This is a genomic window from Solwaraspora sp. WMMD406 (assembly GCF_029626025.1).
Taxonomy (GTDB): Bacteria; Actinomycetota; Actinomycetes; order Mycobacteriales; family Micromonosporaceae; genus Micromonospora_E.
Genome location: NZ_JARUBF010000001.1, coordinates 917,772 through 975,005 on the forward strand (window position 1 = coordinate 917,772; position 57,234 = coordinate 975,005).

General features: G+C 69.0%; 55 protein-coding genes and 3 pseudogenes (2 of these 58 running past the window's edge). 25 read left to right on the top strand and 33 right to left on the bottom strand.

From position 1 onward, the window contains the following. The 3 genes in view from O7632_RS04110 to O7632_RS04120 are tightly spaced (at most 34 nt apart) and all read left to right on the top strand, a layout consistent with a single transcriptional unit that may run on beyond the window. On the top strand, positions 1–331 hold the 3' portion of the coding sequence (locus O7632_RS04110) for an ABC transporter substrate-binding protein (RefSeq protein ID WP_278119806.1). 632 nt of this gene lie to the left of the window's left edge; only the last 331 of its 963 coding nucleotides appear in the window; the start codon falls outside the window, past its left edge; its stop codon occupies positions 329–331. A 34-nt stretch (positions 332–365) separates the two neighbouring features. Beyond that, positions 366–1,424 (top strand): iron ABC transporter permease, encoded by a 1,059-nt coding sequence (locus tag O7632_RS04115; RefSeq protein WP_278119807.1) that lies wholly within the window; start codon positions 366–368, stop codon positions 1,422–1,424. A 29-nt stretch (positions 1,425–1,453) separates the two neighbouring features. Further along, positions 1,454–2,260 (top strand): ABC transporter ATP-binding protein, encoded by an 807-nt coding sequence (locus O7632_RS04120; protein WP_278119808.1) that lies wholly within the window; start codon positions 1,454–1,456, stop codon positions 2,258–2,260. A 19-nt stretch (positions 2,261–2,279) separates the two neighbouring features. Here O7632_RS04120 and O7632_RS04125 read toward each other — a convergent pair whose 3' ends face one another. After that, a complete protein-coding gene (locus tag O7632_RS04125) occupies positions 2,280–3,047 on the bottom strand; it encodes a VOC family protein (RefSeq protein WP_278111564.1) in 768 nt (255 codons plus the stop codon). A gap of 209 nt (positions 3,048–3,256) precedes the next feature. Between O7632_RS04125 and O7632_RS04130 the strand changes: the two genes are divergently transcribed. After that, positions 3,257–4,867: an alpha/beta hydrolase gene (locus O7632_RS04130; protein WP_278111565.1), complete on the top strand. Its 1,611-nt coding sequence runs from the start codon at positions 3,257–3,259 to the stop codon at positions 4,865–4,867. A gap of 139 nt (positions 4,868–5,006) precedes the next feature. On the opposite strand, the gene O7632_RS04135 is transcribed toward O7632_RS04130, so the two are convergent. Both O7632_RS04135 and O7632_RS04140 read right to left on the bottom strand, forming a co-directional pair. Then, on the bottom strand, positions 5,007–6,071 hold the full coding sequence (locus O7632_RS04135) for a hypothetical protein (protein WP_278111567.1): 1,065 nt from the start codon (positions 6,069–6,071) through the stop codon (positions 5,007–5,009). Between the two features lie 14 nt (positions 6,072–6,085). Then, positions 6,086–7,573: pseudogene (locus tag O7632_RS04140) on the bottom strand (AAA family ATPase); the annotation flags it as partial. Between the two features lie 99 nt (positions 7,574–7,672). Here O7632_RS04140 and O7632_RS04145 point away from each other — a divergent pair. Further along, complete coding sequence (locus O7632_RS04145; RefSeq protein ID WP_278111569.1) at positions 7,673–9,202, top strand: recombinase family protein; 1,530 nt, start codon at positions 7,673–7,675, stop codon at positions 9,200–9,202. 29 nt (positions 9,203–9,231) lie between these two features. Here the strand turns inward: O7632_RS04145 and O7632_RS04150 are convergent, their stop codons facing one another. The 11 genes from O7632_RS04150 to O7632_RS04200 all read right to left on the bottom strand — a co-directional run bounded on the left by O7632_RS04150 (position 9,232) and on the right by O7632_RS04200 (position 21,563). Next, positions 9,232–9,813: a hypothetical protein gene (locus O7632_RS04150; protein WP_278111570.1), complete on the bottom strand. Its 582-nt coding sequence runs from the start codon at positions 9,811–9,813 to the stop codon at positions 9,232–9,234. A gap of 35 nt (positions 9,814–9,848) precedes the next feature. Then, positions 9,849–11,105 carry a hypothetical protein gene (locus O7632_RS04155; protein WP_278111572.1) on the bottom strand — a complete coding sequence of 419 codons (1,257 nt, stop codon included), beginning with the start codon at positions 11,103–11,105 and terminating at the stop codon, positions 9,849–9,851. Continuing rightward, the gene (locus tag O7632_RS04160; RefSeq protein WP_278111574.1) at positions 11,102–11,860 is read right to left on the bottom strand and encodes an ATP-binding cassette domain-containing protein; all 759 of its coding nucleotides are present in this window, start codon (positions 11,858–11,860) and stop codon (positions 11,102–11,104) included. Before O7632_RS04160 ends, O7632_RS04155 begins: the two co-directional genes overlap by 4 nt. Before the next feature lie 24 nt (positions 11,861–11,884). Then, positions 11,885–12,268 carry a hypothetical protein gene (locus tag O7632_RS04165; RefSeq protein ID WP_278111576.1) on the bottom strand — a complete coding sequence of 128 codons (384 nt, stop codon included), beginning with the start codon at positions 12,266–12,268 and terminating at the stop codon, positions 11,885–11,887. Between the two features lie 427 nt (positions 12,269–12,695). Further along, complete coding sequence (locus tag O7632_RS04170; protein ID WP_278111578.1) at positions 12,696–12,917, bottom strand: hypothetical protein; 222 nt, start codon at positions 12,915–12,917, stop codon at positions 12,696–12,698. Between the two features lie 875 nt (positions 12,918–13,792). Beyond that, the gene (fxsT, locus tag O7632_RS04175; protein WP_278111580.1) at positions 13,793–16,141 is read right to left on the bottom strand and encodes an FxSxx-COOH system tetratricopeptide repeat protein; all 2,349 of its coding nucleotides are present in this window, start codon (positions 16,139–16,141) and stop codon (positions 13,793–13,795) included. Between the two features lie 16 nt (positions 16,142–16,157). Then, on the bottom strand, positions 16,158–16,535 hold the full coding sequence (locus O7632_RS04180; RefSeq protein ID WP_278111581.1) for a hypothetical protein: 378 nt from the start codon (positions 16,533–16,535) through the stop codon (positions 16,158–16,160). A gap of 308 nt (positions 16,536–16,843) precedes the next feature. Beyond that, on the bottom strand, positions 16,844–18,109 hold the full coding sequence (locus O7632_RS04185) for a hypothetical protein (protein WP_278111583.1): 1,266 nt from the start codon (positions 18,107–18,109) through the stop codon (positions 16,844–16,846). Continuing rightward, the gene (locus tag O7632_RS04190; protein ID WP_278111584.1) at positions 18,106–18,441 is read right to left on the bottom strand and encodes a helix-turn-helix transcriptional regulator; all 336 of its coding nucleotides are present in this window, start codon (positions 18,439–18,441) and stop codon (positions 18,106–18,108) included. The genes O7632_RS04185 and O7632_RS04190 overlap by 4 nt, the downstream gene beginning before the upstream one ends. Further along, positions 18,438–19,574: a site-specific integrase gene (locus O7632_RS04195; protein ID WP_278111586.1), complete on the bottom strand. Its 1,137-nt coding sequence runs from the start codon at positions 19,572–19,574 to the stop codon at positions 18,438–18,440. The genes O7632_RS04190 and O7632_RS04195 overlap by 4 nt, the downstream gene beginning before the upstream one ends. 303 nt (positions 19,575–19,877) lie before the next feature. Further along, positions 19,878–21,563 carry a replication-relaxation family protein gene (locus O7632_RS04200; RefSeq protein ID WP_278111588.1) on the bottom strand — a complete coding sequence of 562 codons (1,686 nt, stop codon included), beginning with the start codon at positions 21,561–21,563 and terminating at the stop codon, positions 19,878–19,880. Positions 21,564–22,347: 784 nt separating this feature from the next. Here O7632_RS04200 and O7632_RS04205 point away from each other — a divergent pair. Further along, complete coding sequence (locus tag O7632_RS04205; protein ID WP_278111589.1) at positions 22,348–23,220, top strand: hypothetical protein; 873 nt, start codon at positions 22,348–22,350, stop codon at positions 23,218–23,220. A gap of 19 nt (positions 23,221–23,239) precedes the next feature. Here O7632_RS04205 and O7632_RS04210 read toward each other — a convergent pair whose 3' ends face one another. Then, positions 23,240–23,743, bottom strand: a complete 504-nt coding sequence (locus O7632_RS04210; protein ID WP_278111590.1) for a hypothetical protein — start codon at positions 23,741–23,743, stop codon at positions 23,240–23,242. A gap of 164 nt (positions 23,744–23,907) precedes the next feature. Here O7632_RS04210 and O7632_RS04215 point away from each other — a divergent pair, with 164 nt between their 5' ends. Both O7632_RS04215 and O7632_RS04220 read left to right on the top strand, forming a co-directional pair. Further along, positions 23,908–24,111 (top strand): hypothetical protein, encoded by a 204-nt coding sequence (locus tag O7632_RS04215; protein ID WP_278111591.1) that lies wholly within the window; start codon positions 23,908–23,910, stop codon positions 24,109–24,111. Positions 24,112–24,194: 83 nt separating this feature from the next. After that, positions 24,195–24,635 carry an NUDIX hydrolase gene (locus O7632_RS04220; protein ID WP_278111592.1) on the top strand — a complete coding sequence of 147 codons (441 nt, stop codon included), beginning with the start codon at positions 24,195–24,197 and terminating at the stop codon, positions 24,633–24,635. 212 nt (positions 24,636–24,847) lie between these two features. Here O7632_RS04220 and O7632_RS04225 read toward each other — a convergent pair whose 3' ends face one another. The 8 genes from O7632_RS04225 to O7632_RS04260 are packed head-to-tail and all read right to left on the bottom strand — an operon-like array spanning position 24,848 to position 33,592. After that, positions 24,848–27,544, bottom strand: a complete 2,697-nt coding sequence (locus O7632_RS04225; RefSeq protein ID WP_278111593.1) for an NAD(P)-dependent oxidoreductase — start codon at positions 27,542–27,544, stop codon at positions 24,848–24,850. A gap of 27 nt (positions 27,545–27,571) precedes the next feature. Beyond that, complete coding sequence (locus tag O7632_RS04230) at positions 27,572–28,624, bottom strand: phosphotransferase (RefSeq protein WP_278111595.1); 1,053 nt, start codon at positions 28,622–28,624, stop codon at positions 27,572–27,574. After that, positions 28,621–29,784 (bottom strand): glycosyltransferase, encoded by a 1,164-nt coding sequence (locus tag O7632_RS04235; RefSeq protein WP_278111597.1) that lies wholly within the window; start codon positions 29,782–29,784, stop codon positions 28,621–28,623. The genes O7632_RS04230 and O7632_RS04235 overlap by 4 nt, the downstream gene beginning before the upstream one ends. After that, on the bottom strand, positions 29,781–30,587 hold the full coding sequence (locus tag O7632_RS04240; protein WP_278111599.1) for a hypothetical protein: 807 nt from the start codon (positions 30,585–30,587) through the stop codon (positions 29,781–29,783). The genes O7632_RS04235 and O7632_RS04240 overlap by 4 nt, the downstream gene beginning before the upstream one ends. Next, positions 30,584–31,474, bottom strand: a complete 891-nt coding sequence (locus O7632_RS04245; RefSeq protein ID WP_278111601.1) for a hypothetical protein — start codon at positions 31,472–31,474, stop codon at positions 30,584–30,586. Before O7632_RS04245 ends, O7632_RS04240 begins: the two co-directional genes overlap by 4 nt. Beyond that, complete coding sequence (locus O7632_RS04250; protein ID WP_278111602.1) at positions 31,471–32,172, bottom strand: HAD family hydrolase; 702 nt, start codon at positions 32,170–32,172, stop codon at positions 31,471–31,473. The genes O7632_RS04245 and O7632_RS04250 overlap by 4 nt, the downstream gene beginning before the upstream one ends. Next, complete coding sequence (locus O7632_RS04255) at positions 32,160–33,017, bottom strand: hypothetical protein (protein WP_278111603.1); 858 nt, start codon at positions 33,015–33,017, stop codon at positions 32,160–32,162. The genes O7632_RS04250 and O7632_RS04255 overlap by 13 nt, the downstream gene beginning before the upstream one ends. Continuing rightward, positions 33,014–33,592 carry a hypothetical protein gene (locus O7632_RS04260; protein WP_278111604.1) on the bottom strand — a complete coding sequence of 193 codons (579 nt, stop codon included), beginning with the start codon at positions 33,590–33,592 and terminating at the stop codon, positions 33,014–33,016. Before O7632_RS04260 ends, O7632_RS04255 begins: the two co-directional genes overlap by 4 nt. 54 nt (positions 33,593–33,646) lie before the next feature. On the opposite strand from O7632_RS04260, the gene O7632_RS04265 reads away from it, so the two are divergent. After that, positions 33,647–34,162 (top strand): hypothetical protein, encoded by a 516-nt coding sequence (locus O7632_RS04265; protein WP_278111607.1) that lies wholly within the window; start codon positions 33,647–33,649, stop codon positions 34,160–34,162. 237 nt (positions 34,163–34,399) lie between these two features. Here O7632_RS04265 and O7632_RS04270 read toward each other — a convergent pair whose 3' ends face one another. The 4 genes from O7632_RS04270 to O7632_RS04290 all read right to left on the bottom strand — a co-directional run bounded on the left by O7632_RS04270 (position 34,400) and on the right by O7632_RS04290 (position 36,941). Then, the gene (locus O7632_RS04270) at positions 34,400–34,591 is read right to left on the bottom strand and encodes a hypothetical protein (RefSeq protein ID WP_278111609.1); all 192 of its coding nucleotides are present in this window, start codon (positions 34,589–34,591) and stop codon (positions 34,400–34,402) included. 649 nt (positions 34,592–35,240) lie between these two features. Next, a complete protein-coding gene (locus O7632_RS04280; RefSeq protein ID WP_278111611.1) occupies positions 35,241–36,041 on the bottom strand; it encodes a helix-turn-helix transcriptional regulator in 801 nt (266 codons plus the stop codon). 523 nt (positions 36,042–36,564) lie between these two features. Continuing rightward, the gene (locus O7632_RS04285; protein ID WP_278111613.1) at positions 36,565–36,810 is read right to left on the bottom strand and encodes a hypothetical protein; all 246 of its coding nucleotides are present in this window, start codon (positions 36,808–36,810) and stop codon (positions 36,565–36,567) included. Then, positions 36,810–36,941, bottom strand: coding sequence for a hypothetical protein (locus O7632_RS04290; RefSeq protein ID WP_278111614.1), 132 nt, complete (start codon positions 36,939–36,941; stop codon positions 36,810–36,812). The genes O7632_RS04285 and O7632_RS04290 overlap by 1 nt, the downstream gene beginning before the upstream one ends. Before the next feature lie 265 nt (positions 36,942–37,206). Between O7632_RS04290 and O7632_RS04295 the strand changes: the two genes are divergently transcribed. Together O7632_RS04295 and O7632_RS04300 are read left to right on the top strand one after the other, a co-directional pair. Further along, complete coding sequence (locus O7632_RS04295; RefSeq protein WP_278111615.1) at positions 37,207–38,061, top strand: helix-turn-helix transcriptional regulator; 855 nt, start codon at positions 37,207–37,209, stop codon at positions 38,059–38,061. After that, the gene (locus tag O7632_RS04300) at positions 38,058–38,303 is read left to right on the top strand and encodes a DUF397 domain-containing protein (protein WP_278111617.1); all 246 of its coding nucleotides are present in this window, start codon (positions 38,058–38,060) and stop codon (positions 38,301–38,303) included. Before O7632_RS04295 ends, O7632_RS04300 begins: the two co-directional genes overlap by 4 nt. Positions 38,304–38,471: 168 nt before the next feature. Here the strand turns inward: O7632_RS04300 and O7632_RS04305 are convergent, their stop codons facing one another. The 3 genes and pseudogenes from O7632_RS04305 to O7632_RS04315 form a co-directional block, all read right to left on the bottom strand. Then, complete coding sequence (locus O7632_RS04305; protein ID WP_278119812.1) at positions 38,472–39,314, bottom strand: DUF2637 domain-containing protein; 843 nt, start codon at positions 39,312–39,314, stop codon at positions 38,472–38,474. Positions 39,315–39,343: 29 nt separating this feature from the next. Next, the gene (locus tag O7632_RS04310; RefSeq protein WP_278111619.1) at positions 39,344–39,688 is read right to left on the bottom strand and encodes a hypothetical protein; all 345 of its coding nucleotides are present in this window, start codon (positions 39,686–39,688) and stop codon (positions 39,344–39,346) included. A 207-nt stretch (positions 39,689–39,895) separates the two neighbouring features. After that, a pseudogene (locus O7632_RS04315) lies at positions 39,896–40,525 on the bottom strand (AAA family ATPase); the annotation flags it as partial. 212 nt (positions 40,526–40,737) lie between these two features. Here O7632_RS04315 and O7632_RS04320 point away from each other — a divergent pair. Then, entirely contained in the window at positions 40,738–41,610 is an 873-nt protein-coding gene (locus O7632_RS04320) for a menaquinone biosynthesis protein (protein WP_278111620.1), read from the top strand. Here the strand turns inward: O7632_RS04320 and O7632_RS04325 are convergent. Both O7632_RS04325 and O7632_RS04330 read right to left on the bottom strand, forming a co-directional pair. Continuing rightward, complete coding sequence (locus O7632_RS04325) at positions 41,607–42,608, bottom strand: hypothetical protein (protein WP_278111622.1); 1,002 nt, start codon at positions 42,606–42,608, stop codon at positions 41,607–41,609. The genes O7632_RS04320 and O7632_RS04325 overlap by 4 nt on opposite strands. 178 nt (positions 42,609–42,786) lie before the next feature. After that, positions 42,787–43,881: a hypothetical protein gene (locus tag O7632_RS04330; RefSeq protein WP_278111624.1), complete on the bottom strand. Its 1,095-nt coding sequence runs from the start codon at positions 43,879–43,881 to the stop codon at positions 42,787–42,789. Positions 43,882–44,266: 385 nt separating this feature from the next. On the opposite strand from O7632_RS04330, the pseudogene paaA reads away from it, so the two are divergent. The 5 genes and pseudogenes from paaA to O7632_RS04355 all read left to right on the top strand — a co-directional run. Then, a pseudogene (gene paaA / locus O7632_RS04335) lies at positions 44,267–45,286 on the top strand (1,2-phenylacetyl-CoA epoxidase subunit PaaA); the annotation flags it as partial. Positions 45,287–45,396: 110 nt separating this feature from the next. Next, complete coding sequence (paaB, locus tag O7632_RS04340; RefSeq protein ID WP_278111625.1) at positions 45,397–45,696, top strand: 1,2-phenylacetyl-CoA epoxidase subunit PaaB; 300 nt, start codon at positions 45,397–45,399, stop codon at positions 45,694–45,696. Beyond that, complete coding sequence (gene paaC, locus O7632_RS04345; RefSeq protein WP_278111627.1) at positions 45,693–46,457, top strand: 1,2-phenylacetyl-CoA epoxidase subunit PaaC; 765 nt, start codon at positions 45,693–45,695, stop codon at positions 46,455–46,457. Before paaB ends, paaC begins: the two co-directional genes overlap by 4 nt. A 14-nt stretch (positions 46,458–46,471) precedes the next feature. After that, positions 46,472–46,981: a 1,2-phenylacetyl-CoA epoxidase subunit PaaD gene (gene paaD, locus O7632_RS04350; protein ID WP_278119814.1), complete on the top strand. Its 510-nt coding sequence runs from the start codon at positions 46,472–46,474 to the stop codon at positions 46,979–46,981. Between the two features lie 25 nt (positions 46,982–47,006). Then, a complete protein-coding gene (locus O7632_RS04355; protein ID WP_278111628.1) occupies positions 47,007–48,275 on the top strand; it encodes a 2Fe-2S iron-sulfur cluster-binding protein in 1,269 nt (422 codons plus the stop codon). On the opposite strand, the gene O7632_RS04360 is transcribed toward O7632_RS04355, so the two are convergent. Beyond that, complete coding sequence (locus tag O7632_RS04360; protein WP_278111630.1) at positions 48,263–49,756, bottom strand: hypothetical protein; 1,494 nt, start codon at positions 49,754–49,756, stop codon at positions 48,263–48,265. The two genes, O7632_RS04355 and O7632_RS04360, sit on opposite strands and share 13 nt — an antisense overlap. A gap of 44 nt (positions 49,757–49,800) precedes the next feature. Here O7632_RS04360 and mqnC point away from each other — a divergent pair, with 44 nt between their 5' ends. The 8 genes from mqnC to nuoE all read left to right on the top strand — a co-directional run. Further along, positions 49,801–50,991, top strand: coding sequence for a cyclic dehypoxanthinyl futalosine synthase (gene mqnC, locus O7632_RS04365; RefSeq protein ID WP_278111632.1), 1,191 nt, complete (start codon positions 49,801–49,803; stop codon positions 50,989–50,991). A gap of 470 nt (positions 50,992–51,461) precedes the next feature. Next, entirely contained in the window at positions 51,462–52,181 is a 720-nt protein-coding gene (locus O7632_RS04370) for a demethylmenaquinone methyltransferase (protein ID WP_278111634.1), read from the top strand. Between the two features lie 148 nt (positions 52,182–52,329). Continuing rightward, entirely contained in the window at positions 52,330–53,637 is a 1,308-nt protein-coding gene (locus O7632_RS04375; RefSeq protein ID WP_278119816.1) for a geranylgeranyl reductase family protein, read from the top strand. 140 nt (positions 53,638–53,777) lie between these two features. Then, on the top strand, positions 53,778–54,143 hold the full coding sequence (locus O7632_RS04380; RefSeq protein ID WP_278111635.1) for an NADH-quinone oxidoreductase subunit A: 366 nt from the start codon (positions 53,778–53,780) through the stop codon (positions 54,141–54,143). A 10-nt stretch (positions 54,144–54,153) separates the two neighbouring features. Further along, complete coding sequence (locus O7632_RS04385; RefSeq protein WP_278111637.1) at positions 54,154–54,831, top strand: NADH-quinone oxidoreductase subunit B; 678 nt, start codon at positions 54,154–54,156, stop codon at positions 54,829–54,831. Positions 54,832–54,862: 31 nt separating this feature from the next. Beyond that, the gene (locus O7632_RS04390) at positions 54,863–55,609 is read left to right on the top strand and encodes an NADH-quinone oxidoreductase subunit C (RefSeq protein WP_278111639.1); all 747 of its coding nucleotides are present in this window, start codon (positions 54,863–54,865) and stop codon (positions 55,607–55,609) included. Next, positions 55,606–56,928, top strand: a complete 1,323-nt coding sequence (locus tag O7632_RS04395) for an NADH-quinone oxidoreductase subunit D (RefSeq protein WP_278111641.1) — start codon at positions 55,606–55,608, stop codon at positions 56,926–56,928. The genes O7632_RS04390 and O7632_RS04395 overlap by 4 nt, the downstream gene beginning before the upstream one ends. Beyond that, on the top strand, positions 56,925–57,234 hold the 5' portion of the coding sequence (nuoE, locus tag O7632_RS04400) for an NADH-quinone oxidoreductase subunit NuoE (RefSeq protein ID WP_278119818.1). It continues 689 nt past the right edge of the window; only the first 310 of its 999 coding nucleotides appear in the window; it begins with the start codon at positions 56,925–56,927; the stop codon falls past the right edge of the window. Before O7632_RS04395 ends, nuoE begins: the two co-directional genes overlap by 4 nt.

The window sequence follows — 57,234 nt, forward strand, 5'->3', positions numbered from 1 at the left end:
CAGTGAGACCTTCATCGGTGCGCTGTTCGACATGGTCGGGCTGGTCAACATCGCCGACCCGGCGGACGCCGACGGGGCGGCCGGCGGCTACCCCCAACTGTCGGCCGAAGCGGTGATCGACGCCGACCCGGATCTGATCTTCCTCGCCGACACCAAGTGCTGCCAGCAGACCGCCGAGACGGTCGCCGACCGGGCCGGCTGGTCGACGATCACGGCCGTCCGCGACGGACAGGTCGTCGAACTCGACGACGACATCGCCTCGCGGTGGGGTCCACGCGTGGTCGACCTGGTACGCGCGATCGTCGACGCCGTCGACGCGGCCGCCTCCTGAGGTGACGTCCGCCGGAACCGGCCAGGCCGGGGCGATGGTGCCGCGTCGTCACCGCCCCGGCCTGACGGCGGGCTGGTTCGCCGGCGCGCTGCTCGCCGTCGTGCTGGCCGTGGTCGCCGGGCTGGCCTTCGGGCCGGCCAGCCTGCCGCCGGTGCGGGTCGCCGCCGAACTGCTCAACCTCCTGCCCGGTGCGCAGGTCGACAGCGGACTGAGCGAGCGGCAGATCGCCATCGTCACCCAGCTGCGACTGCCCCGGGTCGTGCTGGCATTGCTTGTCGGCGGCATGCTGGCGTTGGCCGGCGGCTGCTACCAGGGGGTGTTCCGCAACCCGCTGGCCGACCCGCACCTGCTCGGCGTGGCAGCCGGTGCCGGCCTGGCGGTCACCGCCGTGATCGCGCTGCGACCCGGCAGCGGGGTGCTGACCGGGCTGCCGGTGACGGTGCCACTGGCCGCCTTCGTCGGCGCGATCGGCGCCGTCGCCCTGACCTACCTGCTCGGCGCGGCCGGCGGCCGAGACCGGTCCACCGCGACGCTGATCCTCGCCGGGGTCGCCGTGTCGGCGTTCCTCGCCGCCGGGCAGACCTACCTGCTGCAACGCAACGTGGACACCATCCGCGAGGTCTACTCCTGGCTGCTCGGTCGGCTCGCCACCGACGGCTGGCACGAGGTCCGGCTGATTCTGCCGTACGCGGTGCTCGCCGGCCTGGTGGTGCTGGTCCACGGCCGGGAGCTCGACGTGCTGTCGGTCGGCGACGACGAGGCGGCCAGCCTCGGCCTGCACCCCCAACGGTCCCGCTACCTGCTGCTCACCGCCGCGTCACTGGGCACCGCCGCCGCGGTGTCGGTGTCCGGGCTGATCGGCTTCATCGGGCTGATCGTGCCGCATCTGGTCCGGCTGGTCGCCGGCAGCAGCTACCGGATCATCCTGCCGCTGTCGATGCTGCTCGGCGGGGCGTTCCTCACCGTGACCGACGTGGTGGCCCGGACCGTCGCCGCCCCGGCGGAAATCCCGATCGGGGTGGTCACCGCCTTCTTCGGTGCCCCGTTCTTCGTGCTGGTGCTGCGGACCGCCCGCCGGGCGGTGGTGATGTGACCGTCCGGCGGCCGGTCGCCGGCCCTCCGGTGGTCGCCGGCACCCCGCCGGTCGAGGCGCGCGACCTGCGGATCCGGCTCGGCGGGACGCCGGTACTGAGCGGTATCGACCTGCGGGTGGCCGCCGGCGAATGGGTGGCGGTGATCGGCCCGAACGGCGCCGGCAAGTCGACGCTGTTGCGGGCCGTCGGCGGACTGCTACCGGCCGGCGGCGACCTCGACCTGTTCGGTACGCCGATCACCCGACTCAGCCGCCGGGAACGGGCTCGGCTGGTGGCCACCGTCGTGCAGACGCCGTCGATCCCGGCCGGGATGCCGGTCGCCGACTACGTGCTGCTCGGCCGGACGCCGTACATCCCCACGTTGGGCCGGGAATCCGCCGCCGACCTGGCGGCGGTGGGCGAGGTGCTCGACCGGCTCGACCTGACCGGGTTCGCCGACCGACGCCTGAGCACGCTCTCCGGTGGTGAACGCCAGCGGGTGCTGCTGGCCCGGGCACTGGCCCAGGGCGCCCCGCTGCTGCTGCTCGACGAGCCGACCAGCGCGCTGGACATCGGTCATCAGCAGGAGGTGCTGGAGTTGGTCGACGAGCTACGGCGCGACCGGGGGCTGAGCGTCGTGGCGACCATGCACGACCTGTCGGTGGCCGGCGAGTACGCCGACCGGCTGGTGCTGCTCGCACAGGGCCGGGTGGCCGCCGACGGACCGCCGGCCGAGGTGCTCACCGAGGAGAACCTGGCCCGCCACTACCGCGCCCGGGTACGGGTGATCGCCGGTGAACGGGGCCCGCTGGTGGTCCCGATCCGAGCCGCCGGCAGGACTGCCGGCCGCCGGTAGGACCTCCGCCCGGCCGGGATCACTGGCCGGCGAGCCGGATCACCGAGAAGAACGCACCCTGGGGATCGTTGAGCACAGCGAACCGGCCGTGCGGCAGATCGGTCGGCTCGACCGACACCGTGCCGCCGAGCGCGGTGGTGTGCGCGACCGTCGCGTCGCAGTCGTTGACCGCGAAGTAGACCATCCAGTGCGCGGGTAGGTCGGCCGGCCAGTCGTCACCGACCATCGGCATCATCCCGGCGACCGGATCCTCGTCGACCAGCCACTCGGTGTACATGATCGGTGGGAACGGGGTGTCCCGGGTCTCCCAGTCGAAGACGGTGCCGTAGAACTCCTTGGCGCCGTCCGGGTCCCGGGTGGTCAGCTCGTTCCAGCACAGCGCCCCCGGCACGTTGACCAGTTCCGCCCCGGACATCGCGAGCGGCTGCCACACGGCGAAGGTCGCGCCCGCCGGGTCGGTGAAGACCGCCGCCCGCCCCTGGTCCAGTACGTCGAACGGAGGCATCAGCATGGTTCCGCCGGCCGACTCGACCAGTTTGGCGGTGGCCGCCGCGTCCAACGTACCGATGTAGGTGGTCCAGGTGGGCGGCTGCCCGCCGGTCGAGACGCGGCCGGCACCGGCCACCGCCTTGTCGTCCTTGGTGAACATGACGTAGCCCTCGGCGTCCGCTCCGCCGGTGACCCGCGCGGACCAGCCGAACAACTCACCGTAGAACCGGATCGCCGCCGGCAGGTCAGGAGTGCCGAGGTCGACCCAGGCGGGCAACCCGGCCATCGCGACGGGCATGCTGACCGCTCCTCCCCGGGGTACGCGTTCGCCCACCCCCGCTGCCCGGATTCTGACACGGTTTCGCGGCGGGTGTCCGACATTCGCCTGTACGGGTGGGTGGGGTCGGTGCTGCTTCGGCGCCGGGCGATCGACAGGGCGCGCGACGGGTAATCCGGGCACAGCGGGTAACCCACGGTGGTAGCGATCCGACGGATCCGGGGGGACCGATGGTACGGCCGTACGATTCGCTGCCCGGCGACATCGACCGGGCGATCAGTGACGATCACCTCCTGCTGGACCGCTTGTTCGTGCATCTCGAGGCCCATCGGGGCGACCGGCGGATCCTCGCCGACCAGGTCGTCTACCGGATCTCGCTGCACCTGAGCGCGGAGGAGCAGACGCTGGACCCGGTGTTCGACGAACCGGCCGTCGTCGAACGGTTCGGGGAAGCGCAGATGGAACTGGTGCGTCGGGGCCGGCAGATCCGGCAACGGATCAAGGAAGCCGCTTCCGAGATAGACAGGTCGAAACCCGGCAACCCGGACTTCGAGGAGGCGCTGCGTCATCTCGTCGCGGACGTCCGGCGGCAATCGGCCGACCAGGAGACACTGCTGCTGCCGGCCCTGCGCGCGGTGATCGGCCCGCAACGGATGGCCGAGCTCGGAGCGGAGTTCAGCGCGGCCAAGCACCGTGCCCCGACCCACCCACACCCGCAGGCACCGAACACCGCTCGGAGCAGCCGGTTTCTCGGCGGCCCGACCGCGCTGCTGGACCGGCTCCGCGACCGGACCTCGGGCCGGCGCGGCTGGATCGCCACCGACGCCTCCGGGCTGCTGGAACCCCAGTCCCAGACGCTGCTCGACACCTTCGCCGCACTCGGCCCCCGACCCACCGAGACCCTCGACCCGGCGCAGGCGCGGCGACAGCCGACACTGACCGACGCGGTGGCGAAGATCCGGGCCGACCGAGGCGACCTCGACGAACGGGAACCGGTCGACTCCGTGTTCGACTACGTCATCGACGGCCCGGGTGGCGGACTGACCCTGCGGGTCTACCGGCCGACCTCCGCCTCACCGTCCGGCGGGCTACCGGTGCTCATCTATCTGTACGCCGGTGGCTGGGTGGTCGGCAGCCTGGACACCTACGACGCGACACCCAGAGCCCTGTGCAACAAGGAACGCTGCCTGGTGGTCGCGGTCGACTACCGCCACGCCCCGGAACACCCGTTTCCGGCCGCCCACGACGACGTGCTCGCCGCCACCCGCTGGTTGGCGGCCAACGCCGGCGAGATCGGTGGGGACGCCAGTCGGATCGCGATCGCGGGCGAGGCGGTCGGCGGCACCATGGCGGCGGCCACCTGTCTGCAGCTGCGCGACGCCGGCGAGCCGACGCCGATGCTCCAGGTCCTGATCCACCCGGTGACCACCATGGCCACCGACTCGGCGTCGACCGTGGACGCGGCTGAGGCCGCACCGCTGAACCGGCCGATGCTGAGCTGGTTCGCCCGGCACGCGTTCCCCCGACCGGAGCTGCTGACCGATCCCCGGGTCGCACTGCTCGACCTGCCGATCGAGCGACTGACCGGGCTGCCATCGGCGGTGGTGATCACCGTCGAACGGGACCCGCTGCGCAGCCAGGGCCAGGCCTTCGCCAACCGGCTCCGGGCGGCGAACGTGCCGGTGGAGCACATCCACTACGACGGCGTACCGCACGAATTCTTCGGGATGGGCGCGGTGCTGGACGTGGCGAACGAGGCGCAGGACCGCGTCGCCGCCGCTCTGCACGCCGCCTTCAACCCGTCCGGGCAGTCGGCCAGCGGCTGGCCGACCGGAATCTGAACCGGCGTCGCGCGCTGCGGTGTCCGGTGTCGCGGTGTCCGGTGTCGCGGTGTCGCGGTGTCCGGTGTCGCGGTGTCCGGTGTCGCGGTGTCCGTGTCGCGGTGTCCGGTGTCGCGCGTCGCGGGTGTGGCTCGGTCGCTCAGCCGGACGAGTCCCGGCCTGGTCGCCGGTCGTCCAACTCGGCGATCGTGTTGACCAGACCGGCGACGGTCTGTGGGTCGCGGGTGGTCGTCACGAAATAGCGGCGTCCGGTGAGCTCGACCCGGACCCCCGCGCCGCTGCGCAGGATCAGCCCTCGGCCACGGAGGTCAGCGTTGTGCCGGTAGCCCCAACCGCCCCAATCGGACACCCGTACGGTGGTGTGCCGCGCGCCGACGATCTCGTGCACCGGCACGGTGATCCGGGGCCAGCCGTACGGTCCGAATCCGATGTGGATGCCCCGGCGGTCGATGACGAGCCGGTTGATCGAGGTGGCCACGACCAGCGCCGCTGCCAGCAGCAGCACTGTCGCGATCCAGACGTTGAGCCAGATTCCCATGACGACGGCCAGCACGACCAGCGCCGCCGGCGCCAGCCAACCGGCACGCGAGACGGTGCCGGTCTCCACCCAGCCCGGCAGGTCCGGCGGCAGGTCCGACGGCAGCGGCGACCGGGGGAGCTCGTCGGACGGAGCACCGGTCGCCGCCGGCCGCGGCGGCGCGGCGCCGCATGCGAGATACGCCAGCGCGGTCCAGCCGGCCACGCCGACCAGCAGGGCGAGGAGGTGCCAGGTCGGAGCCGGCGCCCGATATGGATCGACCACATCGACGGCGAGCGACACGGTGATCAGCCAGATACCGGCGATGAAGCCGGCCACCGCCGCTCCGACGGTGATCAGCGCACGTCGCAGCCGCCAGCGCAGGCCCAACGGTAGGACACCCACGGCGGCGATCACCGCCCCGGCCGCCGCCCCGATCGTGAAACCGGTCACGCTGTTGGTGAGCGAACTGGTCGCGTCGACGGCATCGGCCGCGTTCCAGTGCGTCGGCAGCCGGGTCGGCAGTCGGTGCCGCCACACCTCGGCGACGAGTACGACGACGGCGACCGGCAGCACGGCGATCAGGAATCCGAGCATGCGCCGTCCGCCACCAGCCCCGCCACCAGCCCCGCCGCCCGGCCCGTCGCCGTCGGCCCGGGGCGGCGGGGCATCGTCCGCCTGTTCCATTGCCCGATTGTTTCTCAATCGGCGCCGTCACTGCCGGCTGGGGGCGGCGACTCGGCGGTCAGCGCCGCCGGTAGCGGCTCGGCATGCACCACCACCAACCGGGACACCGCCCGGGTCAGCACGACGTACAACCGGTGTGCCCCGCGTGGCTCGGCGGCGACGATCCGGGCCGGTTCCACTACCACGACGTGGTCGTACTCCAGGCCTTTCACCTGGCTCGCGCCGACCACCGCGACCGGCGTGCGCGGATCGGTGGACTCGGCGGCGGCCAGCGCGACGCCGGCCGTTTCGAGGGCCTGCCGCAACTCGGCCACGGCGGCGTCGGCGACGATCACCCCCACCGACCCTTCGTGGTGCAGCGCCGACCGGACCTCGGCCACCGTCGTGGCGGTCACGTCGTCGGTCGTACGCAGGTCGAGCGTGCCGTCGCGGCGGAGCGATACCGCAGGGGGTACGTCGACGCCGAGTTCCGGCAACAGCCGGTTGGCCAGCGCCACCACCACCGCCGGTACCCGGAACCCGACCGTGAGCGGCACCACCGCCGTGTCCGGTTTGCCGAGGTGGGCGAGCGTGTCACGCCAGCTGGTCGCCGCCCACGGGGCGGTGCCCTGCGCGAGGTCACCGAGCAGGGTGATCGACCCGTGCTCACTGCGCCGGGCGATCGCCCGGCATTGCATCGGCGACAGGTCCTGTGCCTCGTCGATGATGACGTGCCCGAATCCCTCGGGCCGGTCGAGCAGCCCGGCCACTTCGTCGAGGAGCACCAGATCCGCCTCGGACCATCGGGCGGAGGCGGGGCGGGTCGTCCCGCGCCGACCGCTCCCGGGCCGACCGCTCCCGGGCCGGTGGTGCCACAGCAGGAGTTCCTGTTCGGCCGGATCGAGCAGACCCGCTGCCGCCGCCGCCAGCCGGTCGGCGTCGGTGAACAGGTGGAACAGTACGTCCTGCGGCGTCAACTCCGGCCAGACCTGGGACATGACGTCTCGTACCGGGGCGACCCGCGCCATCCGCCGCAGCCAAGCCTCACTCGGCGATTCCGCCCGCCGGGTCTCGGCCTGTCGCTGCAGTAGCCCGACCACCCGGGCCAGCACCCGGTCCCGACCGATGCGGTACGGCGGATCCTCCGCGCGTACCTTCTCCACCACACGCCGCAGCGCCTCGACGCCGATCCGCCACCGGTACGAGCCGTCCGGCACGACGATCGGGGTGGTCGGCTCCCCGATGTACGCGGTGACCGCGCGCCGCAGCACCTCGGCCATCCGGGGATCGTGTTTGAGCGCGGCGGCCGGCAGGGTGTCCTCGGCCCGGACCGGAACCAGCCCGATCAGGTCGGCGACGGTGCGCTGCGCCACCTCGACCTCGCCGAGTGTGGGCAGGACGTCCGCGATGTAGCTGAGGAACGCCCGGTTCGGCCCGAGGATCAGCACCCCGGCGCGGCGTAGCCGCTCCCGGTGGGCGTACAGCAGGTACGCCGCCCGGTGCAGCCCGACCGCGGTCTTGCCCGGTCCCCGGTTCTAGCACATAGTTGGTGCATGGACATTGATACTCCTCCAACGGTTGTGGATCTTTACCTTCGCTTGTCTGACCTGCGGGTCGAGGACTTGAACAGCGATGGCGAGAGCAAGGGGCTCGTGGAACACGAGCGGTTGTTGCGGGACCGTGCGGGTCAGCTCGGGTGGACGGTCGGTGAGGTCATTGTCGAGAACGACATGGCTAACGGCAAGCCTAAACCGGCGTCGGCGTTCAAGCGGCGCAAGATTCGGCTGCCGGACGGGTCGACGGTGTTGCGGGTGATCCGGCCGGGGTTCACCCGGTTGTTGGACCGGGTGCGGGGCCGTCGGTCGCAGGCGGTGTTGGCGGTGGACCTGGACCGGGCGGTGCGTGATCCTCGGGATCTGGAGGACATGATCGATGCTGTTCAGGAGACGGGTGCGAACGCGCAGTCGTTGTCGGGGTCGTTGCGGTTCACCGACGGTGGTACGGACTCGGAGATCACGCTGGCGCGGGTGATGGTGACGATGGCGAACAAGTCCAGCCGGGACACGGGGCGGCGGGTCCGTGGGGAGCGGTTGCGGCAGGCGATGCACGGTCAGTGGGGTGGGGGTCGGCGGCCGTTCGGGTTCTGTGGCGGTCCGCCGCCGGTCGGGACTGGTGACCCCGGCCAGTACGTGTGCTCGTGGCACGGTGGCCGGGACTGCCAGAGCGGTGTCACGCGTGTCGAGGTGGAGGCGGCGGTGATCGAGGACTGTTCGCAGCGGCTGCTGCAGGGGGCGTCGCTGCGGTCGTTGGCTGCGGAGTTGCGGGCGGGGTCGGTGTCGACGGTGAGTGGTGCGGCGTGGTCCGCCGAGGGGTTGCGGGACATTCTGCTGCGTCCGCGTAACGCGGGGTTCATGGTGTACGGCGGGCAGATCCTGGAGGAGGTGGTCGCGCCGTGGAAGCCGATCGTCGATCCGGCGGTGTTCTTCGCCGTGCGGGATCTGTTGACGGATCCGTCCCGGCGGTCCGGGCCGGGGGCGGCGGCCCGGTGGGTGGGGTCGGGGATCTACCGGTGCGGGGTGTGTAACCCGCCGGGTGTGGAGGCGGAGCGTCCGGTGACGGTTCATGTCACCGTCGCGGGGCGTGCGCCTCGGTACACGTGTAAGGCGCGTAACCATCTGGCCCGTAATCAGGCGCATGTGGACGCGACGGTGTTCGCGCATGTGGTGTACGCGGTGACGCATCCGCGTGCGTTTGAGTTGCTGGCGGAGCCTGCCCCGCAGGTCGATGTGGAGGGGTTGCGGGCGCAGCGGGCTGCGATCCAGCAGCGTGTGAAACGGATTTTGGCGGATGAGTTGCGGGGGTTGGAGACTCGCGAGTACGCGCGGGAGGCCCGCCGTGAGGCCGCCGCGATGGTCGCCGAGATCGACGCCCAGCTGCACGCGAACGTGGGTAGTGATCCGTTGTCGCCGTTGGTGAACGCGCCGGACCCGGTGACGGCGTGGCGGGACGCCCCGCTCGCTGACAAGCGGGTGGTGATCGACCGGTTGATGACCGTGACGATTCTGCCGTCCGGGCGGAAGGGACGTGGGTTCGACCCGACCACGGTGCGCATCGAGCCGAAACATGACCTCGGTACCTTGGCCGCCGTGTAGCCGCTGTGCCCTTTCTGGGCGTGCGCCTGCTATTGAGGTGGGGTGTGGGCTGCGTGTCGTGCGTGGACGCGTCGGCGGGTGGGGTTGGCGTAGGTGGCGACACCTGCGACGAGGATCGTGATGGCGGCGGCCCAGGATCTGGGGTCGGTGTCGTGGCGGGCTGGCCAGTCCAGCGGGGGCAGATCGATGCCGGCACCGGCGGTGACCAGGCCGGTGGTGAGCAGGGTGGTGGGGATGGTCCAGCCCATGGTGGTGTGGAAGAACGTTGTTCCGATCAGGGTGTATCCGAGTAGTCCGAGGTAGTTGCGGATGGCGCCGGGTGCGGTGATGGCGCCGGTGACTGGTTGGGCGGCCCAGGCGACGAGCCCGACGCCGACGGCGGCTGCGGCGGTGAGGTAGAACAGGTCGTATCGGTCGACGCGGCGAACGGCGAGGTGTTCCTGCAGTGGCAGGGTGGACCAGATGGCGATGGTCGTGAGGTAGGCGGTGATCGCGGGAAGGACTGCGGCCCATGGCAGTGGGATCGGTGTGGTGGTGCCGATGATCAGGTGCTGGCCGGCGAGTTCCCGGGAGACGGCCGCGACGATGACGAGGGTGAGCAACAGGGGCACCGCTCGTCGCGATTTGGTCAGGAGCCGGTGACCGGTCATGTGAACGCGCCGGGGGTCACGGAACACTGACGGACGGCGTCGGCGTGGACGGTCAGCCACTGCTGCTGGGCGGTGAGTGGCAGGCGAAGGAAGCGGTTTTTGGCGTGCTGCTGCGCGGTGTCTCGTGGGATGAACAGGCTCTCGTTGCCCGCTGCCCATGCGACGAGTAGTTGGGCCATCGCGTGACCGCTGGTCTCGCGTCCCACGGCGCAGGAGTCAGCGCCGAGAGCTGCGATGGCGATGTCGATGCCTGCGCGGTCGTAATGGTCGGCGCTGGGGGCGTCGAGGGCGAAGGCGATCGCGCCGGGTGTGGGCTGACCGCCGACGCCTCGGGGGCGGTGCTCGACCCGGGTGATGGCGAACGGTGTGGATTCCAGTCGCTGGCCGATGGCCCGTGCTCGTTGTCTGATCGCCGAGATGCTGCTGGTAAAGGCGGGGTGGACGCAGACCTCGGGTGAGGAGCCAACGCAGGACCAGGTGATGTGGCGGTTCAGGGTGGTGAATCGGCCGTTCTCGCCGATCACGGTTGCGGCGCCGGCGACGACAAGTGCTGCCGACAGGGCAGCCGCTGGGATCACCGACCGAGCCTGGGAGCGGACCTTGATGGCGACCAGGGTGAGGGCCAGCAGACCGAGGCCAGTGAACCACAGGATCTGGCCTCGCATCGTCGGCGTGTGTGGCGTGTTGAACGGCAGGACGATCTCGACGGTGATCGGGAACAGCGCGTACGTGGTCCCGCTTTGCCCGAGGTTCAAGATGGTCGACAGGTAGGTGACCAGAGCCGCCACGAACGGGGTGAACCGGCCCGGCAGTAGGACACCAACGGCGTAGGCGACCGCGATCACGGCGGTGAACCCCATGCCGGCGGACGCCAGCCACCACCAGAATGGTCCACCCCACGTCGCTGAAGTTGCTGTAGGTAGCAGCGTTGCCGCCGTGACCAGGCCGTAGGCGGTGACGGCGCACGCCACCAGCACGCCGGCCTCGACCAGCGGAGCCTGCGCCGGATCCCGGCCTGCGAGAAGCCAGGCGTAGCGCGTGCCGCGACGCTGCGATCGTCCTCCCGCCCAGGCGGCGATGCCCGCACCCAGCGGAGCCATCAGTACCGGGGCGCTTGCCGCCGCGCCCGTGGCATACGACCAGACGGTGTCCGTGCTCAGCTGGGCGCGGGCCATGAACACGCCGACGGCCACCAGGACCGGAAGGGTCCACAAACCTGGTCCTCGGCGTAACTCGATACGGATCAGAGTCACACAGACACCACCCGCGAGCGACGCAGCGTGGCGAGGTAGCCGCGCTCCAGATCGCTGTCCCCGTCCCCTTCCGAACTGGCCAGGCTCTCCAGCCCTCCGACTGTTCCCGTGAACGCCACCGCACCACCGTGAAGAACCACGACGGTGTCCGCGACATGCCGGGCATCCTCCACCACGTGCGTACTGACCAGCACTGCCGCATCGCCGGCTAGCGTACGTAGAACGCGGCGCAATTCGATCCGTTGCTGTGGATCGAGACCAGCCGCCGGCTCGTCGAGGATGAGCAGCGCCGGCTCATGGACGATGGCGTGCGCGATACCCGCCCGGCGCAGCATGCCGCCCGACAGGATTCCCATGCGGGAGCTGGCCTGATCGGTCAGGCCCATCAGCCCGACTGCCCGATCCACCTTCGCGTCGAGATCCCGTCCCGAGACGCCCTTGAGCCATGCGGCGTAGGCGACGAATTCCCGGACGGTGTAGCCGGGATAGTGGGATACGACCTGCGGCAGGAACCCGACACGCGCCGCGACGGCCCGGAGACCGCCTCGACGCAGAACATCGCGACCGAGGACGTGAAGAGTTCCCGACTCTGGGCGTTTGAGGCCCACGATGGTGCTCAGCAGTGTCGTTTTTCCAGCGCCATTTGGCCCGAGGAGGACCGTCACCCCGGCCGGAACGATGAGGTCAAGATCGTGAAATACTTTTCGTTTCCCGTATCGCTGCGTCAGCCCACGCCCCACGACTGGGTCATCCATCACGATCCCCCCGATCGGTTGAGTTCAGCAGGTGTTCACCAGCAGGTTCCCGGTGTCCATGTAGGTCGGGTGAGAGGTGAAGAACGAACGGCCGTAGTAGTTGGCGCTCCGTCCGCCATCACAGCTACTGGTGCTGGCGATATAGAGGGTACCGGTATAGTAGTCGTCGTAGCTGGACACCACGGGGTCGGGCAACAGTGTCACGTGCCTCTTGATCTCGACGCGGAAGGTGCGAGTCGCCGACGAGGAGCACGACGCGTTGTTCCACGCCGTCATATAGCCACCGCTCTGGCTAAGGGCGATGTTGCCCTGGGAGCAGCCCGGCGGGTTTGCCCATGCCGGACTGGCGACCGCCAGGACGGACAACCCAAGAGCTCCCGCCAACACGGCTCCGATCAATCGCCTCATGCGATTCTCCAGATCTTCGTTCCAGGATGACCAACGAACGTCTCGACAGTGACTGGCTAAATTCACTACACCACTCGCCAGCGCCCAGGGTCAATGCGCGACCCCGTCACAGACAGTCATTCGGAGAACTCTCAACTCATCCACATTCCGAATACACTCACAGAAATCAGCAGCAACTCTCCAAATCAGACAAATTGCTTCGGCGGCATGTTCGGCGTCCGAAGGAATGATCTTCAGAGTCGGGACGAATTCTTGACTGATTCACCAGGGCGCAAGCTCCACGCCCGCCCCGGCCGCCACAGCTGTCGCGTTTCACGGGCAACAACGATTCCCGATGCACACAACGTGCACTGGTCGGTCCCGACGGCGGCTCCGCTGCCGGGCGGGGCACTCCCGAAGGAGCGCCCCGCCACGCGCGCGTTTGTCTCTATCCGTCGCTGCGTCTCGTCTGTCGTCGACGTCGGCCGAGTAACGCGGCGACGGTGGCGCGCTGCGCGTCCGTGAGCGGCGGCCACTGGTCGACGTTGGCGGTCACGTGGGCCATCAGCGCCTGGTCGCGGAGGATGGCCCGGAGTGCCGCCAGTTCGGGGTCGTCGGTGTCGCGGGGCGCGGCCATCGCGGCGAGGCGCTCCCGCATGATCGCCTGCACCTCCGAAGGGTCGCTCTCCCGCTTGTGGTCGTGCTTGGGTGGGGCTGGCGGGTCCGGTCGGCTGATGCGGGCTGTTGTCCGGGTGCGGGGTGGGTGGGTGGCCAGCGGTAACGTCCCCCTGGCGTTGGGCTGGCCGCGTGGGTGGTCGGCGGGGGTGGAGTCGCTCTCGGGCGTCGTTGGCTGGTGGAGCGTTCCCCTGTCGCCTGGTGGGCGACGGCGTGGGTCAGGTGTCGTCTGGCTTGTGGCCATCGTCCTCCACTGTTGGTTCCGCTGGTTTCCGGTTCGCTGCGGTCATCGCTTTTCGCCTTTCCTTCAGTTGAGAATGACGCGGGGGCGTTACCACCCGCGCTACCCGTAGCCCTCGGAAACAGCCGTTTCCGGCACGAGGCGACACGGAAGAACAAAGCCCGACACCGGCCGGGACAATATGGTGTGATTAAGTGCACAGATTTGTATCCGGGTATCAATGTCGAGGCGTTACCAGGTGCGCGTAGGCGTTACCGCCCCCGGCTGGCGCTATGGGGTTACCGGTAGCGCCCAGACCGTCGGGGCAACGGGTGTTACCAGTACGACGGCACCGGTCAGTGCCTTGTGCGGACGGCCGGCGGCACCCCTGCGACACGCTCGTAGTGCTGTACGCCGCTCGTGCCGTGCTGTACCGTCCCGTATTGATTGGTCCTTGCCCCGTAGACGGTTACGGTGACAGCTCCCGTAGAGGCCGGGCTGGGGAGCAAGTTGTAGTAGCGGTTACCATATCTCACGTACGCGCCGTCCGGCCGCGACTGGTAGGAGCGCGTATTCGTCTGCAGCGAGTTCGCGGCCCGTCGAGCATTTGACGGTTACGGATGGTTGCCATCCTCGTCAGAGCGATTGCGCTAGTAGGCGAGGAAGCGGCGCATGGTCAGGGTGTGGGGGTGGTCGGGGCCGAGGACCCGTAGCTGGTCGGTGAGCAGTTGTTCGCTGGCGGTGGCGGCGCCGGCCGCGTCCCCGGCCTCGCCGCGCCAGTAGGCGAGGCTGCCACGGCAGGCAAGGGTGCGAGGGTGGTCGGGGCCGAGGACCCGTAGCTGGTCGGTGAGCAGTTGTTCGAAGGAGGTGGCGGCGCCGGCCGCGTCCCCGGCCTCGCCGCGCCAGTAGGCGAGGAAGTGGCGCATGGTCAGGGTGTGGGGGTGGTCGGGGCCGAGGACCCGTAGCTGGTCGGTGAGCAGTTGTTCGTAGGCGGTGGCGGCGCCGGCCGCGTCCCCGGCCTCGCCGCGCCAGGAAGCAAGGTTGCCGCGGGTGGTCAGGGTGTGGGGGTGGTCGGGGCCGAGGACCCGTAGCTGGTCGGTGAGCAGTTGTTCGCTGGCGGTGGCGGCGCCGGCCGCGTCCCCGGCCTCGCCGCGCCAGGAAGCAAGGTTGCCGCGGGTGGTCAGGGTGTGGGGGTGGTCGGGGCCGAGGACCCGTAGCTGGTCGGTGAGCAGTTGTTCGCTGGCGGTGGCGGCGCCGGCCGCGTCCCCGGCCTCGCCGCGCCAGTAGGCGAGGTTGCCACGGGTGGCCAGGGTGTGGGGGTCGTCGGGGCCGAAGACCCGCAGATAGTCAGTGAGGAGTTGCTCGTACGCGGTGGCGGCGCCGGCCGCCTCTCCCGCCTCCCCGCGCCAGTAGGCGAGGTTGCTGCGGGTGGCCAGGGTGTCGGGGTGGTCCGGGCCGAGGTTCCGCAGGCAGTCGGTGAGGAGTTGTTCGGAGGCCGTGGCGGCGCCGGCCGCGTCCCCGGCCTCGCCGCGCCAGGAAGCAAGGTTGCCGCGGGCGGCCAGGGTGTCGGGGTGGTCCGGGCCGAGGTGCTGGCTGGCGGCGGTGTGCAGGTTGTGGAAGTAGTCTGCGGCGGCGGTGACGAGGCCGGTGCCGCCGAGGCTGTTTCCGGCTTGGAACAGGACGTAGTGGACGCGGTCGTCCCGGTTCCACAGCAGGGTGCCGGTGGTGGTGTGCAGGTGGATGGTGTTGGCGCACAGGTGTAGGGCGTGGGTGGCGTCGTGTTCGGTGTGCGGCCACAGTTCGAGCAGGGCATCGGCGGCGGTGACGGCGAGAGGGCGCCGGTGCTCGTCGGGGGTGGCTTCCCGGGTCGCGCGCTGGACCAGGGCGTGGACGCGTAGTGCGGCGGATGTGGCGGCGTCCCGGGCGGTGCTGGCCAGGCTGAGCCGGTGCAGGGCGCGGACCGCGTCGTGGGTGTCGTCGGCGTCGACCGGCACCCCGAGACGCCACTGGCAGTAGGCGGTGACCGCTCGGGTGACGAACAGGTCGAGCGGGATGCCGTTGGGGTCGAGCAGGGCGGCGATCTGCAGCAGGACCTGGGCGAGGCCGTCGGTGGCTTGGTCGGCCAGGTCGACCGACAGCGCCCACGTGTCGGCCACCGGTGTCGCCTGGTCGTCGGGGAGCAGGTGCGGGGAGAGTGCGGCGAGCCGGCGGCGGGCCAGTCGTTTCCGGTATGCGACGCAGGTCAGATTCCGGTCCAGGATGTAGGTGGCGGCCTGCGCTAACGCCAGCGGCAGATACCCCAGATCAGCGGCCAACCGGTCGGCCTCGTCCAGCCTGGCGGTGTCACCGTCGAGTTTCCCGGCCAGGTAAGCCGTTGCCTCGTCCGGGGTGAACAGGCTCACCGCGATCAGCGTGCGTCCCTGTAGGAGTGCGGCGTCCCGACGTCGAGTGGTGACCACCGTGCGGCCGGTGGCCGTGGCCGGTGGCCACAGGCCGCGCAGGTCGGCCGGGTCGGCGAGGTCGTCCAGGACGATCAGCCACCGCTTGTCGGTGCCGGCCAGCCAGGCCAACAGTCGCCCAGCACCCTGGTCGGGGTCGCTGTCCTCGACACCGGTGACATCGCCGGCCGCTTGGGCGTAGCTGGTCAACACGCTGGAGCGAGAGGTCGCGGTGACCCACACCAGCAGATCGACCTGCCGATCGCGCCACAGTTGTTCGGCGAGGTTCGCCGCGAGCTGGGTCTTGCCGACCCCGCCGAGCCCGGCCAGGACCTGGCACACCACCACCGTCCCACCAGAGCCTGCCGCCGCGAGCGCCTCGTCGGCCGGGCGGTGCTGGCGACGGTCCGCCAGCACCGGCACCACCCCGACCCGGTGCGGCCAGGACACCTGACGGCCGTAGAAATGGTTGTGCTGGGTATTGCCGTCGCCGACCTGTAGCCCTCGGGCGTGCGAGGCGTCGACCTGGTCACCTGCCCGACCGTCACCGTCGGCGCTCACCGGCACGTCCCAGGCCTCAGTTGAAGGTGTTGGTCTGCGTGTTGTGGTCACCGACCTGAACACCCCTGGCCTGACTCGCGTCGACCTCGTACCTACCGGCCCCTGCCCCGATCGGGTCCGCCAGTTCCAGCAGCCGCCGCGCCGCGGCGAGGATCCGCTCGTCGGTGTCCGCGCCGCACTCGGCCAGATTCTCGGCCAGCACCGCCTGCCAGCGGCCCGGCTCGACCTCCCGCGCCTCCAGAGCCTCCTGCGCCTGTGGACGCCCGGCAAGACGACCCCGCAACAGGTTCTTCAACCCGCCGTAGGTATCGGTGACCACCGTCCTGGCCACATCCGTCGAACCCGCCGCAGCACCCGCCACGAGCGCCGCGATGATCGCCTCGACACCAGTCACCATGATCACCTTTCGTGAGGGAGACGACCAATTCTGTCACCAGTGGAAAACCCGCCGACGCCCTGCCCGCTGCAGCGGCAGGCGATGGCGTAGTACTCGTCGGTCACAACCGTTGTCTACCAGCAATGACCTGGCGACGAAACCACCACGGAGGCCTGACTCGAACACGTGTTTTCATGATTGCGCCGGTGACACGGCGGTTCAAGTCGCTTTATGTCGCCAGACGGGTTAATCCGCTGGTCAGAGGCAGTGTCTGGCGCTGTCAGATCCACCTGTTCGCATCGATGCTTGTCAGGATCCCGGCGTTGTTATGCGCGAGTTCGTGCGTGTGGTCTCCGTGGTGGTAGTGGTGTGTGGTTCCCGCTGGCGTAGTGGCTCCAGGTGGTGCCGGCGTTGGCGGCTTGTCTGGTGGCGGTCGTGTGGTGGATGCCGAGGGCGTCGGCGATGACGGGGGCGGGGACCTGGGCGACGAGTTGGCGGAGCGCGGAGACGCGGGCCTGGTTGAGGGGGAAGCCGAGCTTGCGCAGGTTGCGGTGCAGGGTTTGGTAGGTGATGGGCTGGCCGGGGCGGCGTCCGGGGAACAGCCAGCCTTCGGCTGGTGCGGCTGCGGCGAGGTCGCGGAGCAGGCCGGCGATCGGTTCGGGGATTGGTGTGGGTGGGTCGCCGAACCGGATCGTCGGGCCGTTGCCGGATAGTTCGAGGTCGTCGTGGTGGAGTCGGTGGATGCGGCTGATCGGTTGGCCGTAGAGCAGCATGAGGCAGGCGGTGGCCCGTTCGCGTAGGGGCTGGGCCTGGTTGGTGAGGTAGTGCCGGAGCAGGGTGAGTCGTTGTTGTTGGGTGATGGCGGTGCCGATGGTGAACTTGACTGGGGTGAGTACCAGGTGGCGTGGCATGGCCGAGGTGTGGGTGGCCCAGGTGAAGAAGCCGCGGATGGTGTGGCGGTGGCCGGCGCCGGTCGTGACGGCCCAGGTGTCGAGGTCGGTTTGGCTGACGGCGTCTGGTGCGATGCCGTGTGTGTGGAGCCAGTCGAGGAAGGCGTGGGCGGTGTTGAACTGGTTGACCGCGTAGTTGGTGGCGGTGGCGCGTAGTGGCCGGGTGGTGGCGTCGGCGCGGAGTCGTGGGAGCTGGTGCCAGAGGGCGAAGCGGCGGAGGAGCCGTTCGTGGGGGTGGTCGGTGAGCCGGTCGAGGCGGCGGTGGAGCCATGCCTCGAACTTGAGTAGGTGCCCGTCGGCTGGGGGTAGGAGGCCGCAGGCGACGAGGTGGTGTTGGAGGTGGCGGGCGGGGATCGGGCGTGGCCAGGTGTGGAGGGCGTCGTGGGTGAGGTCGAGGTGTCGGTTGGCCAGGGCGGTCAGTAGTTCGGCGGGGCCGGATCGGGAAAGCCAGTGCAGCACCTTCTCCGGGTCGGGGTCGGCGCGTAGATGATCCGTCAGCGCGGCCAGGTGCGCAGCGGGGGTTCCGGTGCTGTCGTGGAGAAGTCGGGCCAGTCGGCGGTTGAGCTTGCATCCCCGGCAGACCGGGCGCCGGCCGCGACGTCCTTTGGGGATGGTGCCGCAGTCGATGCAGTCGCTGGTCATGGCGCCGGCCGTAGGGTTGCCCGTCGTGGCCGGATCGCGTCCGGGTGGCCGGGGCTGGTGCTGCTGTCGCCGGCGGCGAGTCGGCGCGGTGCGAGGTTCTGAGCGCTGGTCACGATGAGGTCGGCGGGGGTGGTGTCGAAGATGTCGCAGAGCGCGGCCAGCACGGGCAGGGACAGCCGTTCGGGTGTGCCGGACACCAGTCGGTGCACCTGGGATGCGGACAGGGTGATGCCGCGTTCGGCGAGCAGCGGCACCAGTTCGGTGGTGTTGAAGATGTTGTGGTCGGCCATCACGTTGCGCAGCCGCCACGTGTAGCTGACCTGGCGTTTCATGAGATCTCTCCGGTGGGTCGCAGGGCGTGGTGCAGCGTCTGGTCCAGGGCTCGGCGCAGGGTGCGGGTGCGGAAGTCGGAGGAGACGCAGGTGTAGATGGCGGTGGTGGAGGAGTGTTCGTGGCCGACCTGCTGCTGCACGAACAGCGGGTCCCAGCCGTCTTCGATCAGGTGGGTTACGTAGGAGCGGCGCAGCGAGTGGAAGTCCAGGCCCGGTCCCAGCCCGAGCGCGTCCCGGTAGGTCGACAGCCGGCTGTTGATCTGCTGCAAGCCGATGCGGTCGGCGCGTTCGGACGGCCACAGCGCCGGGCTGCTGTCGATGGCGAGTAACGGGCGGACCTCAGCTGTCCACTGGTCCAGCATCTCGGCGGTCCACGGCCAGACCGTCAGCACGCTGCGCCGCTTCGGTGGTGACCCTTTCCTCGCCTTGCCGTGGCGTACGTGGCAGACGCCGAACTCGCCGAACTCTGCCGCGTACGGGTTGGTGCCGAAGTCGGCCACGTCCAGCATCCGGGTCTCGGTACGACGCAGCCCGTAGCCGTAGGCGACCTTCAGCAGCGTCGCGTCCCGAAACGCCGGCAACCAGCCCTTACGGCCCGCGCCACGGATGCGGGTGACCTGCTCGTCGGCGTAGTCGAACAACGCCTGCAACTCGGCGACCGTGAACGCCCGCTTCGCCGGGTCAGCCTCGCCCTCCTGCACATGGACGGCGGTGTTCCACTCGTGGCAGACCTGCACCGGGTGCGAGCCGAACCGCTGCTGGCACTCGGCCGCCCAGTCGTAGGCCGGATCGGTCAGGTAGTCGCAAAACAGCCGGACGGCCTCCTGGTAACCCCGCAGCGTCGACCGGCGCAGCCCGCGCACCGACCGCAGATCCATGCTCCACTCGTCGACCATCTGCGGCAGCCACTGCCACGGGTAGCCGCCGGCATGATCGGCGAACGCCCGGATCACCCGCAGCCGCGCCGCGATCGTCAACATCGACAGGTTCCGGGCGACCTGCTGATCGCGCCACCCGTCGAGCATCGCCGCGAACACGCTCTCCTCGGGCCGCAGCAAGGCCACCCCGGAGACCAGGTGGAGGCTCGCGGCACCCTTGACCGTCACGCTGAGTGCAACGCGCGAACCTCGCATCAGATGCGCGATTCCCGCATCCAATGCCGTCGCACCGCAAACCCGCAGTTCAAGGCATTGTCGGACTGAAGATCACCGATCGATTGCTTCGGTGCCGGCACGTCACCCGATCGCCCACGCGACCGTTACCGTTTCAACGAACCGTCCATCCAGCGCGTGCAAACCAGCACGTAATCGCATCTGATCGAACAGGCGGCGGTCGTAGCAAGATATGGCAATTGACCGCCAATCTCGCGCAGCGAGATATGGCCTCTGCTTATCAATCTCGACCGGGCGCGGTCGAGATTCCGGTGGTGCGGGTGGTCAGGGGTCGTCGGCTGTCTGGGCGAGTAGCGCTGTGATGAGGTCGGCCAGTGGGGTAATCGAGTGTCGTTGGGTGTGGGGTAGGCGTTGGTGGTGGTGGCAGCCGGGGCAGTTGCCGGTGTCGTTGGTGGGCAAGGTCAACCGGCAGCGGGCGCAGGCGGTGAGGTGTTCGTCGTCGAACGCGGCGGTGAGGGTGTCGCGGTGGGTGTGGTGGCGTTGCCACCAGGACAGTGCGCGCCACCGCTGGTCGACGTGTTCGTCCCGCCACTGCGGGTAGGTGAGCCGGGTGCCGTAGTGGCGGTTGGAGGGTTGCCAGTCGCGCCAGACGTCGGCCTGGGCTTGTTCACGGCTGCGGGACTGGTCGAGCCAGCGGTGTTCGCCGGGGGTGAGGAGACGCTGTCGCGCGAGGCGGGCGGCGGCGGTGTACCAGGCGGGCCGGTCGTCGCCTCCGTTGGCGAGGTGGGCGAGGTGGTGGACCTGATGGGACCAGGCGGTGTGGTGCGCCCTGGTGAACGCGGCACGCAGCGCCTTGGCGGTGGCGGTGTCGTCGGGGTGGTGTCGCCACCAGTCGGCGAGCGCGGCCAACACGCTGCTGGTGTCGAGGACGGGGGTGAACGGGTTGCGGGGGTCGTGGTCGCGGTCGAACAGATAGGCCAGCAGATCGACGGCGGCGGGGCCGAGGCTCGATTCGAGTTGCTGTGGGTGGCGGCCGAGGTCGCGCAGGGTGTGGGAGCGTAGGCGGGCGAGTTCGGCGGCGTGTTCGCGGTGGTAAGCGGGTCGGGCAGCGGTGGCGATGGTGGCGCGTTCAGTGAGGATCGCGGTGATCGTGGTTTCGGCGGCTTCGGGGTCGGTGAGATTCCAGGCGTGGGTGGTGACGGCGCGGGCGGGGTCGCGGACGAGGCCGGTCGCGGCGACGATGAGCCGGCCGTGTTCGGCGATCAGGTCGAAGTCGGTGACGTGTCGTTGGTAGAGGGTGGAGCGTTTCTCTTCGCGGAGGTGTTTGGCGGTGTTGCGGGTGAACGTGACGGCCCGGTGGACGGTGGTGGTAAACAGCAGCAGGGGCGGGCAGTGCGGGAACCGGCCGCGCCACGCCCGGTCGCGGGCGTAGGCACGGTAACGGTCGAGCTTGGCCTTCAGTTGGTTTTGGGTCATGGAGGCGAGGTCGATCTCCACGAACGCCGCCGTCGCCCTCCCGTCTGGCAGGACGGCTTCGTACACGGCGTCGGGGGTGAGGCGCTTGGTGGTCGTGCCGCCCCATGCGGAGGTGGGGCCGTCCCATTCCTGCCAGCCGGCCCGGTCGGTGGCCCAGCCGGTCATGGTGAGTCCGGCGGGCGGGCCGTGGTCGCGCAGGGCGAGCCACACCTCGGTGATGGTGGCGGCGTGGGCGGAGAACATGGCGGAGGGTCGGCGGCCGTCCGCGAGGGCGGTGCCGGTGATCAGGCGTGCTCCGGCGGGGCGTAGCCACCAGTGGTGTGGTGCGCTGCCGGTGTGGCGGCCGGGCCGGTCGTAGTCGACCATGCCGGCGGCGCGGAGTTGTTCGAGCCGGTACAGGACGGTGCGGGCCGGGGTCGATGTGGCGCGGGCGAGTTGGTCGGTGGTCATGACCCGGTGGTCGTTGAGTAGGAGCAGGAGTTGTTCGCTGGGGCCGCCGGAGGCCCGCAGCCGTAGGGTGGTTCCGGACGGCATCAGCTTTCCTTTCGCTGTCGCGCTGATAAGCGCATCCCCGGGGGGAAGAGTTGACATCTATGTCAGTCGCCGGTCCATGAAGGATGGGCGAAGCGGGGTTGACCTGCTTGTTCACGGCCTGTTGGGTTGCGGATCGGGTGCAGAGCAGTCCGCAACCCCTGACAGCCGCACCGCGCCGGGCACGGACCCGCACCCGGACCGGGCACCTTCTGTCAACGCGCGGACCGGGGCGAACCCCACGAAGGCTGCTGTTCAACCTCGAACCATCCTGTTCAACTACTAATCGGACGTCTTCTGGTGGTGGACTTCTGTCAGGCGTGGTGGTGACAGACACCTTCGGGGACCTGACAGCCGCGCACCGCCACCGCCACCGCCACCGCCGCAACGGGATCGGGTGGTGGGTGTCCGCTGGGTGGACAACAGCCCCGGCGCGAGCCGCGAGGGGCGAGCTACCCCTTCACCAAGGGATTACAAAAACGGGCAGCCGATTGGAAAACCCCAGGCCACAGCACTTCGCCCGAGTACACGATCCGTCGGCTTCATCCCGATACGCGCCGACTATCAGCAAACACCGAAGACCGGGGTCCTCTACCTATAGAGGGGAAGCGTGGATGGTCGAACTTTCCGTTCGCGCGAGAAAATCTTGGCCACCGGCGCGCGTAGGCTCGTGACCACGGGCCGGTGCTCCAGGAACCGCGCCCAGTGGTGAGCAGCAACGGACGGGGACGGGGATGCAACCAACGCTCCGCGCCGGCAACCGGCGTCGCTGACAGGATCCCCCGCCGTGCTCACCCCGCCCCCGCCGATTGCGTCACCACACGGCGGGCTGGAACCGGTACGAACGCGGGCCGACCTTACGGTCCTCGGCCAGATCGAAGCCCAGGCCCGCACCCGCATCACGCTGACCATCCCGAGCACCGTCATCGACCCGGACACACCGCCGATCTCGCTGCCCATGGTCGACTTCCGCCTCCACGTCATGCGCGCCCCCGGACCCATGCGGGACCGGGCCTGGCGGCACCTCGCCGAGGCCGCACGCGCCCACCGCGGCGATTGGAACCTGTACGCGCTCGGCGTCGCCTACCCGAAACTCCGAACCCAGGCCAACAGGCTCGCCGCGTACCTCGCCCCCGGCCCGGCCGCCCAAGCCCACTACACCCTCGCCATCGAGTTCCTGTTCGCCCTGCACCGCCTCGACCTGACCACACCGCAGCTCTTCCCTCGGCTGACCGACGCCGCCTACACCCACGCCAGCGGACGCAAACGACAACACCCACCACCCCTGTATGACCTTGACGCGCTACCCGACGACCGCATCCCCCGCGCCGAACACGGCAACCCCGAACACGACGCCCACCTCGACGACGCCAACCAGGAAACCGTCCACGACGTCCTGAACCGCCTCGTCGCCCAGGCCAACACCCGCACAGGCCGGCAGACGATCAGCGACACCCAGGCCGCCCTGATCCGCCGTACCTACCTCAACGGCGATACCCTGCGCGCGGTCGCCGCCGACCTGCACCTCAGCGAACCCAGCGCCTCCAAACAACGCACCCGCGCCGCCACCACCATCGCCAGACTCCTCGGCCGACACGACCTCATCGAACCCACACCCACCCGTCCGGCCGCCCGATACGACCCGCCAGAGCGGAGATAGCCACCACCGTGCCCGCCGGTCAATCCGGAGGCGGGCCGCCGTCACCGGTCAGCGCCGCCCGGGTGCCGAACGCCAACTCGATCTCCGTTTGCAACAGCGACAGAGCCTCCCGCGACGGCGGATCATCCTCAGAGATCCACATACAGTGATCCTCCAGGTCGTCCACGCACACCAACACCGGCCCGGCGAACGGCTCCCACGGAACGACCACGCTCCAGTCGTCCACCCCACCCTCGACGCAATGCACGTACAGGACCACACCGCCGCCCCCGGCGACACGACCGAACTCACCGCCCAGGGCGATCACACGCGGCGCTTGGTCGAAGGCAACCTGAGCGTCAACAGCGGAAGCCCACCGGACCCGCACCGCCGCAGCCGCCACGAAATCGCTCAGCCCGTCACGCGGGGCATCAGGGTCCGGATGCGCCAACTCCCACGCCAACCGCTCCGCCAGCCTCCGCCGACGCCGCTCAGCCCGCCGGTCGACGTCAGCCACGATGATCTCCGGCGGGCGTTCTGGCATCAGCACGGGGCACCCCCATAGCTTGACACTCCCGCCGGCCAGGGAGGCATGCGAACTATGACCAGCCGCTGAGTGCGAAGGGTGCCCGGTCTCGAAGCGCGCGTACGCAGGCGGGCGGTGTACGCCAGCATGTCAGCGAGAATCCGTGCGATCTTGGCGCACTTGTGCGGCTCGGCGTTGACCGGCTCGCCGTGCCGGCTCTGGTCGAAGGCCACGGCGAAGGCGAGGCCGACGTGGGCGAAGCCGCTGGCATTGCGGTGGTGCAACGTGGTGACCAACTATGGCTCCGAAGGGCTAAGGCGCACACCTATTTCTTCACCGGCCTCGCGGCCGATGGCGGTGACCGCGTGTTCGCCGGTCAGCGGTAGGTTCAAGTCGGCGCAGGCCGCGCGGAGCCCTCTTCCGCGTGTAATTTTAGTTCGCCTACGGTTGATCTGCGATTGGGGTTCACATGCGCGAGATCGTGCGCAGGTCCGTACGGGCGATTCTCTTCGATGAGCACGACCGAGTGCTCTTGATCAAGCGAACCAAGCCTGGTCGGGATCCCTATTGGACGACTCCCGGTGGTGGCCTGGAGCCGACGGATTCCTCATTGGAGTTTGCGTTACGCCGCGAGCTGCGCGAAGAGCTGGGCGCTGAAGCGGAGCAGTTCAGTCAAGTGTTCCTTTTCAGCTCACCTGCCGGCGAGGGAGTATCGGTCCAGCACTTCTTCTCCTGCCGCCTGACCCGAGTGGATGAGAACGAGCGCAATGGGCCAGAGTTTTCCGATCAATCCCGTGGTGTCTATCTGCTGGACTGGGTGCCCATCGATCGAATCCCTGACGTTGACCTGAAACCGGATGCGCTCAAGGACTTTATCGTTTACAACGCAGAGTCGCTGCTTTCGGTGTGATTTCGTGGGAGTCGCCAGAACCGTGCCGGATTACCAGATACAGCGGACAGCCACGCGCACTTTTAATACCTCGGCAGAGCCAGCTGACCCCGGTGCTGATCGCCGCAACAGCATCGATTGCCATCCAGTGCGACATAACCCAATCGTTGAGCCGTAGGCAGATTGTGGCCATGGGTCTCTCGCTGGATATGGGTCGTCGAGGTGGAATTGCCCTAACTCGCTGCTAGCGTGAGGTTGGGCTGCTGGGCGCGGAGGAGTTGGGCGAGAGCGGCGATGCGCAGTAGCGGTGTCAAGTCTGGGCGAGGGAGAGGATCGTCGCTGAGAAGCCGGGATACCGCGTCGCGGACTGCGGCATGCAGCGGTGAGTCGTCGACGACCGTGTCGCGCAGGAGTCGATCGCCACGGTGAGCGGTGATCCGATGCTGGTTGCGGTCGAGCTGCCAGCCGTCCGGGGCGGTGACGGGGTCGAGGTGCGCGACGAACCTGGTTTGCCCGGCGTGCACGGTGATGTGGCGGTGCCGGTCGTCTGACGGCCGTCGATCTCGACTCCAGTGGCTGTTGCCGATGGGGCCTGTTCGGGGGGTGCTGCCGAGGATGACGGTTGACCCGGTGATGGTCGAGGCGAGGTCGACGCTGACGCTGTGGCCGTCGAAGGCGATGGTCGTCCGTTCGGTGAGCGCGGAAACGAACATGCGCGAGTCGTAGGTGGCGGTCAGTTCGGAGCGCTGCGGGTCTCCTGTGAGGTACGCGGCCCAGATGTCGGCCGGCAGGAACTGGCGTAGCGCGGTGAGCATGTGTAGCCACTCATAGCCGAGGACCCCGTAAGAGCGGTCGACGAAGCGTCCGCGTGAGATGTCGACGGTGCGGTCCTTGCTGAACGTGATGCCGATGTGGTCGATCGTCGCCTCGGGCTCAAGTTCGCCGACGATTTGCCGTAGCGCGGCGAGAGCGCGGCTGTGCCGGTACTGGTCGACGAGGACCAGCCTGGCGTTGCGGTGGCTGGCCAACAGGGCGGTCAGTTCGGCAATCTCGTGGCCTTGGCAGGCGGGCTTTTCCAGTAGGACCCTTGCCTGCGGATCGCGGGCCAGGATCGATCGGAGGACCGGAAGGTGATCGGCGGTGGGACAGCATACCGACCACAGGGCCACGGCCGATGCGACGGCGTCGGGTAGCTCATCGACGCCGGTGGTGAAGCTGCGGAAGTCTTTGGGGAGATCCTGGTGTTTGGGGTCGAGGATGGTCAGTGACGCGCCTGCCTCGGCGAGAATCTCCGCGTGCAGGCGTCCGGCGACGCCGTAGCCGACGACGCAGGCCCGTAGTCCGCCGACGCCGTGTGTGGTGCCGGAGATCTCGGTCGTGGCCGGAGTGTTGGCTGGTGGCGTGGCGAGGTACGTGTCGTAGTAGGCCTCGTAGAGTCCGGCGCCTCGCACAATGTCGTTGACGATCTCGACGTGTACGCCGGGTGGCAGTTGGTCTGCGTTTCGGCACAGCCATCCGGCGGCGATCAGCGTGCCGGCCCGGTAGGCGTCGTAGCCCTGGTTGGGTATGGCGTCGGCTTCATACAGGTTGAGCGAGCGGCCGTCACCGAGCACAGTGACGTGACGGCCGTCGTCGAGGCGGTACCTGCGTCCGATGCCGGGGATGAGCGTCGCTTGTCCGCTGTATTCGGGGGTGGCGAGCAGGCTGAAGTCTCTGGTGGCAAACGGTGCGAGAAACACGCCGTCCGGTATGAGAGCCAGGTCTGTAGCGGTGATCGCGTCGCCTCCGGTGGTACCGACGACGAGAAACGGGGGTGCGGTCGTGAGCGCGTCGCTGACGCGGCGGTGGGTGGTGTAGCCGGCTTCAGCGGCGGTGATGAGGGAGAGTGGGTCGGTGTCGACGACGTGGACCTGAGCTCCCTGGGCGCGCAGGCTGTCCGAGAGGCGCGAACCAAGCTCGCCGAACCCGATGACAAGCACCCGACGTCCACTGAGCTTGTGGGCGGTCAGAAGGGCTCGCAGCCGGCGGGCGCAGGATTCGGCGATCTCTGGGTAACCGAGGCGCGTCTTGAGTTCGGAGCGGGCGAGGTTGAGCACCGGGACCGCCAGCGGCCCGGCGGTGCCGATGCGCTTGAGCCCCGACACGGTCAGCTCGATGGCGGCGTCGACACGACGGGGCGCATCTTCGCCACCGTACCCCTGCGCGATGAGCCCGCCATCGTCGATGACGAGCACCCGGCATCCTGCGGCGTGGGCGTCGTCGATGAAGGCATCGACACTGGCTCGCGCAGCGGCAAGGTCGATCTCGTGGCTGGCGGGCGCGTTGATGGCGGTGTTGTCCAGGACGCCGCTGGCGATGCCGTGGGCGAGCAGCGTGGCGTGAACTCGGTCGCGTCGGTGGGTGTGGTCGCCTTTGGCCAGGGCATAGATCCGGTGTACCGGGATTCCGGCGCGGTGGATGCCGAGTAGGAATCCGAGCGTGTTCTCGACGTAGTGATCGCGAAAGATCAAGGCCCAGCCGTCAACGCCGAGATCGGTGGTGGCGTACCGGTCGATGAGGGGCAGATGGGCGCGGATGCGGGCCAGCTCGCTACTGCTGTGCCGGCGCAACCGCAGCGTCAGATCGTCGACCAGTACGGTCTCCGTCGTGTCGTCGGCGCGGGAGTCGAGCAGGATCTCAAGGTGCGTTTCGGACTCCAGGTTGTGGGCCTGGGTGTCCGGGGCCGGCGGGAGGTGGGTGCGCCAGCGGATGGTGAGATCCACTGAACGGTCCTCCTGTCGGACGGCAGCCGTGTCGGGATGTGGGTAGGTGACCGACAGGCCGTGTTCAGAGGCGATCTGCTCCAGCGCTGCGCGCAGCTCGTCCGGGCTCAACGGGCCGTGTAGGACGTGCCAGTTCCGGTCGCGTTGGGGGTGCTGGGTGGTCATCATGTCCCTCACTGTGTGGAGATACGCCTGTCAGCGGTCTGCGATGATGTCGTGCAGGAGGGCGTCGGTGTCGTCCTGATGGTCGAGCAGGACACTCACCGCACGGTGGCGAAGGAGCCAGAACTCGTCGAGGGCGTCCTGGAACAGGCCGGGCTTGAGGTAGTGCTGCTTGATTCCGTACAGGCTGGTGAGCAGTTGCAGCAGCGCGACCCGGGCGCAGGCGCGGATGTCGTCGTCGGCCACCGTGGGGTTGGCTCGCACATAGGCATCGATCAGCGTCCGTGCGGTGGCGAGCCAGTCTGTCGTCGTGGCGACCGTGTTGGGGTAGAACGCCACCCGGCCAATTTCGTAGGCGACGAAGAACGGGTCCGGCGGCCGAAAGTCGATCACGGCGGAAAGCTGATCGCCCTCGAAGATCAGATTCACCGGGCTGTAGTCGCCGTGCAGGACCTGGGTGGTGAGCTTGGGCAGGTCCCCCATGAGACCGGGAATCATGCCGATAGCGTCCCGCCGCTCGGCGAGCGTGTTGGCGGCTTGGGCATCGAACGGGTCCGCCGAACCTGCTGCTATGCGGGCCTCGGCGATGTCGGCGAGCCGGTCGACGGTTGCTGCCAGGCCGGCGAGGTCCACGGCGAGCCAACTCTGCGCCTGTGACGATGGCCCGATGCTGGCGGGCAGGGTGGCGAAGACGGCGTGGACGCGACCAAGCGTCGCGCCAGCGGCGCGCGCCTGGCCCGCTGTCAGGTCAGTAGTAACGACGGCCCCGGGCATCCACTCCCACACAGACACCGCATACCGGGAACTGGTGTCGATCAGGTCTCCGGCGTGGTTGCGGAGCAGTCCGGCGACCGGCGTGCCGTGACATCCGGCGAGTGCCGACAGGCCGATGGCATCGGCTTCACCGGCCAAGTCGGTGCCGGGTGGATAGTTCTTGACAAAGACGTCGTGGCCCGCGCACGTCGCCCGATAGTTGGTCGTTCCCTGCCCGATGGGTAGCTGGACCATGCGGTCCGGCGCGAGCCCGTAACGGCACGCGAGAACGTCGGCGATCGTGGGCGAGGGTTCGGTGGTGGGCTCGGTCATCGACGGGGCTCTCCTGTCGGGTCTTGATGTGAAGGGCTACCGGACGCCGCGCGGGTGGACGGCTCGACCGGTAGCAGTTCAGCGGCGAGCGATTGGTAGATCCGGCCGATGCGTTTCCATCGGTGGGCCGAGTCGCTCGGCGGCCTGCGGGCCTTCGGGGCGACGGCATGCCGCAGCGTCGTCAGAGTGGACTCGGCTGCGGCCATCGCGGGGCCGAGCCCGCCTTCGGCGGGTGCCAGCCATCGGGGACGGCCTCTGGTGATCTCCTCGACGGCGGGTAGGTCAGGGGCTATTACAGGTACTTGATAGCAGGTGGCGGTGGCGACCGAGCTAGGGTGCAGAACCTCGGAGAGGAAGCCGTAGTCGCCATCGGTGCGGTAGGGGCAGACGGCGGCGTCCGCAGCCGCGTAGAGGTGACCGGCTAGCTCAGGTGGCACCCGGTGCGGATACCAGATGACTCGACCGTCGGCACCGGCGACGACGCGACTGAGGGCGGCTGAGATCGCTGGGTCGCGGCTGGCGCCGACGATGACCAGGCTCGCGCGGGTGGTGCGGGCGAGGAAGGTCGCAGCGGCGGCGGGTACGTCCTTGTACCGGGTGATGTGGCCCAGCAGCAGGAACGCCAGCGGTTGGCCACGCATGTGATCCATCAGTTCGGACACCGCGCCGCCTGGGGGTCGCGTGGGGTTGTCCAGCCCGGCCCAGCCGATCACCCGCACGTCCGCATCTGTGCGGGAGCGCAGCACCGTGCTATCTGCGTTCGTGTGGCACAGGACGATGTCGGCGAGGTCGAGAACACCCCGGGTCACGATGTCATCGGTGCCTGTCGCTGCGTCGCCGTCGATCGGTTTGAGATTGTGGACGGTCCACACTACGCGCCAGCCGGCCTGTCGCATGTCGGCCAGTCTCGCCAGGAACTCGGCGGCGGCCCGTGGTGTGCGTGTCCCCTGGGACGCGTCGTGGTAAAGCCGTTTGAGTCGGTGCAGGTTGAGCACGCCGGGCGGCTGTATCGCGCTCACGCTGGCGAGGTCCGGGCAGAAGGTCAACGGCAGCGTCTGTGGGGCGTAGCGGTGAAGGTGAGCAAAATACGGGCTCGGCCAGCGTGGGTAGTCCGTGGCGATCACCCACTGGCGAGGCGTCGCGGTCGGTGGGGACGTCACGGGTTTCCTTCCGAGCTTGAGCGCCACCAGGCGACAGCCCGGCGGTACCGGTCCAGGCAGCCCTGCGGGCTGCGGTCGGCACCGGTCCATTCGAAGGCGATCTCGACCGGGCTGTCGTCGTCCAGGTGCCCGAACGTCTTTGCCACGATCTCGTAACCGGCACCGGGCACCTGATCACCGCTGTCGCTGATGTGAACGGCGCGGGTGTGTGGCGCGAGGGCGGACACCTGAGCGGCGAGGCTGTCGGGGCTGTCGGAACGCAGCCACGCCCTGTGGACTTGAGCCGTGTCCATCAGCAACGCGAGCCATGGGGCTCGGCCGAGGTACGCGACCATTGAGGCGACTGTTTGCGCCGCGAACCATGCCGGAGCATGTAGCTCGATCAGAGTCGTCAGCCCGTGCCGGGCGGTGAGGTCCGGCACCGCGAGGTCGGCCCACCGCCGCTGGTCGGGAACATGCCTGGCGAGCAGGCGAACCGCGCGTGCTCGCAGCACGACGGCGGCGTGGCCCAGTCGGTCAAGCTCGGCGCTGGCCTGCTGGTACGCCTGAGTGCCCGGCTGAGCGAAATCGGCGAGGTCGAGATCAGCGGTGACGACGGTGATCGGCACGCTCGCCTGGGAGCAACACGCCCACCGATTGAGCGTGACGGTGTCGCGCCTGGCCAGGTCGAACCCGCGCGGGCCGCCGCGCAGGTGCAAGAACGGCACCTCGTGCGCCACCGCGAGCGCGAGCAGATCTTCCAGATCGATACCCCGGATTCCGATGCTGTAGAGGCCGACGGCCGTCGGCGTCGATCTGGTCACGACCACTCCAGGATCACAAACGCCGCAGTGGGCCGCCGTCCGCTGGCCAACGCCGCATAGAACGAACCGGCCCGCTCGCCTGGGATCCGGGTGAACCAGTCCGGCACGGCATCGACGTCGACCGTGGTGGTCACCCAACGCAGCACGGTCTCGAACGCTGCTTGCCTCGCCTGGTCGGAGTGACCGGCGAGTTCATGCATGCCCACCACGGCAGCGCCACGCCGGTGCACAACCGCAGAGGACAGGTCCCCCTCGTCGGCCGGCGTGCCCAGCAGGCCAAGGAATCCGCCCGGTGCCACCAGGGCCAACGCCCGCGCTGAGCGCCCGGTGCAGTCGATCACGAAGGACTGCGTCGCGGCACCGGGTGCCTCGTCCAGCATCGTGACGTCCGGTAGAGCCGCCGCAGCCGGCTGCGGGTGCCGGGTCACCCCTACCACACGGGCCACGCCTCGGCGTTTCAGCTCCAGTACGCATCCGAGAGCGACCGGCCCGCCGCCGACGACTACAACCGGCTCCGGGGCTCGGTAGTACGACGCCCAGCGGCACAGGCCAAGGGCCGCCATCACCTGGAAGCGGGCAACCGCGACGTGCTCGGGCCTGGTCGCCTGTGGGATCGGCAGCGCGCGGTGGTCGTCGGGCTCGGCGGCGGCACCGTGAGGCACGGGTGTCAACCGCTGCTCACCATCCGGCGAGTCGACGACGGTCATGTACCCGGCAGCGTGATCGTCTCCGCTCGCTGTGGCGAGTAGATGCCGCAGTTCGGTGCCGGGACTGACGACGCTGTATCGTGCCGCGAACCAGCCCGGCTGCGCGGGCACGGGCGGTGCGAGGGTCGCGACGCCTCGCCGGAAGATGATCCGCGCGCCCACACCCTCCAGGCTGATCACGGCCACTGCTCCAGCAAGTCGGGCAGCTCGGCCACGTGGGCGATGACCGGGACACCTTCGGGCAGGCCCGGCGGCGGTGACCCAGCGCACACCAGGACGGCCCGCATCCCGAAGGCACGCGGGCCGATGACGTCCTTGTCGAGAGTGTCACCGACGAACAGGACCGCCTCCGGCGCGACTCCGGCAGCGTCGGCCACCGCAGCGTAAAAACGGGAGTCGGGCTTGGCGACCCCGATGTCGCTGGACAGCACAAGGGCATCGAAGCAGGCCGCCAAGCCGGTGGCCGCGAGCGTTCGTCGCCGGTGCGCGATCGGGCGTTGGGTGTTGCAGGCAAGGACCAGTGCCCGCCGGGTGCGGCGAAGTGTCCGAACCACCTCGACGGCACGCGGATCGACGACAGCGTCAGGGACCGTCTGCCACACCGCGTCAACCACTGTGGCCAGATCTGGCACCTCAGCGCCCACGCGCCGCCAGGCGTCGGCGAGGATCGACTCCCATGGCGTCTGGGCACCCTGCCGGTACGCCGCCTTCGCCTCGGCCCGCGCTTCCTCGACTGCGGCCTCAAGCCCGGTGGGGGTCGGCCAACCTAGCCGCAACTCCAACGCGGCCACCACGTCCGGTCCACGCGGCGACGGCCCCGGAGTTGCCAACGTGCCGCCGAAATCAAGCGCCACCGTTGCCACCGCTAGCTCACCCACCGCTGGTCCTCCTCACGTGTCACGGCGTCCACCGCCGCCGCCATGCCGCCGGGCTCGCCCCGCACCCACCAACAACGAACGGTGGACGTGAGCCGACGCACCAGCCGCAGCCGGCGGCGAGCCAGCTCGGAACCCTCCAACAGTGACAACGGGTCCGCCGCAGCATCATCAAGGACCTTGGCCAGTAGGTGACCGCTCGCCCGGTACAGCGCGTTCCCGGCCACCTGTTCGCCGCAGGGAATCGGTGGTGACGCGAAGCCGCCGCCATCGACGGCCACTATCATGATGCCGGCAAGCCTCGGCGCTGTATTGCTGTCGCTACCGGGCAGGCTTTCAGCGAGATCAACCCGGTCGCCGTCCGCCGCGCCGAGAGCAAGGGTGGGAAACCACTGCTCGATCGCGGATCGTCGCAGCACGTACGCACGGGTGCCACCAACCACGTCAAAGAGGCCCCGACTATTCAACCTCACGAGGCAGGTATCCCCCGCGACAGGAGACCATCCCATTGACAAGATCATGGCCAGCCCAGTGAGACTCTTTCCGGCACCGTAGTCGCCGATCAGCAGCATCGCCCGTCCCGCCTTCGCCACGGCGACACCATGCACGCTCAGCGTGTCATTAGAGAGGTGCTCGGCATGGAACCTGGCATTGATGATGCGACGCGTGTCGGCTTGTGTCGTCCCGTCAGTGAGTGTGAGCGCCGCAAGCTCATTGCCCACCTCAACCGGTCCGCCGTAAGCCGCCGGGATCTGCGCCAAGAGGGCGGGCCACCACACGGCCATGTGCGGCGGGCCTGCCACCACCAGTCGCCTGCTACCGCTACGAACAACCCAATTGACGGTCATGGTGCACCCTCCATGATCCAGGGGATGCGGGTGGCGAGAGCCGTCCATACCGGCAGCGACGGCAACCGCGACATGTCCGGAACGCTGACCCCGACTACCGCGACCTCGGCGACACGAAGCCCGGCCAGTAAGCCCGCCTGGGCACTCTTCGTCGACCACGGCGGCTGGGCTGACGGCCCAGCGACACCAATGAGGTCGAGCATCATCAACCGCTGAGCGGGAATCTGAGCGGCGGCCGTCAGCGCCAACCCGAGCCGGTCCGCGCTGACATTCCCATCGACCTCCAGCCCGTGCGATCCCCGTGAGGTGGCATCGGTTGGACTGACCACGACGACCGCCCCCACCATCGTGGGTCCGGCCCGCTCGACATCGAACACGGTCGCGTACTCGGGTGGGCTGAGCACCAGCCTGCGCCGTCGAGTGCTGCCCACAAACGTGTCCAGCGCCGTTCCAGCGGAGGCCCTCTCGCGTGTCGCGGCGTCCAGAAGTTCCAGCGGGATGCTGACTCGGGTTGGCCAGCCGACCGCGATCACGCCGTCGGACCGGGGGCGGAGGAGAACCAGGTCGTCGGACAAGAACTTGGCGGACAACTCGACTGACGCCCGGTGTGCCAGCGTCGACTTTCCTCCATGCGAGCCAGCCAGGAAGACCACTGCCCGAGGACCGGCGTCGGTGTCGACGCTCACTGCCGCAGCGTGCATCAGGTGCCAACCATCCGCGAGCAGACGCGACCCGAAGAACATCCGGCCGACCCAGTCCGGCCACCGCCGGCTCGGTCCGTCCCCGGGGGGCAGGAGTACCCGTGTCTGTCGGGATCGGATATCCACCTCGATGATGGTTTCGGCGCACCCCTCCCGATACTGGCCGGCGAGAACGAGAAGCCCGTTCGCCGCGTCGACGATCTCCAGTCGTCGGCCGATGTCGATCCATCCGAAGACCGGATGGCCTCTGCGCCGATGATCAGCGCCGACTGGGGCGAGTGCGACGTGGACCGACCAACCGGGCTCCGAAACCATCGGCTCCGCAACCGAACACGGCGGAACCAGCACCGCCAGCGCATCATCCGCCATGTCCTGTGCTTCCGCCGCGAACCGCAGGCGATGCCCCGCGAGAACTATGTCCCTTGGTACCCCCGCTGGCTGTGAGCGCGGACCAACCTCGCCGGCCGATGACGTCGTCACGATGCTCCTCGCTGGACTGAACGACCATGTTCATGTATGGGTCTGAGCCGCGTCCACCCGATTTCTTGAAGTATCGAGACGCGTTGCCCCGGCTGGATTCGAGGCACTGCGTTTCCGCATGCCAGCTGGCCTGCCGGCGGTCCGAGGGCTCGATTGATGCCATCCGTGACCTTCCTCCTGGCCAATGAACGATCGTCCACCCTATTGACCTGATACCGTGTGCATCGTCTTCTGGCCCTCGTCGTTGCGGGCAAGCATCTCGGCCAGCGCCTGACAGACGGCGCGGCCTTGTTCTATCGTGATGTGGAAGACCTGCCGGTCTTCGAAGTCGCTTCGAGCGATTCGAATGAATGTTCTTGGATTTACGTCGTCGATATACTGAACCAGTTGCATCTCGACTTCGACCGGCTGAGGCTGGTCTGGTGGGTTGCAGTCGTACCACTGACTCCCATGGGTCGGTGGCGAGGAGTCCGGGTAGAATCCATTTAAATCCGCCGTGCACTCCTGTGGGTGGCACCAGGATGGATGCATGTTGTTTGGCCTTTCACGCTATTTCATCCTCCGCGATTGCGAGAACGTCTGCGGGTGCAACCGCCCTTGCTGAGTGAGGTCCTCGGGTGTTTGAAATCGTATTTCTTTCTTGGGTGCGCGCCGTGGCCTCCTGCTTGTCTGGCCCGGGATCGGGTCTCGATATTGGTTATGACGTTGGCCGCGACCCGCGTTGACTTCCGTCGCCGCCCGGTGTGGTTGCGGGACGCCGGTTGCTGGCGCTGGCCGCCTGGGTCGACGTCGCCCATTCGGCTTGTGTGCAGGGGTGTGGCGCCCAGCGGTTCCAGGCGTCTCGGCAGCCGGTGCAGGTGCCGTCGTCGGCGGCGATGTGTGTCGCGGCGATGCTGGCGACTTGCGCTACGAGCCGTTCAGCGGCGTAGCCGACGTCTGACGCCTGCGGCCCGGTCTCGGTGGACCCCTCGCGTACCTCATCGAACGGCATCTCCGTTCCAGCCATGAGCGAGACCTCCAATCGACTGATAGGTGCTCGGAGTCAGGACGCGGTACGCGTCCGTTCTCGCCCGTGCAACGGCGTTACGACGGATCCGCTCGCCGCGTTGTGTGCGGGGCTGGTGCGCGGGCCGGAAAATTCGTCCGAGTCACCGGCGAGGATCAGTCCGAACCGGATCCTCGTGTCGGAGTCCGCGAGCGTGAGTGCCTGATCCAGCACCGCCTGCGTGGCCAGCCGCAGCGGTGTTGGGTCACGGTTTTCCCACCAGGAGACGGCGTTCTTGCTGACGCCAAGGTACTCAGCGAAGGCCCGCACGCTCATCCGTAGCGCCTCGCGCAGCGCCCGCGACTCCCGCCCGGTCCACCGGCCGATTGCCACATCGCATCCGCACGAGTCCACCGCTGCGACCGGTGCCCGCGTCCCCATCTCCCGCCGCGCGTTGGTGGTTGCGTCCGGACGCCATGTACGTCGTGCGTGGGCTTGGGCTGTGCTCGCGCTGCCCGGTACTGCCGCCGTGAACCCGCTGCCGACTTCGTCGGCCGGTTCCATCGACGCAGATGCCGGCGCGGCCTGTCCGCTCGCCGTCGTCTGCGAGCCCCGCCCGGCTCCGTAGATGATGAACAGACCAATCTCGGCATCGTTCGTCGCACCGAGAACCGCTCGCAGCCCCGCCCGGTAGTGTGCCGATGGCCAGCGCGTCTCGCCGCGTTCCAACTGGCCGATGTATCGGCTGTTGAGGAAGCAGCGCCGGCCGCTCCGCTCGAACACCCAGGCGTTGACCGCCTCGGCTACCTCTTGACGCGACATCACCCGTCCTGAGCCCGTCGGCGAGCGCAGCGCCAACCGGGCCTGTTGGATCAGGTCGTTCGGTGTCCGTGGGGCGATACGCCATCCCCGGTGCCGCCTCTTGGCGGGCGGAGTCGCGTCCGTGTCGATCGCCTTGCCGTTCACGATGGTTGTTGACACCTTCCGTTTCCGGGGCGGTTGGACGCCCGCCGAGTGGTACCAAGCCACGGGTCCTCCGCAGTCGTGTGCGACGTCCAGATGAATGGGGAGTCGGGCTACTGACGGGTGACTGTTGTCGCCGCAGTGACGCTGGCCGCTGGGGTCGGCGTGCCGAACCATGAGTGCGATTCGGTGTCCGCCGGGTTGGGGCTCGATGGTCGGACGCCCGCGACGCCGGGCCGACGACGCGGCAGTAGCCCGTACCTGTCGAATGTGGTTCCGGCCGCGCGTCGCCCGGCGCACGGCTCGACCTCCCCGCAAGTGGCGCACCCGCCGTTGGGTTGCACCGCCAGGTGGCGTTCGAGTTCAGCCTGTGCGTGGTCGAGTTCGTCCAGCGCGATTCTGGCGAGGTAGGTCGTCGTCATGGCCGTGCCTCCGGGTCCTGGTCAAGGCGTAGGGCGTTCACGCGGACGAGGGCATGACGGGGTTGCTCGCTGATCTGCGTGCCGTCCGGACGTAGTGAGAGCCCGTCAAGATTGATCCACTCGCCGTCCGCGAGCGACTGCTTGTTGCCGATCGTCGTGACCCGAAGGATCAGCCGCCCGGTGCCGTACCTGTAGTCGCGATCGTGAACGTCGATGACCGTGCCGATCTTGAGCGTGGCCATCATGCCCGCCCGGCAGGCGTACGGGTCAGATCACTTGTCGTGGCACCGCAGCGAGGGCACCACCGGACCTTGATCATGAACGACCACAACCCGGCGAGGTATCCCAGCATCAACGCGGCAACGATCAACACACCGCACCCCTTCGCAGATCAGGGGGCCAGGGCGGACGGGCTCGCAGGAGCTGAGCCGCCCCGGCCTGCTATCTGGGCACCCAGGACAAGCCGGTACGCACCGGCCCAACCGCGTCGCGGAAGCCCAACACGTTCAGAATGGCACGCACACCTGTGTCACACAAGTTTGTGGATCATGCCATCTTGTGTGCCACCAGACTGCATGCTGCATACAGTGCTGATCATCCGGTTGCACCCACCAACCACGTGCCGGACGATGGGTAGCGTGACGACGAGGCCGGGACCGACGCTGCGGGCGCAGTGGCTTGGGCAACAGATCAAGGAACTCCGCGAAGCAGCTGGAATCACCCTGAAACAGGCGGGTGAGTACCTGGAACGCGACCCATCGACCGTGAGTCGGTTCGAGTCGGCCGAGTATCCGATCCGACGCGCCGACCTACTCGCGCTGCTGGACTTCTATTCGGTCAGTGACCAACGGCGTCGCGAGGGCCTGCTGAACTTGCGTGAGGAGGTGTGGCAGAAGGGGTGGTGGGACGGGTTCGCCGACGCGGTGGACCGGCGGTTCATCGACTACGTGTGGCTGGAGTCGCGAGCCCAGGCGATCCATTCGTTCGATGACACTCTTCTACCTGGTCTTCTCCAGACCAACCGGTACGCCGAGGCGGCGATCCGCGCGGCCGATCCGGACCTCGCAGACGAGCAGGTCAATCGAGCGGTCGAGCTTCGGATCAAGCGTCAGCAGGTGCTCACCGGAGACAGCCCGACGCAGCTTCACGCGATCCTCGACGAGGCGTTGTTACTGCGCACGGTCCACAGCCCCGAGACGATGCGTGATCAGCTCCGACACCTGGGCGACTGCGCCCAGAGGCCGAACGTCGAGATCCGGGTACTACCATTCAGAGTGGGCGCACACGCCAGTCCGGCGGGCGCGTTCAAGGTGTTCACGCTGGTGGAGCCGTACCCCGATGTCGCGTACACCGAGACGCTCGGCGGTGCGATCTTCGTCGAGACTCCTGGTGCCGAGCGGTTCGTCCAGACGTACGATCGGTTACAGCGCGTGACCCTGACACCGGAAGAATCGGCTGAGCGGATCTCGGCCGCAGCAAAGGAGACAACGTGAAGGCAGCAGAGACGCACGCGCCGGGCCGCCCGGATCTCGCGGGCGTCGCCTGGCGCATCAGCACCAAGAGCGACAACGGCGGTGCGAACTGCGTCGAGGCTGGTCCGCTCGCCGATGGAAGTGGCAGGGTCGCCGTACGGCACAGCCACCACCCTGACGGCTCCGTGATCATCTACACGCGGGCCGAGTGGGAAGCGTTCGTCGGGGGAGTCCGCGAAGGCGAGTTCGACTTCTTCGACTAGGCGAGCCATGACCGACTGAGTCAATAGGACGGACGAGCGACTCCCATCGCGTAGGGGGTCGCTGTTTGCTTTTTACACAACGTCACCGCCAGTTATCTGGTGATCGCGATGGCGTCGAGCACGAGGGGACACCCCTGCTTGTCGGGGAGCACCCTCGTGCTCGACGCTTCACCGTGAAGGCTGCGCCGCCACCTCCGGCTGCGTGTCCAGATCGTCCGGCCAGGGTCTGACGGACCCCGCGCCGATCGTCGGCACATCTTGTTCTGCCTTGAGGATCTTCAGCAGAAGTGAGGCGCGCTCGTTGGACACGCCATGCCCGTCATCACGCAGTGCATCGGCCAACCTGTCCCGCGACGGTGGACGTCCCGTGGCCGCCAGTGCCTCGCGGACGGCGGCCCTCGCAGCCGGGAGCAGGTGCGCCACTGGCTGGACGTCGACCGGCACGGGCGCGGTAGCAGGGCCGCTCGACCGCCCCGATACGCGCCCGACACCCCGGCCCGTCCCGCTGGTCGCGGACCGGCCGGGGTGACCAGTGCGCCCGTCCAGTGTCGGCCCAACAGGCGGTCCGCTGTCCGGGCCGATCTGGGGGAGCGCCTCAGGGACGAGCGGACGATCTGCGGACGTCCGCAGATCGTCCGGGACGGTCCGCGGATCGTCCTCGCCGTGGTCGATCATGCTGAACAGCAGCTTCACTGCGATGAGCATCGACAGCGCGGGCCAGCCGGCCAGGATCTTGCCGATCACGCTCTCACCGCCGACCGCGATGTTCGCGGCCAGGCTCGCGGCGGTGCCGACCACCAAGGCGACCCACGGCAACCACCCCGCCCGCCGTCCCGCGCGACGCTGCACCACCATGTACAACGCGGCGACGATCTCCAGTCCGCCGACGCTGATCGGGAACGCGAACGCCTTCCATCCGTGCTGGTCGTGCTCGGTCGCCAGCTCGTGCATATGCGCGAACGAGATCGTCCCCGCGACGACGGCCAGCCCCGCGACGCACGCCACGGTCACGGCCGTCAAGATCCGATCCGTAGGGCTCCTCACCATGACCACCCACCCTCGGCTTCGGCCTCGGTCGTGAGCAGCCGCAGCGCGGACAACAGCCGGGACGCGTCCCGCGCCGCCATCGCGATGTCGCTGTCACCGTGCTGGACGTGAAGGTAGGTCTCACACGGCCACGGGGCGACAGCCTGCGTCAGATACGCCTCGCTCACCCGTGGCGCGAGGGCTATCACCGTGGTCAGATCGAGACGGATCAGCGCCGACCGGTGCTCGCCGCCGACACCGGACCGATACCCGTCGACCTGGCTCGCGGGATCAGCGGTACACCGGGAACGGTCACACCAGGCGGGATGACCTGACTCGGCAGCGGTCCGGCGGCCCAACGAAGAAGGTTGACCTTCTGAAGGCTGCGACCAACTCATCGGGCCACCTCCCCAACGGAGGTGCGCACCGCAGCCGGCACAACGAACCCACCGGCAGCGACAGCGGTCGTGTCCACGATCCCCGGATGCACCGGCCAGACACTGACTGCCGCTAGCCGGTCAAACCGGGCTGTAAGCGACGAAAAAAGTATGCCACATTTCGGGATGGGTCTTGCCGGTGCCGGGGGCGCCCTGAACGCAGATCGAGACCGGCAGATCGGCGCGGACCAGCTCGTCCTGTTCGGGTTGGATGGTGGCCACGATGTCGCGCATCGGGCCCACGCGGGGACGCTCGATCTCGCTGGTCAGGATGCGCGACGTGGTGCCGAGTTCCTCACCTCGGTCAAGGTGCTCGTCTTCGAAGCTGGTCAGGTCGCCGTTGGCGAAGCCGAACCGGCGGCGGATCCGGACGTGTCGCGGATCGCGGGCGCTGGCCCGGTAGAAGGTACGGCTGATCGGAGCCCGCCAGTCGAGCACCATCGGCTCACCGGCGTCGTCGGTCACGTGCCGGCGCCCGATGTGATAGCTGCGCCCGGCATGGTCGGGGTTGCTCTCGGTGGTGCCACCGAAGTCGAGCCGACCGAAGAACAGCGGGGTGCTCGGGTCGTCGGCCAACTCGGCGATCCGTCTGGCCATGTGCCGGCCGAGGGTTTCGGCGGTGTACCTGTCCCCGGCGACCTTGTCGCCGGCGGCGAAGAGGGTCTGCGCGCGGTCCCGCATCCGGCGCAGCGCGGCGCGGGAGGCGATCAGGTGGTCGCGCTCGTCGGTCAGTTCGGTGTCGAGTTCGGCTGCGGGCATGCTGACTCCTGGTCGGGTCACCTGCGTGCTCGCTCGCGTGTCCGGGGGCGGATGGGCCGGCGCCCGGCGCGGGGACGTCCGCTCCGGTGCTACTCACCGCGGCCGTCAAGCGACCAACCAGCGTAGGCCCCGTCGCGGTAGCCGGTCCACCGAATTGACCACCAGCGTGGGTCGACGGGCCGACCGGCAACCCGCCGGTTACGGTGGAGATCATGAGTAGCGGTGACGGGGACGGCCGAAGCGGGCTGCGACGGCCACGGGTCGGGCACATCCAGTTCTTGAACTGCCTGCCGATCTACTGGGGCCTCATGCGCTCCGGTGCCCTGCTCGACGTCGAGTTGCACAAGGACTCGCCGGAACGGCTCAGCGCCGCGCTGGTCGCCGGTGATCTCGACATCGGCCCGATTTCACTGGTCGAGTACCTGCGGCACGCCGACGAGTTCCTGTTGCTGCCGGACATCGCGGTCGGCAGCGACGGCCCGGTTCTCTCGGTCAACATCGTGTCCACCCGGCCGCTGACCGAGCTGACCGGCCGGCCGGTGGCGCTCGGCTCGACCTCGCGTACCGGTGTCCTGTTGGCCCGGATGCTGCTCGCCGAACGGTACGGTGCCCAGCCGGTGTACTACACCTGCCCGCCCGACCTCACCCAGATGCTGCTCGAAGCCGACGCGGGCGTGTTGATCGGCGACGTCGCGCTGCGCGCCCGGTACGAGGCGCCGCGACGCGGACTGGCGGTCACCGATCTCGGTCAGGCCTGGCGGGACTGGACCGGCCAGCCGATGGTGTTCGCCGTCTGGGCGGTCCGGCGTGACTTCGCCGCCGCTCATCCCGGCCAGGTCAAGGAGGTGCACCAGGCGTTCCTGCGGTCGCGCGACCTGTGCCTGGCCGAATTGGACGAGGTGGCCGAGTCTGCCGCACGCTGGGAGCCGTTCGACGCGGCGACGCTGGCGTCGTACTTCCGGGCCTTGGACTTCTCGCTCGGCGGGCGTCAGGTCGCCGGGCTACGGGAGTTCGCCGGCCGGGCGGCCCGGCTGGGCGAGGCACCCGCGCTGCCGGCCGACGGACCGGAGTTCTTCGTCCCCTAGCTCCGCGAGGCGGCGGCGGTACGGAGCTGGTCCGCGACCTCCTGGCACACCTGACCGCCGTAGCTGTAGGGGCGGCTGGTCGAGAAGCGCACCATCACGCCCAGGGTCCACCCGTCGCCGATCGCCAGGCAGTTGACGTGCCACTCCCGGTCGGCGTCCCGGATCACCCAACCGTTCTTGATCGCTATCCCGGCCGCCACGTCGTCGGGGAACGCCTGGATCACCCCGAAGTCTCCCGGACTGCGTACGCCGCGCATCTGTTCCAGCAGCCAGTTGGTCCACTCGCTGCCGGCCGCCCGGCCGTCGGCGATGCAGGCACCGAGCCGGGCGGTGTCCCGGGGCGAGAGCCGGGTGATGCTCCACCGGTTCTCCGCCGCGCTGCTGTCGGTCAGTCCACAGATCTCGATCATGCGGTCGATCGCGGCCGACCGACCGATGGCCTGCCACAGGTCTTCGGCCGCGTCGTTGTCGCTGTCCCGGATCATGATCTCCAGCTGGTGCATCCGGTACTGGTTGGGCGTCTTGCCTTCGGCGGCGGCCGTACGGAGGAAGTCGGCGGCGATCCAGGCCTTGATCAGCGACGCGGTGGTGCTGGTCTCGGCCAGGTTTGCTGACCCGTGGATCTCGCCGGTGCGCTGGTCGAGCATCGCCCAGGACCACCAGCCGGCGACGTCGAGCTCGACGTCGGTGGGGGCGATGTCCAGCGGCGGCAGGGTCGGTGTCGGGCTGGGAGCGGCGGTGGCCGCCGGCGGCGTGGCCGCCGGATCCAGTTGCCGTGCGGCGGCCAGCTGGTCGGCCGCTGCCTGATCGGCCAGGTAGTCGGCGGTGGCCGGGGCGAACGGCGCGCCGGGGATGAACCGCAACCCGGCCAGCGACGCGGCGGCGAGCACGACACCGACTGCGCTGAGCAGGATCACCACCGAGACGCGGCGGGTCGGTCCGTGGCGCGCGACCGTGGCCGGTCGGCCGGCTGCGGTCGGCCGGCGTGGCTGCGGCAACAGGTCGCCAACCGCGCCGAGGGGCCGGGTCTCCGACGATTTCGGTCCGGGCCGTGATTTCGGTCCGGGCCGTGATTCCGGTCCGGGCTCTGATTGCGGGTCGGCACGCGGCGGCGGGACGGGCGAGTCGACGCCCTCACGGAGCTGGTCGGACGAAGGACGACGATGAGCGGGCATGTCAGCTTTCCGGAGTGGGCGGCGACAGCGTCGGGGGCGGGATCTGCGGTGTCGGGGGCGGGGCGGGATCTGCGGCGGCGGCAGCGTCGGGGGCGGGATCCGCCGCGCCGGCCGCGTCACCGGTCGCCGGTGGTGCGGTGGGGGCAGCGGGGAGCCGGATGGCCGCACCGGCGTGTGGGGTGACGAGTTGCCGGGTCACCTCACCACAGACGTTGGCGCCGTAGTCGAGACCGTTGACCCCCGGGTAGCGCATCATCACCGCCAGCACCCAGCCGTCGGTGACCGCCAGACAGTTGAGATGCCACATCCGGTCGGCCCAGATCAGGGTCCAGCCGTTCTTGATGGCGACCTCGGTGTCGTCGAGCACGCTCTGCGGCAGGCCGTCGATGATTCCCCACCGCCCGCCGCCGGACCGGGCGTTCTGCTCTTCGGCGGAGGTGCCTCCCCGTACCTGGGTCATCTCGCTGATCACCCAGTCGGTCCACTTGGGCCCGGCGGCGGTGCCGTTCTTGACGCACTCACCGAGCAGAACGGCATCCCGGGCGGACATCTGGGTGTAGCTCCACCAGACCGACTTCTCACCGGGCGGAACGACCATCCGGGTCTGCCGCAGACCGCACATCTTGATCATGCGGGCGAGGACCTCGTCACCGCCGGCCGCGTAGTACAGGCGGTTCGTCGAGTCGTCGTCGCTGTCCCGGATCGCCAGCATCGCCTGCTTCCGCTCGGCGGCGCTGGGATCGGTGTCGCCGAGTTGGCGAAGATAGTCGGACACGATCCAGATCTTGATCATCGACTCGGTCGAGCTCGTCTCGGTCAGGTTTGCCGAGCCGGCGATTTCCTTCGTGGTGCGGTCCAGCAACGCCCACGAGAGGAAGCCGTCGACGGAAACCGAGACCGGTGCCGCCCGCAGGGTGGGTGTTGCGGGCGGTGGCGGGGATTCGGCGACGGTGAGCTCTTCGGCGGAGGTCCCGACCGGCTCGTTGGTGACCGGGGCGGGGTCGCCGACGAGGCGGGCCGATGCGGTGGGGATCACGAGGACGCCACCGACCACCAGCGCTGCCAGGACCGCGGTGAGTGTCACGCGTGAATGCATGGGGGGACTGCTCCAGGAAGCTGGGACTGGAGAATTCACGTTCCAAGTGGTCGAAATGGGTGTTTAGCGGAGGAATGGTCGCGCAAACCTGACCCTCGGCAGTGTACGTCGGGTTGCTGTGCGCGGCAGAAAGGCGATTTTCAAGTTCCGATTAAGTCTGCCGATATTGAACGTTTATGTCCCTTTAGTTCGATTCAAATGGCACAATAAGCGGACGTAATTCGCATTCGCCTTGAGGGGTAGACACGAAGAGTAGTTAGAAAACTACTTTCCGAGATGTAGTCGACTTGTTTTGTTACAGCCCTTGGTTGAGTGTGGGGGTTCTTGTAACACTGGGAGGGTGTACGGCGATGACGCTCCTGCGGGTAACGGTGCACCCGGGGGGATGAGCGTGCCCGGCGGGATCCTCGACGAGGTCGAGGCCGCCGAAGCGGAGCTGCGCCACGCGGCGACCCGAGGTCGGGTCACGGGCGGCCGTGGTGCGGACCGACCGGACGACCTGCCCGAGCGTTTCATCGAGACGATCGACGCGGATCACAAGATCGAGCCACGTGACTGGATGCCGGACGGCTACCGCCGTACCCTGATCCGGCAGATCGCCCAGCACGCACACTCGGAGATCATCGGGATGCAGCCCGAGGGCAACTGGATCACCCGCGCCCCCAGCCTGCACCGGAAGGCGATCCTGTTGGCCAAGGTTCAGGACGAGGCCGGACACGGACTCTACCTCTACGCCGCCGCCGAAACGCTGGGCGTCGCTCGCGAGGAACTGGTCGATCTCCTGCTCGACGGCCGGCAGAAGTACAGCTCGATCTTCAACTATCCGACCCTCACCTGGGCAGACGTCGGGGCGATCGGCTGGTTGGTCGACGGTGCGGCGATCATCAACCAGGTGCCGTTGTGCCGGTGCTCCTACGGGCCGTACGCCCGAGCGATGATCCGCATCTGCAAAGAGGAATCCTTCCACCAGCGGCAGGGGTACGAGATCCTGCACACCCTGGCGCATGGCACCGCCGCGCAACGCGAACTCGCCCAGGACGCCATCGACCGCTGGTGGTACCCGTCGCTGGCGATGTTCGGCCCGCCGGACGCCGACTCCACCCACTCGGCGCAGTCGATGGCCTGGAAGATCAAACGGTTCTCCAACGACGAACTGCGTCAGCGCTTCGTCGACATGTGCGTCCAGCAGATCGGACCGCTCGGACTCACTCTGCCGGATCCGGCGCTGCGCTGGAACGAACAGCGGCAGGCATACGACTTCACCCCGCCGGACTACGCCGAACTCGACCGGGTGATCCGTGGTCATGGTCCGTGCAACCGGCAACGCCTCGCCCACCGCCGGCAGGCGCACGCGGACGGGGCCTGGGTGCGGGCCGCCGCGCAGGCCTACGCCGCCAAGCGGGCCGCCGACGCCGGTCACGGCGCGGGCCTCGGCGCCGCCCGGACACCCGCGCAGCGGCCGGCCGAAACCGGCGACCCGGCGAGCGACGCCGTCCGTGCCCAGGTCGGTCGCTGATGAGCCGGCCAACGGGCGACCAGCCCACCCCGCTGTGGGAGGTGTTCGTCCGGTCGCGGCGCGGACTGGCCCACACCCACGTCGGCAGTCTGCACGCGCCAGACGCGGCGCTCGCCCTGCGCCATGCCCGGGACCTCTACACCCGCCGACAGGAAGGCGTGTCGATCTGGGTGGTCCCGGCGGAGACCATCACCGCTTCCAGCCCCGACGAAAAGGACGCGTTCTTCGACCCGGCGGCGGACAAGATCTACCGGCATCCCACCTTCTACCAGGTGCCGGACGGGGTACGGCACCTGTGACCACCACCGCCCCCGACCAGCTGCTGTGGTGGGCCGACGATGCGCTGATCGCCGCCCAACGCCTGGCGTACTGGTGCGCTCGCGCCCCCGAACTCGAAGAGGACGTGGCGCTGACCAACGTCGCCCTGGACCAGCTCGGAGTGGCCCGGCTGCTGCTGACGTACGCCGCGCAACGGCTACCCGCCAGCGCGGTGTCCGCCGCGCCCGCGTCCGCGCCGCTGACCGAGGACACCCTGGCGTACCTGCGGACCGACCACGAGTTCCGAAACAGTCTGCTGGTCGAGCTGCCGGAGCGCGACTTCGCGGTGACGATCGGGAAGTTGCTGTTCCTCTCGGCGTACCAGGTGCAGCTCTACCGCGCGCTGGGCGACAGCCGCGACGAGCGGCTCGCCGCTATCGCCGCCAAGGCCAGCAAGGAGTCCGCCTACCACCTCGACCACGCGACGCTCTGGACCGTGCGGCTCGGTGACGGCACCGACGAATCACACCGACGCATGCAGGACGCGGTCGACGAACTCTGGCCGTACACCCATGAGCTTTTCGAGCCGCCGACGGACCCGGCGGGGGCGGTCGACCCGGCGGCCCTGCGGTCGGCCTGGTCCGCTGCCGTCGAACCGGTTCTCGCCGACGCCACGCTGCGCCGACCCGACGACGACTGGCGACCGGCCGGTGGTCGACAGGGGCGGCACACCGAACACCTGTCGTACCTGTTGGCCGAGATGCAGGTAGTGCACCGGGCGTATCCGGGGGCGCAATGGTGAACCGACCACCCCGCATCGGAGACGCCCCGGCCGACACGACGGCGGCGAGCGTCGCCGCCCGGGCGGCCGTCGCGGCCGTCGTCGACCCCGAGATCCGGGTACTCACCATCGACGACCTGGGCATCCTGCGCGACGTCCAGGTGCGTCCGGACACCGGTACGGTCGAGGTGACCATCACCCCCACCTACACGGGATGCCCGGCGATGGACGTCATCCGCGCCGACATCCGGGCCGCCCTGCTACGGGCCGGGTTCGCCGAGGTACGGATCGCCACCGTACTCGCCCCGGCCTGGAGCACCGACTGGATCTCGGCGGCGGGCCGGCGCAAACTCGCCGAGGCCGGCATCGCCGCCCCCGGGCCGGCCGTCCGCTCCGGACCGGTGCCGGTGACGATCACGGTCCGCTGTCCGGCCTGCGGGTCACCGCGTACCGAACAGCTGAGCCGGTTCGGCGCCACCGCCTGCAAGGCACTGTGGCGGTGTCAGGACTGTGCCGAGCCGTTCGAGCAGATGAAGGCCCTGTGACCCGGGCCGGGGACGGAGCACGCAGGTGGCGGTGACGATCAGCCGACCGGTGCGGCGGCGTCCGGTCTTCCATCCGCTGCCGGTCGACGCCGTCGAGCGGCTCACCGGGGACGCGGTCGTGATCACCTTCGCGGTGCCACCGCGGCTGCGGGCCGAATACCACTTCCGGGCCGGTCAGCATCTCACCGTCCGCCTGGTCGACCCGGCTGCGGGCGAAACCGCCGGCAGCGGTACGGCCGACGGCGGTACGGCCGACGGCGGTACGGCCGGCAGCGGTACGGAGATCCGTCGGTCGTACTCCATCTGCTCCACCCCGGCGGAGCTCGCCGACCACGGCCGGCTGCGGATCGGCGTACGGCGGGTGGCCGGCGGCGCCTTCACCGCATACGCGACGAGCCGACTGCGTCCCGGTGACACCGTCGACGTGATGCCGCCGTTGGGCCAGTTCACCACCGGTTTCGACCCGCGACGGAGCCGGCACTACGCGGCGCTGGCCGCCGGTTCGGGGATCACCCCGGTGCTGTCCATCCTCGCCACCGGACTGGCCGTCGAGCCGCAGAGCCGCTTCACCCTGATCTACGGCAACCGTTCGGCGCACACCGTCATGTTCGCCGAGGAGATCGCCGACCTCAAGGACCGGTATCCGGCCCGCCTGCAGGTGGTGCACGTGCTCTCCCGGGAAGTCCAGGAGGCGGAACTGCTGTCCGGGCGCCTCGACGCCGGGCGCCTCGACCGGCTACTCGACACGATCGTGCCGGGCGCGTCGATCGACGAATGGTTCCTCTGCGGCCCGTACGGCCTGGTCATCGAGGCACAGCGGGTGCTCGGGGAGCGGGGCGTGCCGCCGTCGCTGGTCCACAGCGAGCTGTTCCACGTCGGCGAGTCAGCCGCGAGCGGCCCGGTGACCAGCGCACCGGGGTCCGGCGACCCGACTGCCGGCGCGCGGGCGTTCGGCGACCCGACTGCCGGCGCGCGGGCGTTCGGCGACCCGACTGCCGGCACGCCGGCGGGCGTCGTCGGCACCGAGCTGACCGTCGTGTTGGACGGCCGGGCGTCCACCGTCGTCGTGGCACCGGGCGAACGGGTCTTGGACGCCGCGCTGCGGGTCCGCGCGGAACTGCCGTACGCGTGCAAAGGCGGAGTCTGTTCCACCTGCCGGGCGCGGGTCGTGGCCGGTGCGGTCAGCATGGCCCGCAACTTCGCGTTGGAGCCGGACGAGGTGGCGGCCGGTTACGTCCTGACCTGCCAGTCGAGTCCGACCACCGCCCGGCTCACCGTCGACTACGACGCCTGATCGTCCTCGGTGCCGGCGTTCTCCTCGGTGCCGACATTCTCCTCGGTGCCCTCCTCGGCGCCGGCCGAGTCCGGCTTCGGCGTCCCGGTGCCGTCGGCTGCCGCAGGTGACCGACTCAGCAGCCCGTGGACGGTGAGCGCGACGGCGACGGCGGCCAGCGGCAGGGCGGGCAGGGCGTAGCGCGGCTCGTACATGCCGATCGCGACAGTGAAGACCGCCAGTCCCGGGCCGGCGAGCACGAGCAGGACGGCGTCCAGCCGGATCCAGCCGGCCACCCGGCGTCCGGCGGCGAGCGCCGCGATGGTCAGCAGCACAGCCAGGGACAGCACCACCGGGATGCCCCGGGTGTGGCCGCCGTACCAGTGCAACGCCCTGGTCAGCGGGGTCGCCGGGGGCGGGACCGCCGGGTCGGCGACCTGGGGTCGGTAGTCGCCGGAGGCCTGCGCCGGCGGGCAGGAGTCCTGGACCCGGATGGCGGCGGAGCGGAATCGTACCGGCGGCACCAGCCGTTCCCGCAGGCATTCGTTCATCGGCCCGAGATAGAGGCCGGGAACGAAGTGCGCGGCGCTCTCCTTGCCGACGATCGACAGGTAATCGCCGGGCTGTTGGGTGATCACCGCCCGGGAGAAGCTGGTGAGCACCTCGGTGCCCTCCCGGGTGTAGACCCATTCGCCGAGTCGGGCCGGGCGTCGCCAGAAGTACGCGTCGGCCCGGTCCCACCGCTGGCCGGGCGGCTGGTCCGGACAGGCGACCCGCTGTTCCTCGGTCAGGTCGAGCCGCTCGCAGTCGGCGATCATCGCGGCCCGGCCGTACAGGGCGGTACCGCTCTGCGCGCCGTAGACGCTCTGCCGGTCGCCGACCCACACCATCACCAGCACGTACGGCACCAGGAACGCCAGGACGTAGCCGAGCACCGGGCGCCAGCCGACCCGCCGGACCACCAGATAGATCAGTAGGAGCAGGGCGACCGGCAGCGCGGTGGGCTTCGTCACCCAGGCCAGGGCGAGCAGCCCACCGGCGACGACGGCGGCCACCGGACCGGGCCGGGCGGACCACAGCAGTGCCCCGACCGCCGTGGCGAACAACACGGTGAACAGCAGGTCGGGCAGGATGTAGTGCCCTGTGGTGAGGATCAACGAATCGAAGATCAGCGGTACGGTGGCCAGCGTCGCCAACCAGCCGGCGACTCCGCGACGGCGCAGCAGGGCGTACCCGCCGACTGCCAGCAGCAGGCTGAGTAGGTGTTGGGCGACGACCACCGCCGTCAGGGTGCGGGTCGGCTCGAACACGGCCAGCAGCAGTACGTAGCCGAGCGGCCGGTTCGGGTGCGGCTCCAGCGGCTGGTCGAGCATCTCCAGGTAGGCACCGCTGTCGCCGTGGAACCAGAACGCGGGCTGGTACGCGACCAGATAGGCGATCCGCAGGGCGATCCCCAGCCCCAGCAGGACCGCGACGGCCAGGTGCCGGCGGAGCGGCCTCATCTCCTGGTCGGCTCCTTCTCCCCCGGGGCAGTACGCTTTCATGCGTGACTACCAGCCGGGAGATCGACAGCATCCTGCAGCGTGGCGCCGACGGTGGGCGGATCACGCCCGAGGAGGCGCTGCTGATCTACACCGACGCGCCGTTGCACGCCCTTGGTGAGGCCGCGGACGCGGTGCGGCGGCGTCGGTACCCGGACAACATCGTGACGTATCTGATCGACCGCAACATCAATTACACCAATGTCTGCGTCACGGCGTGCCGATTCTGTGCTTTCTACCGCGCGCCGAAGCACGCCGAGGGCTGGACACATCCGACGGAGGAGATCCTGCGGCGGTGCGGTGAGGCGGTGGAGCTCGGTGCCACGCAGGTGATGCTGCAGGGCGGGCACCATCCGGACTTCGGCGTCGAGTACTACGAGGAGTTGTTCGGCGCGGTCAAGGCGGCGTACCCGCAGTTGGTGATCCACTCGATCGGGCCGAGCGAGATCCTGCACATGGCGAAGGTGTCCGGGGTGTCGTTGGACGAGGCGATCGTCCGGATCAAGGCCGCCGGGTTGGACTCGATCGCCGGTGCCGGTGCCGAGATGCTTCCGGACCGCCCGCGCAAGGCCATCGCGCCGCTCAAGGAGTCCGGTGCCCGCTGGCTCGAGGTGATGGAGTTGGCGCACCGGCACGGTGTCGAGTCCACCGCGACGATGATGATGGGCACCGGCGAGACCAACGCCGAGCGGATCGAACACCTGAGGATGATTCGGGACATACAGGACCGGACTGGCGGCTTCCGGGCGTTCATCCCCTGGACCTACCAGCCGGAGAACAACCACCTGAAGGGCCGGACCCAGGCGACCACCCTGGAGTACCTGCGGATGATCGCCGTCTCCCGGCTCTTCTTCGACCAGGTGGCGCACCTGCAGGCGTCGTGGCTGACCACCGGCAAGGACGTCGGCCAGGTGGCGTTGCACATGGGCGTGGACGATCTGGGGTCGATCATGCTGGAGGAGAACGTGATCTCCTCGGCCGGTGCCCGGCACCGGTCCAACCTGCACGAGCTGATCTGGATGATCCGGTCGGCTGGTCGGATTCCCGCCCAGCGCGACACCGAGTACCGGCACCTCGCGGTGCACCGCGATCCGGCCGACGATCCGGCCGACGAGCGGGTGGTCTCCCACTATTCGTCGATCGCGCTGCCCGGCGGCGGGGCGCGTCGGGACCTTCCGCTGGTGGACGCCCGCTGACCTGACCTGCGGCAACTGACTCACCGATCAGCCGATCAGTGGACCCCTGGTGCTGACCGGACGAGTCGGCGGGGCCGGGCGGATGCCGCCCGACAGCCGGCCGGAGTGTGGGTGGCCGTCGATGCGGTTGGTGCGGCGGGACTTCGGGTCATCGCCCATAACGTGTTGATCACAGGGCGCGCGAAGGTCCGCCAGCGGCCGCTAACGTCCTGGGCACAACGTCCGGCGGCCACCCTCGCCGCGCGGCCCGGCAACCGGGTCGACGCTGGTCACGTCCATTGGGTGTGCCCCCGGTGACCGTACTCCAGCGGCCCGCGGGGGCCGTTCACATAACGCACGGCATTGCGGGCGGGGTGGTTCGTTCCACCCCGCCCGCAGTGTGTGTGCCGGCTGACCTGGCAGAGTGGTACGGCGTGACCCAGCATGATGATCAGCGCGCTGTGCGCGCCGGCACGGATGATCAGCGCGCTGTGCGCGCCGGCACGGATGATCAGCGCGGTTTTCGTGCTTCTTTGGACAAGGACCCGAACGAGGTCGCCGCGATGTTCGACGGCGTCGCCGGCCGCTACGACCTGACCAACACGGTGTTGGCGTTCGGCCAGGACCGGTTCTGGCGGCGGGCCACCCGGGCGGCGCTCGGGCTGCGTCCCGGTGACCGGGTGCTGGACGTCGGTGCCGGGACCGGGGTGTCCACCGAGGAGTTGGGGCGCGCCGGGGTCTGGGCGGTGGGCAGCGACATCTCGCTCGGCATGTTGAGGGTGGGTCGGCGTACCCGGCCGGAGGTGCCGTTGCTGGCCGGGGACGCGCTCGCGCTGCCGTTCGCGGACGGGGTGTTCGACGCGGTCACCATCTCCTTCGCGTTGCGCAACGTGGCCGACACCCAGGTCGCCCTGGCGGAGTTCGCCCGGGTGACGCGTCCGGGCGGCCGGTTGGTGATCTGTGAGTTCAGCACTCCGACGTTTCCGCCGTTCCGGACGGTCTACTTCTCCTATCTGATGCGGTCGCTGCCGGCGGTCGCGCGGGCGGTGGCCAGCAATCCGGAGGCGTACGTGTATCTCGCGGAGTCGATCCGGCAGTGGCCGGACCAGGCGGCGCTGGCCGGGCGGCTGGTGGCCGCCGGCTGGGACGGGGTGCAGTGGCGCAACCTGACCGGCGGCGTCGTCGCGCTGCACCGGGCAGTACGGAATTAGCGGAGGCAACCGGACATGCTGGCTCTCGTCGATGAGGGCCGGTGGCCGAGATCGCCGTCCGAGGTCGCTACCTCGCACAGTTAGGGTCGCCTAACCGATTGCCGCCCTGTTAACGGTTCTAGACTCACCCGGGAGCGGCTTGTGAAGCATTTCACGAGCAACCGTACGGCGAACGGGAGGTGCAGTGAGCGACACCGAGGCAGACGTAATCGTCGTCGGCGCCGGGCCGGGTGGTGCCACGACCGCCTATCACCTCGCCCGGCACGGCCTGCGAGTCCTGCTGCTGGAGAAGACCTCGTTCCCCCGCGAGAAGGTCTGCGGGGACGGACTCACCCCGCGCGCGGTCAAGCAACTGATCAAACTCGGCGTCGACACCGCACCGGAAGCCGGCTGGGTCCGTAACCGCGGCCTGCGGGTGATCGGTGGCGGCGTCCGGATGGAGCTGGACTGGCCCGACCTGGCCAGCTTCCCCAACTACGGTCTGGTACGGACCCGGCTCGACTTCGACGACCTGCTCGCCAAGCGGGCCGTCGAGGCTGGTGCCGTGCTGCACACCGACACCAACGTGATCGCACCCGTGTTGGATACGTCCGGCCGGGCGATCGGGGTGAGTGCCGAGGTCGGCCCGGACAAGGAACCCGCCACCTTCCACGCCCCGCTGATCGTCGCCGCAGACGGGGTCTCCGGGCGGTTCCCACTCGCGATGGGGCTGGCCAAGCGCGAGGACCGCCCGATCGGTGTCGCGGTCCGCCGCTACTATCGTTCGCCAGTACGCCACCAGGACGAATACCTGGAGTCGTGGCTCGAACTGCGCAGCCGCGAAGGCGGCGACAAGCTGTTGCCCGGCTACGGCTGGATCTTCGGGATGGGTGACGGCCGGGTCAACGTCGGACTCGGTGCCCTCAACTCGTCCAGCGGGTTCGGCAAGACCAACTACCGCCGGCTGCTGACCGACTGGCTGGGCAGCACACCGCCGGACTGGGGGCTGGCCGACGAGGCCAACGCCGACGGCCCGATCCTCGGCGCGGCGCTCCCGATGGGCTTCAACCGGGTGCCGCACTACACCCGGGGCGTGCTGCTGGTCGGCGACTCCGGCGGCATGGTCAACCCGTTCAACGGCGAGGGCATCGCCTACGCGATGGAATCGGGCGAACTGGCCGCCGAGATCGCGGTGCAGGCACTGGCCCGGGCCGCCGGCGTCGACCGGGAACGCGCGCTCGCGCAGTACCCGGCCGAGCTCAAGCTCCGGTACGGCGGTTACTACCGGCTCGGCAACATCTTCGTGAAGCTGATCGGCAACCCCCAAATCATGCGAATCGCCACCAAACACGGCATGCCGCACCCGACACTGATGCGGTTCGTGCTGAAGCTGATGGCCAACCTGACCGATCCGCGTGGTGGGGACGCGATGGACCGGATGATCAACGCGATGACCAAGGTGGCTCCCGCCGTGTGACGACGCCGCCGACCAGAACACCCGGGCGTTCGCGCCCGACCGCACCAGCCGCCAGCGGGCAACGACGCCCATTGTGCGGTAGGCAGGAACGGATCGCTGTTAGCTGACCGCGGGCAGGGAAGGACGAGCAGGAGAAGCCCATGTCGCTCTCGCCTTACATACCCATCGTCGGGGTGTTCGCCCTGGCCTCGGCCTTCGCGCTGTTCTCGGTGGCCGCCGCCCGGCTGGCCGGGCCGCTGCGCTACAACCGGGCCAAGCTCGAAGCGTACGAGTGCGGAATCGAGCCCAGCCCGGAACCGGTCGGCGGCGGTCGAATCCCGATCAAGTTCTATCTGACCGCGATGATGTTCATCATCTTCGACATCGAGATCATCTTCCTGGTCCCGTGGGCGGTCTCGCTCGACCCGCTCGGTGCCTTCGGGTACGTCGCGGTTTCGCTGTTCATCGTCGCCGTCTCGGTCGCCTACGTGTACGAGTGGCGGCGCGGCGGACTCGACTGGGACTGAGGGAGGAACCATGGGAATCGAAGAGAAGCTCCCCGCTGGTGTACTGCTCACCTCGGTGGAGAAGCTGGTCAACTGGTCGCGGCGGACCTCGGTCTGGGGCGCGACGTTCGGACTGGCCTGCTGCGCGATCGAGATGATGGCGGCCGGAGCCCCGCACTACGACATGGGTCGCTGGGGCATGGAGGTCTTCCGGGCCTCGCCGCGACAGGCCGACCTGATGATCGTCGCCGGCCGGGTCAGCCAGAAGATGGCCCCGGTGCTGCGGCAGATCTACGACCAGATGGCCGAGCCCCGCTGGGTGTTGTCGATGGGTGTCTGCGCCTCCAGCGGCGGCATGTTCAACAACTACGCCATCGTGCAGGGCGTCGACCACGTGGTGCCGGTCGACATGTACCTGCCGGGCTGCCCGCCGCGCCCGGAGATGCTGATCGACGCCGTACTCAAGCTGCGAGAGAAGATCGGCCACGAGCCGCTCGGACCCAACGGCCGCAAGATGCTCGAAGCCCGCCGGGCCCGTGGCGACGTACCCGTGGTGGCCCCGGGATCGATGCCGTCGTCCTACCGCTCCGACAAGGCCCGACGGGCCGAGTGGGAGCAGGCGGTCCGGGAGGGCCGCGAGGAGCAACTGCGGATCGAGAACTGGATGAACGCCCAGCACCACCTGCGTGGCGGGACCGGCATCAAGTGAACCCCGTAGCCGTGAGCGAAAGGACGATCCAGTGACCGGGCCGACCAACGCGCCCAGCGAGCAGCCGGGCGGCGGCGTACCCGCCTCGGCGCCGCCGGTCGGGGCGACCAGCGGCGCGCCGGCCGAATACCCGCCGGCCAGCCCGGCCGGTCGTGGCATGTTCGGCATCCAGGGTTCCGGCGACACGTCCGGCTTCGGTGGACTGGTTCGCCGCCGGGCCGACGCGACCGGCAGCGAACGGCCGTACGGCGGCTACTTCGACGAGGTCTACGACGCCCTCGAAGAGGCCTACCCGGCCTTCGCCGACGCGATCGAGAAGGTCGTCGTCGACCGGGGCGAGTTGACCCTGCACATCGCGCCGGAGCGGATCGCCGAGGTGTGCCGGGTGATGCGCGACGACGAGTCGCTGCGCTTCGAACTCTGCTCCTCGGTGTCCGGCGTCGACTACCTGGGCAGCGACGAGCGGCGGCTGCACGTCGTCTACCAGCTCACCTCGATGACCTACCGGCGCCGGGTCCGGCTGGAGGCGGCGGTCACCGCCGAACACCCACACCTGCCGAGCGTGACCAGCGTCTACCCGACCGCCGACTGGCAGGAACGGGAGACGTACGACATGTTCGGTGTGGTCTTCGACGGCCACCCCAGCCTGACCCGGATTCTGATGCCGGACGACTGGGAAGGTCATCCGCAGCGCAAGGACTACCCGCTGGGCGGCGTCCCGGTGGAGTACAAGGGTGCCGAGATCCCACCGCCGGACAAGCGGAGGAGCTACCAATGACGGCTGGATACGCGACCGAGCGCGACACCGACGAGGGCAAGGTCTTCACCGTCACCGGCGGTGACTGGGACACCGTGGTCGGCGGCACCGACCCGCTCACCGACGAGCGGATCATCGTCAACATGGGGCCGCAGCACCCGTCGACGCACGGCGTACTGCGGCTGATCCTGGAGTTGGAGGGCGAGACCGTCCGGGAGGCCCGGTCGGTCGTCGGCTACCTGCACACCGGGATCGAGAAGAACCTCGAATACCGCAACTGGGTGCAGGGCACCACGTTCGTCACCCGGATGGACTACCTGGCGCCGATCTTCAACGAGACGGCGTACAGCCTGGCGGTGGAGAAGCTGCTCGGGATCACCGACGACGTCACCGAGCGGGCCAACACCATCCGGGTGTTGATGATGGAACTCAACCGGATCTCCTCGCACCTGATCTGGTTGGGCACCACCGGCTTGGAGCTCGGCGCGATCTCGATCATGCTGTACTGCTTCCGGGAGCGCGAGTACATCCTGGAGATCTTCGAGCTGGTCTCCGGTCTGCGGATGAACATGGCCTACGTCCGCCCCGGCGGGGTCGCGCAGGACGTGCCGGACGAGGCGATCGTCAAGATCCGCGAGTTCCTGAAGATGATGCCGAAGCGGCTCAAGGAATACGAGGACCTGCTCTCCGGCCAGCCGATCTGGCTGGAACGGACGCAGAACGTCGCGGTGCTCGACGTCACCGGTTGCCTGGCGCTGGGCATCACCGGGCCGGTGCTGCGTTCGGCCGGGCTCGCCTGGGACCTGCGTAAGACCATGCCGTACTGCGGTTACGAGAACTACGAGTTCGACGTACCGACCACGCCGAGCGCCGACGTCTGGGGCCGCTACTTGGTCCGGATGGCCGAGATGCGCGAGTCGCTCAAGATCGTCGAGCAGGCGCTGGACCGGCTGAAGCCCGGCCCGGTCATGGTGGCCGACAAGAAGATCGCCTGGCCGGCGCAGTTGGCCATCGGCGTCGACGGCATGGGCAACTCCTTGGAACACGTCGCCAAGATCATGGGCCAGTCGATGGAGTCGCTGATCCACCACTTCAAACTGGTGACCGAGGGCTTCCGGGTGCCCCCCGGCCAGGTCTACATCGGCATCGAGTCCCCCCGGGGCGAGCTGGGCGTACACGCCGTCTCCGACGGCGGCACCCGGCCCTACCGGGTGCACTACCGCGAACCGAGCTTCGTCAACCTGCAGGCGATCCCGGCCATGGCCGAAGGCGGACTGCTCGCCGACGTGATCGCCGGAGGCGCCTCGTTGGACCCCGTGATGGGTGGGTGTGACCGCTGATGGGTTTCAGTCAGGAAACGCACGACCGGGCCCGGGAGATCATCTCCCGCTACCCGGCTGACCGGTCCCGGTCGGCGCTGCTGCCGCTGCTGCACCTGGTGCAGTCCGAGGACGGCTACGTGTCACCGGCCGGCGTCGAGTTCTGCGCCGAGCAGCTCGGCATCAACAAGGCCCAGGTCAGCGCGGTCGCGACCTTCTACACCATGTACAAGCGGCGGCCCTCCGGTGACTGGCTGGTCAGCGTCTGCACCAACACCATGTGCGACGTGCTCGGCGGTCAGCGGGTCTACGACACGCTCAGCGAAC

What these genes read in the sequence shown, in the direction of transcription:
- O7632_RS04115 (WP_278119807.1), top strand. Translation starts at nt 366, where the DNA reads ATGGTGCCGCGTCGTCACCGCCCCGGCCTGACGGCGGGCTGGTTCGCC.
- O7632_RS04125 (WP_278111564.1), bottom strand. Translation starts at nt 3,047, where the DNA reads ATGCCCGTCGCGATGGCCGGGTTGCCCGCCTGGGTCGACCTCGGCACT.
- O7632_RS04130 (WP_278111565.1), top strand. Translation starts at nt 3,257, where the DNA reads ATGGTACGGCCGTACGATTCGCTGCCCGGCGACATCGACCGGGCGATC.
- O7632_RS04135 (WP_278111567.1), bottom strand. Translation starts at nt 6,071, where the DNA reads ATGGAACAGGCGGACGATGCCCCGCCGCCCCGGGCCGACGGCGACGGG.
- O7632_RS04160 (WP_278111574.1), bottom strand. Translation starts at nt 11,860, where the DNA reads ATGGATGACCCAGTCGTGGGGCGTGGGCTGACGCAGCGATACGGGAAA.
- O7632_RS04165 (WP_278111576.1), bottom strand. Translation starts at nt 12,268, where the DNA reads ATGAGGCGATTGATCGGAGCCGTGTTGGCGGGAGCTCTTGGGTTGTCC.
- O7632_RS04185 (WP_278111583.1), bottom strand. Translation starts at nt 18,109, where the DNA reads ATGACCAGCGACTGCATCGACTGCGGCACCATCCCCAAAGGACGTCGC.
- O7632_RS04190 (WP_278111584.1), bottom strand. Translation starts at nt 18,441, where the DNA reads ATGAAACGCCAGGTCAGCTACACGTGGCGGCTGCGCAACGTGATGGCC.
- O7632_RS04195 (WP_278111586.1), bottom strand. Translation starts at nt 19,574, where the DNA reads ATGCGAGGTTCGCGCGTTGCACTCAGCGTGACGGTCAAGGGTGCCGCG.
- O7632_RS04200 (WP_278111588.1), bottom strand. Translation starts at nt 21,563, where the DNA reads ATGCCGTCCGGAACCACCCTACGGCTGCGGGCCTCCGGCGGCCCCAGC.
- O7632_RS04210 (WP_278111590.1), bottom strand. Translation starts at nt 23,743, where the DNA reads ATGCCAGAACGCCCGCCGGAGATCATCGTGGCTGACGTCGACCGGCGG.
- O7632_RS04220 (WP_278111592.1), top strand. Translation starts at nt 24,195, where the DNA reads ATGCGCGAGATCGTGCGCAGGTCCGTACGGGCGATTCTCTTCGATGAG.
- O7632_RS04225 (WP_278111593.1), bottom strand. Translation starts at nt 27,544, where the DNA reads ATGATGACCACCCAGCACCCCCAACGCGACCGGAACTGGCACGTCCTA.
- O7632_RS04230 (WP_278111595.1), bottom strand. Translation starts at nt 28,624, where the DNA reads ATGACCGAGCCCACCACCGAACCCTCGCCCACGATCGCCGACGTTCTC.
- O7632_RS04255 (WP_278111603.1), bottom strand. Translation starts at nt 33,017, where the DNA reads ATGACCGTCAATTGGGTTGTTCGTAGCGGTAGCAGGCGACTGGTGGTG.
- O7632_RS04265 (WP_278111607.1), top strand. Translation starts at nt 33,647, where the DNA reads ATGCGAGCCAGCCAGGAAGACCACTGCCCGAGGACCGGCGTCGGTGTC.
- O7632_RS04270 (WP_278111609.1), bottom strand. Translation starts at nt 34,591, where the DNA reads ATGCAACTGGTTCAGTATATCGACGACGTAAATCCAAGAACATTCATT.
- O7632_RS04285 (WP_278111613.1), bottom strand. Translation starts at nt 36,810, where the DNA reads ATGGCCACGCTCAAGATCGGCACGGTCATCGACGTTCACGATCGCGAC.
- O7632_RS04320 (WP_278111620.1), top strand. Translation starts at nt 40,738, where the DNA reads ATGAGTAGCGGTGACGGGGACGGCCGAAGCGGGCTGCGACGGCCACGG.
- O7632_RS04330 (WP_278111624.1), bottom strand. Translation starts at nt 43,881, where the DNA reads ATGCATTCACGCGTGACACTCACCGCGGTCCTGGCAGCGCTGGTGGTC.
- paaB (WP_278111625.1), top strand. Translation starts at nt 45,397, where the DNA reads ATGAGCCGGCCAACGGGCGACCAGCCCACCCCGCTGTGGGAGGTGTTC.
- O7632_RS04360 (WP_278111630.1), bottom strand. Translation starts at nt 49,756, where the DNA reads ATGAGGCCGCTCCGCCGGCACCTGGCCGTCGCGGTCCTGCTGGGGCTG.
- O7632_RS04380 (WP_278111635.1), top strand. Translation starts at nt 53,778, where the DNA reads ATGTCGCTCTCGCCTTACATACCCATCGTCGGGGTGTTCGCCCTGGCC.
- O7632_RS04385 (WP_278111637.1), top strand. Translation starts at nt 54,154, where the DNA reads ATGGGAATCGAAGAGAAGCTCCCCGCTGGTGTACTGCTCACCTCGGTG.
- O7632_RS04395 (WP_278111641.1), top strand. Translation starts at nt 55,606, where the DNA reads ATGACGGCTGGATACGCGACCGAGCGCGACACCGACGAGGGCAAGGTC.